Source organism: Bacillus sp. FJAT-45350 (assembly GCF_002335805.1).
In the GTDB taxonomy this organism is placed as follows: domain Bacteria; phylum Bacillota; class Bacilli; order Bacillales; family NISU01; genus FJAT-45350.
This window is the reverse complement of the sequence record NZ_NISU01000002.1, coordinates 476,208-520,843: the sequence shown is the minus strand read 5'-3', so window position 1 is coordinate 520,843 and position 44,636 is coordinate 476,208. Positions and strand designations below refer to the sequence as shown.

Below are 44,636 nucleotides of genomic sequence, written 5' to 3'. Positions count from 1 at the left end.
TTGCAAAATGCGCTCTTGTTAATTTCCCAGTCGCCCATGCTACTGTAAAAGGTGCTGCCTCACTGTGATTTCCTTTAATTGCTTCCTCTAACTGTCTTCTGAACTCTTCACGAGATAATAATTCTGTCATTTGTATTTCCCCCTTTAGATTAGTAACATTTTAGTTATTTGGTATTTGGTATACCAATTTAAGTTATCTTTATTTAACCAAATTCACTTCATCTTGTCAATGAATAATTTGATTTTTCTATTAAATCTTTTATTTTACTGCTTCTTCGTTTAGTAATGATTTTAACTCATTCCAGTTTTCTTCTGACCACTGACCAGCGCCAACAACAGCTTTTTCACCAATTTCAACTATTGGAGCTTTTCTCACGCCGTATTTTTCTTCGATAATGTCTCGCAATGAGTCATCTTTCTTCATATCTTTGTTCTCATACTGGATATTATTTTCTTCAAAGTAGTTTTTTAAATCTGTACATAGTTTACAAGTATACGAACTCCATAACACAACATTATTTGCCATGTAATCTATTCACTCCTCATTACTTGGTATACAATATACAATAAACTAAATCCTTATAATTTTCAATCTATTTTTGAAAGTTTTTTAGTTTTTTACTATGGAAAAAGTATAAAACTAAAATGTTGCCAATTATTAAAAGCCTGCTAGAAGTTACTCATAGCAGGCTTTTCAATGTAAGAAGCGACTACTGCTTCATAAATTTCTTTTCAGTTTTATGGCAATATTTCTTTAGTTTAATTTCTCAATTAACTGTTCGTATACTACCATTGCTTGTAATAATGATTGTTGAATTTTCCAAAGCTCAATTTCATCGCTTGCTTGTTGGTAGGCTGAGACATGGTTTACAGATTGTTGTAATGATTGAAAAAATTTAGTTGCTAGTTGCTTTTCATCTTCAGCTAAAACAGAAAAGCTTTCACCTTGGATTTCTTCCATTCCCAATAGGCTTGCAGTATAAGACTGTACAGTTTCTAGTGTTACTGTTGAATTACCATTTGCAAGTTCAACAACTGATAGCGCCATTAATTCTTGATAAAGACGAGCGCCTTCATGGAAGTAAGCAATTGTTTGTTGATTTTCTACATTAACCTTTGAACCTAAAATCGCGTATGGCTTTATATATGTTTCTTGTCCTTGTTGACTATAAAATTGGCTCAACCGATTCGCATGCTCGCGGTCTTGTCCAATTCCAATGAACAATAAATACGGCTCATTGTTCTCAAGTAACGTCGCTGCAAATCCAGCTTGTTGAATCCCATTTACAGTTTCGGTTCCCTTATCTATTGTAGAAAACGCTCCACCTTGGACGACTTCAAAGGTTAAATCAGGCATGGTACTAGAATCTTGTCCACTTAATAGCTCAATCGTTCCATTTGCTACAACTGATCCGCTAGTTGCAGTAGAATCACCTGTGAATACGGTCAACACCATAAAGCCAAAGCTTACTCCAACGATAATCGCGGATACAGCAGCTACGAGCAACCCAACAGGTAATGACTTTAATGAGAACTTGATACTCTTTGATTTTTTCTTTTTCCTTTTATATGGGAGTTTTGGACTTTTCTCGCGATTGCCATCGTCCCAAAAAGGAACCTTAGCTTTATTTCGCTCTGTTAATTTACGTCCAAAATCAACAATCTTGTTTGACTTTTTCTCTTCTGGTTCAAACGGCTTTATCCTCTCAACTGGTTCAAACACATCCTCAAAAGCCTCTGTATCCAAATGGGGTTCTCTAGTCTCTTCCATTTCTTCATATGGACGTTCCTTCCCATTTAATCGAACTGATATGCGATGCTTCTCCTGGTCCACTCTACCATCTCCCCTCGTTCACTCACTCTATACTATATTCTATTATATCGGTTCGAATGATAGAACTAGATTTTGGAGAAGATTAGAGATTTTTTATGTAGGCACTTTTATGGAATCTAGTAGTTTGATAAGCTCTAAAATAATCGTAGGTGCTGGACTAATTAGCCAGCACCTATTTTATAACTCAAGATTTATTCTCTTTTTCATCTCAATTAGTAGTTCATCAAAAAGCTGAATAAAATGTAATTTAATACTGTTATATATTTTATTTGCAGTCTCTTCATCATAAGTATGCGAAGTCTTATTCCGGTCTTCAAGCATTGCTAACCATGCATCCCCTTTTGTTATAAGACCTTCTTTAAAAGCTACCCGAATTGTCCTTCTTGGACTAGTTACTTCCAAATGTCCATTATATTCTAAAAAGGCTTTCATTAACTTCCATGATAATTCATATGTAAACTCAAACCGTTGTATTGTTGCATCAATGACAATATCATCTTGACTAGGATCTCTACTTAAACTTTCATGTAGTTTTCTTGTTGCTTTTTCTAAATCAGTTAACTTGTCCATTATTTTATTCATATTGTCGATAACCTCACCTTTAGAATTGGTTAAAAATATCACTTTTCCCTCAGTATTTATATAATTCTTTAACTTTTCATTACTTATTGTATCGACATCTATTAAATCAATCGTATAGATAATTTTTTCATTGGAAAGAGTATCTATTATTTTAGTTATCTGGTCATTTTTCTCTCTAAACTTTATTGCTAAATCAATGTCAGACGTTTCTTTATAATCTCCTCTTGCCCTTGAACCAAACAATATAACTTTCTCGATTATATCTGAATAGTCTTTAAAAATATTAATAAGAACGTAAAAAACTTCTTTGCTTAATCCATATTTTTCAACTTTACTCACTTTATCACCACTAACTTCAATAGACTTTTCCTACATAATTATTTCCAATATTATAACATAGCAAACATTTTCAGTCTTAATCAATATAAGAATACCTAATCAAAGTTTTTACCCCAGTAACCCTAACGTTTATATGCCATGTTGAAGGGTATTCAATAAATATATCAATGAAAGGAGAGGATTATTATGTTAGGCTGGGCACTCGCCTTCTTTATTATTGCGGTTATTGCTGCATTCTTTGGCTTTATTGGTATTGCAGGAGCAGCTATTGAAATTGCGAAAATCATCTTTTATATATTCCTTGTACTTTTTGTGATTTCATTACTATTTGGACTGTTTAGAGGATCTTAATGATAGTTAATATTACTTAATGGAATGCAAAAAAGGATACCTCAATATGTGATTACATATGAGGTATCCTTTTACTTCTAGTCCCAATTATCCTAACGGAGTATAAGATTGAACTTTATATCTACCATCATCTCTTTGGAAGGTGACTTTAAATGAATGCTGTCCTTTTAGAAGCCTATCATTACTAACTAAATTACCTTCGTACGTCCAAAGTAAGTGATATTCAAACGTGTTTTCGTCAACAACATGAATGTAGTTTCTTGCATTTGGATTTGGATTTACTTTCACTTGTAAATTTCTAAAAACACCATTCTCATCGCTATTTCTTAACTCTACCTTTTTTTCTTGGTCGTTTATAAAGAACGTGTTAAAATACTGTTCAAAGTTCCTAATCGCCAATCCGTCTACTTTTCCTCTTTCTAGTACAAGCTGTCTCCATACAGCATTTCCGACTCTTTCCAACTCTTTGTTTCTTAATTCAAATGTACTTCCTCTCAATTGCTCGATCGTAAGTAAATCATTATTTACATTATTATGATATTCATAACCACGGTCTAAAATAAAGATCGTTCTTGTTGTTCCATCCCATGTTACTTGCTTACCTACCGTTTCTCCAACAAATCGTAGAGGTACAAGCGTTCTTCCATTCATTATTCTTGAGGGTACGTCTAACCTCACTGGGTTAGAATTGACAAATGCATATTGACTACCAACTGTAAACCTTATTGTCGTGTTCCCACTTTTTCCAGTAACAGTTGAACTTTTTTTGTCCCAATTGACTGACATTCCAAGACTTTCAAATATCGTTCGAAACTCAACTAATGTTACACCATTTCTAACGATAGGGTCGTTATTGAAATTAAGCTTCTTATCACCTACATACACTGTTATCGGCATATAAGCTCCAACAGAATAAGACATAGGGAACATCATAAGTACTACGAGTAACCCGATAATGAGCTTTTTCATTAAATCTACTCCCTCCCTTATAAGAGTTTTTAAAAACAAGACAAACGATTAATTAGAATATAGCGGGTTATCTTTATTACTTGGTCGAGGGTAATCGACTTTCGGTCCTTCTTCCCCTAGTTCTAGTAATTCTGGATAAAAATAAGTAGAGACTGTCACATTAAACTCTAAGCTATCATGGACATCATCTACCATTATCTGTTCATCATGACCTATAAAAGAGACTGAATCAATACTAGAAATCCTCGGCAATCTATCAAGCTCTCGAAGAAACTGAGCTAAATCTTGATAACGATTTGCCCGTACAGATAGATTGAGGGTAATTTGTTTTAGGCCCTCTATATCTACATTTACCTGTTGTTCTTGAGTCGTTTCTTGACCTCCTTCACCCTCGCTCTGTTCTACAGGAGTTGAAGTTTCACCTTCAACACCATCCTCAGTAGCACGTAAAGATAACTCTCCGCCCTCACTTATATCTATATAAAGAATATAACTGTTTGACAGTCCTTCTGCTCGAGAAATATCTAATAAAAATTGATCGACTAATGGCTTTACAGGTAATTTACGTTGTAATTCAATACTAGTCTCAATGGCTTCTGTAGTCGTGTCTCTCTGTTGGTCCCGTAATATAGCAAGCTGGCTTTTCTCAAATTCTACTTCTGCTGCCAAAACTTCTTTCTCTTTCATCGCTGGCGATATATATTGAGAAAAAAAGAAAAATGCACTAGCAATCAGAAGGAATATCGCTACTCCGAGAATAATGATATGTTTTTTTGAAAATGATAGGTTCAATTTTCATCCCTCATTTCTCGTAGGCTAACTGGAACTATTTTAATAGAATAGCTAGCCACATAGCGTGGTAAATATTCATCACGGTTTAAGTCTTCATCATCAAGTATCTGGTTCGTGCTAATATCGGACAGAAGCACTTCTCCTATTGCATCAGACGAGTAGAGAGCATTACTAAATTGAGCAATTTCCTCTATCCTATCAAAACTAGCATCAAAATATACTTCATTTGGTAGAGAATAATTAAAATTAAGGAAAAATCCTCTTTCTGGTAAAAGACTAACTATATGGTCAAGTAACAAAGAAGCTGGAAACAACTGCTTATCTAACGCAGAGATAACCTCTTCTAACTGTCCAATGTTATTTGTCTGTTGCTCTGTTAGTTCTTGTCTAGTCGTCTCTGATAATATCATCAACTCTTGCACCTCATTTTCTAGCTCAGTAACCTCTGTAGATACTGAGCTATGTAGGGAGGATAGGACAATAGTAGCAGTTACCAATAAAATTCCAATAATAAGGATTATAATAACTGGTGTTAAATCACGTTTCTCTTTTTCTGGTAACAGGTTCACTTCTACTAACATTAGCGCACCTCTTTTTTCAGCATCAGTCCGACAGTATCATGAAATTGATAAGGGATAGCTCCTGTAGCTGAAATAATCTCTACATCTAATAATGTTTCTACTGGCAAATCAAAGCTTTCTTTGCAAATGTCTATCATTCGCTCTAAGTAAGGATGGTCACCTGTAATCGCAATCCGGTTGACTCCTTCTTTTCCTTTATGAACAGAGAAACGATAAAAATTCATCACTCGTTCCACCTCAGTAATTAACTCCTCTGCTTGTCCATCAATCTCCTCAATTTCACCTTCCCAAACTAAGCTTTCCATCTCCACATCACCTTTAATTGCCCATTTCTCATCATCACTATTTAAACGAAAATGACGTGTAAACATTGGCTTATGTGAATAGAAAACTGTTAGATTAATAGATGAACGGTCAAGCTGCACAAGAAGTAAATGCTCGTCCGAAAGTGCCTTATCGACTTTCGTAAATAAACGATACAACGAAAGTGACGAAACATCTGCTACATTCGGTTGAAGCTTTAATTCAGATAAAAATTCATACAACTCCATAACGACTTTTTCTGGAGAAGCAATTAATAATATCTCTTTCTGTCCATCTTTTTCACCTAACAGCTTAAAATCAAAAGATGGGTTTTCAAAAGGGAGGTGAATCGACTCTCCCATTTCCATATGAAGATGCATTCGAATATCATCTTCTGCCACTTCTTTTGGTATCAATATATTCCTTACGACTACAAAAGAATCTGGTACACAGAATTGAATGGCATGTCGTTTAATCTTCCAATGCTCAATACATTCCTCGAAAATAATCTCTAACGTTTCTCGGTCAATAATTTGACCCTCTCTAATGACCCCTTCAGGTAAGAAACGCTCCCCAAATGAACGAATCGAATCAAGGCTCGGTTTCTTTGCATGAACATAGCGAATAACATGGTCTTTAATAATGATACTTGTACGCATGTCTTTTTTTGACTGAAAAAGATTCATCTAAACACCACCGATCGATTGTCTACCATAACAAATCAAAATACCATTGTATAATGTCTTGACCAAAGAAGTAAGTTAGAATCGTCCCAAGAACGATATATGGTCCAAAAGGCATTGGTTTTCCTCGTTTGACTTTCCCAGTCAGTAACCCAGCGATTCCAAATATGGTACCAAACAATGTTGATAAGAAGAAAGCTAAAAGGACATCTTGTAGCCCTAACACAAGTCCAAGCACTGCAAACAATTTAATGTCGCCACCGCCCATACCACCACGGCTAACAACAGCAATTATAAACAAAAGTGTAAAACCGACAACAGCACCCAATAACATATCCCACCAAGGAGATAAAGGGGCTACGAATACCCGTAAAACTAGAAACATAGGTGCAAATACTAGTAATATTTTATCTGGAATTAACATATATCGAACATCACTAACGAAAATAATCACAAGCATAGAAATAAACAATAAAGCAACAAGAAGCTCCCACTGCAATCCAATAAAATAATAAGCTAGGACAAATAAAAGACCTGTCGATAACTCCATTAACGGATACAACGGAGATATTTTTAACCCACAACCACGACATTTCCCTCTAATTAATAAATAAGAAAAAACAGGTACTAAATCCAAAGCTGTTAATGTACGTTTGCAATTCGGACAATGAGACCGTGGCTTTACAATAGATTCTTCCACCGGTACTCGCAAACCAACAACATTATAAAATGAGCCTAAAACCAAACCAAATATAAACAGATAAATATAGATAAATACATCCATTCAAATTATCGTCCTTTACCATTAACTTATAAGACCATTATACTATGTACTTACAAAAATCTTTACCTAAATTAGAAAAAAAGCTATAAATTGACTACCTTTATAGTAAAAAAAAACCAACTTTGCTATCCTCAAGCAAAATTGGTCGGTTGCACTACTCGCTCCAAGCTATCCAAGTGCCCAATTAGAGATAGCCGTTCATAGCATCCTATTATATTAACTATTATTGTACATGACGTGCATAATTTATGAAACAGTTATTTACATATAGTAAATTAAAGTTTTATTCTTCTATCGTGTCGTACACTGCCTTTTCTGGTACACAATCCTCGATGGATGACATACATAACCGAACTTGCAGCTCCGGTTGATTATCAGCTCTCACTACTCGGACAAAGGACGCAGGAGAGTAAGATGATTTGATAGTAGAAAGCATAGGAATATCTGATACAAAGGCCTCATCATCCCCTAATAATCCTAACTCAATCAACTCAGAGAAATAAATAGTCCCATCCACTGGCTCCAATTCACCAGTTGCTAAATGTAACTTCACTATTTTACTAAATTGAGAAGCATTGTACTCATGAACCCTCTCCTGTATAGAAGAAGTCGCATGAGTCACTAAAAAATAACCACCAATATAAAAGAAAAGTAACAGGAAGAAATACACCAACGGCTCAACAAAAGAATAAAATTTCGAATCTTTGCTTATAAAAGGCATCCTACTCACTTCTCTCATGTGCTCGATAACTTGATTATATTACAGGATATGTAAGTTGTCGATGGGGGCTTATGAATGATATATCAAAATCTTAATATACATTTATTAATATGGAGTTGCCAATTTTATTGTACAATCTATAGTTCGTAGACAAATAATTAAAATATAAAATAGACAAAGAACTAGTAGATTCAAATCTGTCCAACTCATGTGGAAAATCTCAAGTTTTTTTCTTATCTTGGTACCTAGTACCTATTTTACTTCTAAACGAAAGACCAACTAGAATTCTAGTTGGTCTTTCGTTCACTCTATTTATAACTGTCCCTACTACATGGAAAAATCAGCTATTTTGTCTATATCTGGTGTCTGACACCATATATCTATTTCGTTCACTCTATTTATATAACTGTCCATACTACATGGAAAAAATCAGCCGTTTTGTCTATATTTAGTGTCTGACACCAGATAAAGACCTACTTACTACTAAGTCTTTATCTCAATCTATAATTTTTAGTACTTTGCTATGTCCACCTCATGTGGAATAACCATGACTTTTGTCTTTTTGAGGTAACTGGTACCTTTGTTTTATGGACCTATTCTTTTATTCTTTAATTTTTTACTGTGGCTCTTTTTGTTGAATTATCTCCTTTTAAAGTAGTTTCAGTGGCTGGAGTATTTTGTTCACCCAGATGTCTTGACTTAGCAGTGCCACTATTATCTCCAAGTAAATATACTTCATAATTAAAACCACCAGAAGTACTAGTTATACGTACATACGATTCAGCAGGTAGTGTAGCAGTAGCAACATTTTTAGCTGTAACATCAGTTTCTGTTGTAGCGTACTGTTTACTGTTATCAGGACTAGTGATAGATTCAATCAAGCCCTCTTTTAATAAATAACCTAATGGAATAATAGTAACATTCGTTCCTGTAGGTTGTAATGTAGACTCCGTAGCAATTGCTAACCTCGCAGAATTAATAGCCTGCAAACCATTAGCCACATGTGCATCCTTCTTACTATTATCAATAATACTTCCTACTGCCGGCACCGCTATCGCGGCAATAATCCCCAAAATAACAACTACTGCCAAAAGCTCAACAAGTGTCAAACCTCTCTCATTCTTTAAAACTTTCATTTTCTTTAACAAAACCCTTCCTCCTCATAATTCATTCATTTTTTATTTCTATATTTTTATAATAGTATGCTTGAATAGGACAAGCAATAACAAAAAATAACCAACTTCGTATCAGTATACAAAATTGGCCGGTTGCACTACTTGCTCTAGGTAATCCAAGTGCCCACATACAGATTCCCCTTCATCGCATCCTATTTATTTACAACCTAATAGTACCATACCTACATTACTCAAGCATGGGAAATTAGTCACAATTTTAACTGATTATCGCAATTAATTGTAATTAATCAACAAATAATCAACTATCCTTGAATCAATTTACCTATTTCATTTCCTTACCCAACACTATCAAAAATTTGGAACATCGGAATGGCAATGGAAGCAACGATCGTTCCAACAACTCCAGCCAGAACGACAATCATTAATGGCTCAATTAACGATTTGACTTGGTCTGTTGCTGCGTCAACCTCGTCTTCATAGAAATCAGCTACTTTCTCAAGCATCGTATCAAGTGCCCCCGTTTTTTCTCCGACTGATATCATCTGAGTGACTAGTGGTGGAAACGCCCAATGTTTTTGCATTGGTCCTGCAATCGATTCCCCTTTTTCTAATGAGACGCGTGATTGACGGATAACCTTAGCTAGTACTTCGTTCCCAACAATTTTTTCCACAATTGATACAGCTTGCAAGATTGGTACAGAACTAGAAAAGAGTGAACTTAATGTTCTAGTCATACGTGCAAGTGCTGCCTTTTGCAATAGCTTCCCAAATATAGGTATGCGTAATAATGCATAATCAAAATAATATTTAGTAGCTTTGTTATCTCGAATAAACTTAAGCAATAAGATCGAACCGATTACAGCTAATATAATGAGCCACCAAAATGATTTAAATATTTCTCCGGCATTCATGACAATTTGAGTAATCATCGGTAACTCAGAACCAAAGGAAGCAAACATATCAGCAAACGTCGGAACAACAAATGTAAGTAAGAAGAAAACAATCACCGCAGCAATCCCACCTACGACAAGTGGATAAGACATAGCTGACATGACCTTTTGCTTTGTTTTATGTTGCTTTTCAAAGTAAATAGCCATTCGGTCTAGAATTTCATCTAGATTACCACCTGCTTCCCCTGCCTTTACCATATTGATAAATAATGATGGAAACACTTTACGGTGTTTTTCTGCTGCTTCTGAAAATGGTCGGCCTGCTTGTAGCTCTCCTTCGATTTCTTTTAAAATCTTTTTTAACAACTTACTATTTGTTTGGTCTGCTAGTATATTCGTTGTATCGACAACAGATATACCTGCTTGTAGCAATGTGGCAAATTGCCTCAAATAAATTACAAAATCTTGAGATTTTACTCGTTCACCAATTGTAATTTCTTTATGAAGAAGGCTTTTTACTTCCTCAACTTCAGTGATTTTAATCCCTTTGCTAGCCAATGTTGTTTGGACATCTTTTTCCGAATCAGCTTTCATCTTACCTTTGACTGTTCGCCCTTGAAAATGTTTTCCTGTATATTGATAAAGTGCCATTAGCTTCCCTTCTCACTTAAAAATGGTGCAGCAACTTCATCAGTAATTACATTTTGTTCTAATAACTCTTTTATCGACATTTCAAGGGTGTGCATTCCTGCTGCTTTACTTGTTTGTAAGACACTATGAATCTGGTGAATCTTTTCATTTCTAATTAGATTTTTTACAGCTGAATTATTTACTAAGATTTCGGTTGCTGCTCTGCGACCTTTTCCGTCTGCTGTTTTAAATAGGCGCTGAGAAATCACAGCTCCTAAAACACTCGCAAGTTGTATTCTTACTTGTGGCTGTTGTTCTGGTGGGAAGACATCGATAATACGATCAATTGTTGCTGGTGCGTCTGTCGTATGAAGTGTACCGAATACTAGATGACCAGTTTCAGCTGCAGTTATCGCGATAGAGATTGTTTCTAAGTCTCTCATCTCACCAACTAGAATAATATCAGGGTCCTGACGTAAACATCCACGAAGACCATTTGCAAAGTTTTGTGTATCAAATCCGATTTCACGCTGGTCAATAATTGAGTTTTTGTGTTTGTGTAAATACTCAATTGGATCTTCTAATGTAATAATATGCTTCTTCATTGTCTCGTTAATATAGGCAATCATAGCTGCAAGAGTCGTTGATTTACCACTACCCGTTGGTCCTGTTACTAAAACTAGCCCTTGTGGTTTTTTAGCGATATTTTGCAGGACAGATGGCATCTTTAAATCTTCTAATGTCGGGATTGTCGTTGGTACGACCCTTATAGCCAAACTTACACATGAACGTTGAAAATAAGAGTTTACACGGAAACGAGATATGCCTGGGATTCCATGTGAGAAGTCTAGCTCGCCCTTTTTTTGAAAGGCTTTCCAAAGAACATCTGAGATAATTGCTTTTGCCATTGCTTCTGTGTCTTTAGGTTTTAAAATCTCTTTTCCATATTGCTTTAACTCTCCATTTATCCGAAGAACTGGAGGTACACCGACTGTTAAGTGAATATCTGATGCCCCTAACTTAAAAGCATCTGTTAATAGTTTGTCTAGACGCTCTTTCATCAACATTTCCCCCTCTTACTCATCTAAAGCAACACGCAATACCTCTTCAATAGTCGTAAACCCTTGTTTCGCCTTTAATAAGCCGTCATCGACTAAGAATATCATTCCGCTCCTAAGTGCGTAATCTCTAATTGAAGTGATTGATTTGTTATTCATCATCATTTGACGAATTTCATCATCAACGACTAATATTTCTTGAATCGCTAATCGTCCTTTATATCCAGTATCATTACATAAAGGGCAACCTTTCCCTTTATATACTTTACCAGGTTTCATACCACGCTTTTTAAACAAATTGACTTCCATTTCAGTCGGTTCATTCTCTTCTTTACAACTTGTACAAATTCTCCTTACAAGTCGTTGTGCTACAACTCCAGATAATGAAGACACAACAAGATATGGCTCAATATCCATGTCAATCAGACGTGGAATCGTTGCTATCGCACTATTTGTATGAAGTGTACTTAAAACAACATGTCCAGTTAATGATGCACGAATAGCGATTTCTGCTGTTTCTGAGTCACGAATCTCCCCGACCATGACGATATTCGGATCTTGTCGCAAGATAGATCGAAGTCCTGCAGCAAATGTTAACCCAATACTTGAATTTACTTGAACTTGATTAATACCTTCCACTTGATATTCAACCGGGTCTTCAACTGTAATAATATTAACGCTTTCTGTATTTAAATGATTAAGGGCAGCATACAAGGTAGATGATTTACCGGAACCTGTTGGACCTGTAATTAAAATTAACCCTGATGGCTGTTCAATCATTTTCATAAATTTTTCAAGATTTAATTTATTAAAGCCTAGCTGTGAGATTCTATTTAATGCCCCACCTAAGTCCAGAATACGAATAACAATCTTTTCACCATAAACTGTTGGCAAAGTGGATATACGTAAATCAACTGGTCGTAGGTCAATATTTACTTTAATACGTCCATCCTGGGGGAGGCGGTTTTCAGTAATATTTAGGTTTGCCATGATTTTCACACGAGCAATAAGTGAATTTTGAACACTCTTTGGAAGAGCACGTTCTGTTTTTAACACACCATCTACACGATAGCGAATTAATACTTTCTTTTCCTGCGGATCAATGTGAATATCACTGGATTTGTTTATTAAGCCTACTTTTAACACTTGATTCACAAGCTTGATCACTGGGGCGTCGTCCATATCCCCTTCAGCAACAGCCGTTACCTCTTGCTCATCCATCTCAAATTCACTTAATGACTCATCCAAATTATAATGTTTTTCTATAGCCGTTATGATTTCTTCCTTTGCTGCAATCGCAGTTTCCACATGAAACCCAGTAGCCATTCGCAAATCATCAATTGAAAAATAATCCATCGGATCAGCCATCGCAACAAATAATTGATTCCCCTCTTTCTTTAGAGGCATCAATAAATTACGACGGGCAAAGTCTTTTGAGACGATTTTTAAGACATCTGAATCAATAGGGTATCGATGTAAGCTAATGTGAGGAATACCCAATTGAAATTCTAATACTTCAATTAACTGCTGCTCCGTGATATAGTCACGTTCTAATAGGGCATCCCCTAGCTTTTGACCATCTTTTTTCGTACTAAGTGCTTCTTGTAATTGTTTATCAGTAATAAGCCCTGCATCAACTAATAAGTCACCTAAACGCTTCCTTTTTTGCGCCATCGTAACCCCTCCTAATTGGAGTAATACTTTCTAATGTATTCATAGATATCGTTATATGGTGTTGGTATTCCTTGAATTTTATCTTTCTCATCAAGCTCCCACCACTTAACATTTCTTTCTTGGTTTTCATTATCTTCTACTGACGGTTGACCGTTATTTTCATTAGTTGCGTTATTTCCGTTATTTCCTTCATTACCCCAAAAGGAGCCACTATTATTCTGTGAACTACCATTACTCTGTGAACCTTCATTACTCTGTGAGTTCTCATTGTTTTGTTGATTTTGACCATTACCATCCTCACGCTCATCAAAATCATTGTATTCATCGTATTCTTCAAACTCATCTAGTTCTTCGAGTTCTTCATCATCAAATTCTTCAGGTCTTTCGTATAAACTCCATTCCTCAACGTGGTGTACTGGGGGATAATAATCTTCAGCTACCCTAGTTTCAGAAACAATATTGTCATTTCTTTTACTAACTCTATACACTTCTACAAAATGACCCTCTTGACCATTACGTATTTTCTGACGGTCTCCAATCCTTCTATCCTTTGAAAACTGAACAATAGTTCTTGGCTCAATTGTTCGTCGATCCTCAGTTATTATTTCATATTCATATAAAAATGAAAAACCGACAACACTTATAGCAACCTGACCATTTTCATACGATAGATTTAATTCATAAGGATAGTAATTCGAGTTAAAAAACTTTAAATCCATTGAACCTGGTACGGCAATTGCATCAAAGCCTACCTCTACATAGCTCGGTAGAGTTCTTCCAATATGACGTTCAAGCAATGTGAAGTTCGTTTGCATTAAGGTTTGATAAACTCCAGCCGCAAGGACATTTAACGCTTCACTTTTCATAGGACCTTGTCCTTTTTCCTCTAGAGTTTTTAATAATGAAAACTGTTCTCTCGGTTCAATAATTGCTCCATCAAGTGCATTTATCCAATTTAATAGAAATAGAGGAGCTTCAGTTGAAATAGTAGTTTCGGCAACTACTTCTTCTTTTAATTGATACCCATCTTTTAAGAAGTCATTTAGGTTAATATAAACTTCGCTATTAGCTAAAGATTGTAATTGATTTTCTAACTCTTCTCTTAAGTTGTCATAATTAACTGCGTTTTTAATTTCATCATATTTGATTTCTTCAATAACCTGTTCTAAGGTTGCTCTGTTTATTATAGGGATTATTTCTGCTTTTCCAGTGTTTTTGGCTATTTGTACACTTTCAGACGTTAGGAATTCGATTAAGCTCGGTGATAGTGATACTTGCTCATCTAAGAAATAAAATCGAATATCAGCTTCTCTTTCCCATTCTATAATGGCTTCTGTTACTATTGCTTCTGCTTCTGAGATTCGTATATCCCCTACTTGTATCCCTCCAACCATCGCACTTCTAGGCAGAAATTCTTCAGGCTTAAAAAACCTCTCATAAGCCCACGTACCGCCTAATGAGAAGGAGAAAATAGCAAAACTGCTTATAAATAATAGCAGAAACACTTTAACAAATGAGCTTGACTGCCCCACAGCTTCACACCCTTACCTACGTTTTTTCTCATCTTCATCTTCTTCTAATTGTGCAAATAACTCACTACGTTTCAACATAATACTGTTCCCTAAATCATCTATTTCCTCTTTTTTTGGATGAGTATTATTCTTTTCAGGCTCTACCTCTTTTTCACCCGATTCAAGATCTTCTAACATTTTTTCTATATTCCGCTCACTTGCAGGTATTTCATCAAGTTCATCTAATTCAGAGCTTATTCTTGGCGGAAGTGATTCGCCTTCATCAGCAAACTGCCTTCCTAATAAAGTAGTTTCATCATCGTCCTCTTCTTCTAATGAACGAGGCATGAGTGAATCCTCATCACCTTCATCATTTTCATCACTAATAAACATTTCTCTAGAACGTGAATGATAAATATCTTCAATTTCCTGTTCACCACTATCAAACTCTCCACTTTCCTCTAGGAACTCTTCTGAAGGAACTCGAAGGAACCCGTCATTAAGCTTCTCTTCTTCTACGCTATCATGTTCATTCAAATCTTTTTCGCTAACGTTATAGTCATTATCGTCCTGCTCTATCTTGTTGAATTGATTTTCGTTAAGGTCCCCTGATGGCTCTTCTTGTATAGAATCCATTCCCTGTTGATCATCAATGTCTAATTTATACTCATCTAATTTATCGTCTGTATCACTATCAATTTTATCATAACCTAGGCTACCCAATTCTACTGGTTCTTTATGGATATCTTCTTCTGCTAACGAATCCACATCAGAACTATCTTCATGAGTATTATGCTCTTCATCATGTTCTGTTTTATCAGTAGTGACTTTATCCTCACCTGGAGCCTCACTAAACATCAAATCAATCTTCTTTTGATCCAATTTTCCACTTGATACGTTTTCTTCTTTCGATTCAGAAGTCTGTATTGTTAATTTTTCTGTTTTCTGAAAAAACTCAGACTCATCTGCTTCAATAAAATTCTTCGCATAATCTAACTGCTTGCCTATGATATAAGAAAACAAGAGTAATAGGATAAGGAATCCTCCAAAAGCAAACGCAAAAGAATATAGCACATATAATAGATAGGAAAGCACGATCATTAAAAACGAAATAAAGACGATCTGTACTAACATTTTTGTACTAATTTTTAAAGGTATGAAAACAAGTAGTAAGAAAACAAGTAGTGCGGAAATTACTGGTATGATAAATTCAAACAAAGACGCACCTCTTCTCTAACTAAAGTCATATTTATATAAATACATTTATATGAAATTAGTAACATACAATATAGTCATTGTATAATAAAGTAAGATATATTAAAAGCTGAGAAACCACAATTACACCTACATAATAAATTATTAAAATAAAAAACTTACACTTAAGGTGAAACTATGAAAATTATACAAGAAAAACAAGATGGCCTAACATTGCTTGAAGTCATTTTGGCAATGTCTATACTTGGAATATTCGCCATTTCTTTTAGTACAATGCTCGGAAACGGTTTAACTGCAAATCAGATTAACCAGGAAAGGTTAGATGGATTATTGGTTGCTCAAAATTGTATGGAGCTTGTAAAAAGTGAAACTGACATTGAAGGTTTTACTGTTACTAATTGTAGTAATACAATGAATAATAAACTTTTCAATCTATCTATAGATGTATCAAGTTCTTCAAATCTAATTGACCCTAATAGTCTAAATAAGTTGTACGAAGTTACCATAACTGTTGATATGGACACAGGCTCTCCAATTGAAATTACAACACAACTCTTTAGACCCTGATAATAAAGAAATTGAGAGGTTCTCAGTATGAAAAAGTTGTTCAACCAAAAAGGGATAGCACTTTTAACTGTAATGATTGCCATTGTTATCATTTCAATGCTTGCAGCCATGATAATGTCTATGTTAGTTAATGAGTTAAAAGGAAATAACAAAATTGAAAAACTAGCAGTAGCGAGATATACGGTTGAAGGAATGATTGAGGTTGAAAGAGCAAGGATTTATGAAGACGTTTTATCAATTATAAAAGAAGAGCATGAACCTACAACAACATATTATGATGGAAGGCAGCTTCCCAATCCTATGGAAAGTTGTACATATGTAAATCAAAGTCATTATACACTCCATTACGACGGAGAAAGCGGTGATCTTAAAGACATCTTTTTTAGAGACCCTAGCCAGTACCAGTTAGAGGTTACCTGTCAAACACCCACTCCTGTTCCTTTCAAAATGAAAGCAACTCTCCAGCTAGTAGCTGGTGTCGAAAACGAAAATCCTTCATTAAATTATATAGAGATAAGTCGAGAATAAAATAACAGGCAAAGCTAGATATTGTAGTGTTCAAGCATTCTAGTTGACTTAGAAAGGTATGAGTATCATGAAACGTAAAGGTACATTCTTTCCTTATTTTAACTCGAAAGGGATAACCATCATAGAACTCCTTGCCGCTCTTACTATCATTGGTTTTGTTATTGCAGGAAGCTATGCTTTAATAGTTCAAAGTTTTACCTTTAATAACATCCTTTCTACAAATTCACAGGAACGATTAGATACAAGGATATTGAAAAATCAACTAGTAGATAACTTATTTTATAAAAGTAACAAGCTAATAGAAACAGAAAACATCAATGGGAATTGTGGTTTTGTTCTTTCTACAAACCAAGGAGAATATTATTTACCTGAAGCTGGAACTGATGGAATTTTAGTCAAAGAAATAGAACGAGAAGGTCAAGAGCAAATATTAAGCCCTTATGTTGTAGCAGAAGACATTAGAATTTTTTCTTGGAGTTCGCCTTCCCTTATCAACAATGAACAACTTTGTCATAGTGGAAATTTGTCAACATTTCATCAGGTTAGTCTTGAATTAACTTTCCAAAATAATATTAAAGAAATTATATCCTTTTCTTTACTTCAAAAAGAAGATGCTTTATTAGATCAGACTAAAACACCTACATTGGAACATGAACCTTCTATTGGTGATGCTACTCTTACCATTCATAATAATGATAGCCATGATGTGCAGTTTATAATTACTATAAATGGAATAAATGTTGATACCCAAGAAAATTATTATAGTAGTGGTAGCCACAATATTCCTGTACCTTTGTTAAAAGATAATGATGAAATCGTTATATGGGCTAAAGCTGATAATAAGCGACTAAGTATTCCAGTAACTTTTATTATTAGTAACTCCTGTGGTTCTATAACTGAAATTACAAAACCACCTGGGTTAAAAAATATTCCAAAGGCAGGAGACAATAGTGTAACCATTATCAATCATGATTCTGCTCCTGCAAAAATCACCATTGAGAGAGTGAACAATAACACATTTACAATTGAAACCAATTTTATTTCCCCTGGAGAGCATCAAATCCAGCTTACACATTCAATTGCTAGCGGGGACGAAATTTTAATTACGGCAAAAGTTGAGTGTAAAATAACTAGTAAACAAAGAAGATTTAATGTAACAGATGCAAACTCTAATTTTAAACCAGGCTATGTAATTGAAGAAGATTCTGAAGGAAATCAGACTATTGTACCTTTACAACCTAAAATTATATTAACTGCAGAAAATACTAATCAGAAGTTGATTATAACAAGTAGCGTTGGGACAGTTAAATTTGAAGAAAGTGTAATAGAATATTCAGCTCCCTTAGGTGTAGTCGTCGAAGAAGGAGTTCAAATCACTGGGACCGTCAATGGAAACCAATCAATTACACTTACATCCACTAATGGTGACATAATAATTAATGGAGCTGACTTTACTAGTGATGGTAATAGTCAACACAGTTATATATCTCTAAATGGCAATAATATAGAAATGGAAGGTTCCAAGTTAACGGCAGTAAAAAGAATTGATATATTCAGTAGAGGCTATATAAAAGCGAATAGAGCAGTATTAAATTCTACTGGGTCTGGAAATTCAGGAAACGCAGAAAGTGTTGACTTTAGAATGACTAGCTCCAACTCTTCAGATAAGTTATATGTCCAAGATATGGAGTTTTTAGGAGAAGGAGGTGTACTAACAAAAGACGGTTCATCCACTATTGAAAATAATGAAAATAACCAGAGAATTTGTGGTAACCTAAAACAAAATGACTTCGGGTTAAAAATTAATACTACTATTTATAAATCGTTTAACCAATGTCCTTAAAAGGAAATAGGTTCCATATCATTCAACAAACATACCAGTATAACTACAATGAAACGTAACTCTTTAACCAACCCCTTCCTTTGGATGGGGTTGGTTAAATTATACATATGGTCTACTCATTAAAATCACATAAAATAAATTACTCCTCAACAAACTACCAAACTGTTTAAATATTATTAAGGTCCCCCTAAATATACATTAAAAATCCCTTTGACTTTTCATATAAAACACATTAACATGGTGATTAATTTAACTAAAATACTATTCTTTCATAGTGATAGTCAAAGGGGATATCAACGTGTATTTGCGAAAGCTATTCACACAAAAAGGCTTCACATTACTTGAAGTTTTGGCATCTGTTGTCATTTTAACCATTGTTTTAACAACGTTTTTTAGTTTTTTTAGTCAGTCGTTAGTTTTCTCTAATAAAAATGGTGATAGAATTGTTGCATATAACCTAGCACAAAAAACACTTCGAATTGTCGAGATGGAATATAATAGAAATATAGTAAATGACCATGTTATTACCTGTTCGGACTACCCCACAGTATATCCCAATTTGTTAATAAATGAACTTGAGGGTCTATCTTGTTTTTATGAAGAAAACGATAAGTATTACTACCCGGAAGTTACCATAACCAAACAAACATCAATTGATTTTACTAAACCTGAGTTTCCAGTCATGTACCTCGTTCACATCAAAATTTTCGATTCAGATAGTACCTCTACCAACATTAAGCTCGCTGAAACATTTGGATATATTAGGGGGAAAGAGTGATGTTTAATAAAAGAGGTATTACGTTAATAGAATTATTGGCTACGCTCACTCTTACATTTATTGTGATGGGACTAGTATCAAGTGTTTTAATACAAAGTTATAACCAGAAATCGATAAGTGAAAAGCATAGTAATTTACGACAAGAAGCTAATTTAATTATTTCAACTATAAGAGAAGTTCATGTGAATTCGTATAGTGACTACAAAATTGAATATACAATTGTTGATGGTGTATGGAAAATTGTTTTGGATACACAGGTAATTACAAGTCAATACTATGATATTTTTTTAGAGTTTCAGCCTGAGAATGATGTATCTTCAACAATAGACACCAACAGTCTAGAAAATAACTCATATTCAATAAACCCTAGAACTGCCCTTCACATTAAACAACTTGTATTAACGGATAAATCAAATCCAAATAACACTTTTGAAATAAGTACAATTATTAGTAGAATGCGGTTGTAGGAGGCGTGTAACTAATGAAATCTATCATGAATGAACGTGGTTATACGTTACTCCTCGTTCTATTAACAATCGTCTTAATTATGATCTTTGCACCTCTTCTCTTTTCAAAAACGTTAAATACTGCTTTACAAATAGGAAAAACAGAATCCATGACTCAAGCAAAAGACATAGCAGAGATGGGAATTCAATATTCGGTTGCCTTAATAGAAAGCGAAATTGCAATGGCCATAAAAGAGGCAAAAGCAGACCCAAATATTAAGACCGTTAACAACGATCGGATCTTTTGTGAAAAAATTAGAAACAGGTTACAGTCAACTTCTTTACCTAAACAATTCTCATTTGAATCAAATTCAAGCTATACCTATGACATTGATTACAATGCACCTATTATCATCAATTCTAAAACTACAACTAATACTAATAATTGTACTGATTTTAAAAATATGTTGATTGAAATTAGAAGTACAGGAATTACTGAAAATATTTCAAAGTCTGTAAAAGATGTTGTGGTCACTTTTAACATTGAAAATAAAGGGTCCTACCAAACAGGTAATGAACCTGTAGAAAATGGCGGCATACCTGTCGATCCAAATGATTTACCTTTACAAAAATATACAACTAACGTGAGCTTATCCGGTAATAGTCGGTCACAGTTATTTTCTTCCGTTCATTTCACTAGACCTGTTGTTATTGGAGGTAATGGAGTACTCATGATTGGTGGTAATGCATTTTTTGAAAGTGACCTAACCTTTAATGGGAGTAATGGACTTCTTACCGTATCTGGTGATGCATACTTTAAATCACCAATTAACTTTAACGGTAGTGGGACAAATGTTTGTGTCAGAGGAACTCCTTATCTCAATGTAAACGGCTCCTGGAAACCATATTCCTATCTTATTGAAAACAACAACCTGCTTTGTCCTCCTGCACTTCAATATGAATACCACTACGATATAAATGAGTGGGGCATACTAGATGGATCGATTAACGTAATATATTAATAGAACACCCCGTCACTCACCGAGAGAGCGCTGAAAAAGTCCAAACTAGACGATTCGAGAAGCGGTAATGACTCCGCACGTTGCGCGCTTGATATGAGAAAACCACTCATAGTAAGCTTTTGAATGGAGCAACGGCTTCGCGCATTACTTCAAGGCCACAAAAAAAGTGAAAATTACACTTTTTTTCAGCAGCCTTACTCACCGACGGGGTGTATTTGATCATTAGTAATCACATACTCCCTCCACTCATAACCAACCTCATCCCCATCCAACACAAGCGTCAACAGTCCCGTCTCCGCTGTTGGTCCACTAACATAGTCAGGAAATAAAAAATTTCCTAATGAATATGCAATTGGCTTGCCTTTATACTCTTCAATTGGTTGTAGTACATGTGGGTGAGCTCCAATAATAGCATCAGCACCAGCGTCTATCATTGCTTTTCCTTTATTCACTTGGTATTGTTCAGGAGTTTGCTGTCGTTCAATTCCCCAGTGGATATAGACGAGTACGTAGTCTGCTTTTTTCTTTGTCTTCTTAATTATACGTTCCATTCTATCAAGCTGATAGCCACTTGCTATTCCTGGCTTATTCTCTTGCGCATACCATGTACCAGTAGGGAGTACTCGTGAAAATCCTAAGAACGCAACCTTTTTGCCTTTAATGTCAACAAAGTGAGCTTTATAAGCTTCCGTTTTATTTTCGCCTGCTCCAATGTAATCAATCTCGTATTCCTTCAAATAATTTATCGTATCTATAAGTCCCTCTTCTCGGTAATCCATTGTATGATTGTTAGCTAACGAAACCATATCAAAGCCAGCATTTTTTATTCCTTCTAGGTAATGTGGAGGCATTTTGAAGGTAAACTGTTTGTCATATGCAAATGACTCCCCTCTTGTCGTAACTGCTGTCTCAAGGTTAACGACTGCATAATCCGCCTCTTTAATCTCATCTCGTACATAGTGAAAAGGATAATCAACTCCATGTGTTTCAACGGTATGTACAATCGAGCCACTCATCATCAAATCACCAGCAAAAACAATACGAATTGGTTCCCGAATAATAGCAGCTCTCCTTTGTTCACCTACATCTTCCGTTTGAACATTATCCGCTATGTGCTTAAATGTGTGATTTGTAGATACACGTTGACCCTTTTCTTTAGAGAACATCGTTTGTTCCATTGAACCAAATACGAACACAATAAACAAAACAGAAAAAATAAAAGCGAATGTAATACTTTGATAGAATAAAAGTTTTTTCATGTCGACTGTCCTCTTATCGATGTAATCATACTATTAGATTATTAATTATAACCTTTATAAATGCTGACTTTTTTTAATATGACCTAGTTTACTTTTTTCCACTAGAAAGATATAAAATGAAAAAAGACTGACCAAAAGGTGAATTGTCAACCTTAAAGTCAGCCTTAACAAATTAGGTTATCTCTGCCCTAACTGGTGCATAAGCAGCCACCTTATTCCGTCCCTTCTGCTTCGCCCCTGTATACATCGCTCTATCAGCATTCCGCAATAGGGCCATTGGACTTGATTCATCTGCAATACTTGTCGCTACACCGATACTGGCAGTGATTTGAATCGTTACTGACTCCCCGTTTTCTAAGTCATTTTTCACTACAAAAGGATGTTCTTCTATTGTCTGTCTTATCGATTCAGCCTTTAGGTTTGCTTCAATTTCTGCTGTATTAGGAAGAAGTACTACAAATTCTTCCCCACCGTACCTAGCTACAATACCCTTGTCATCTGTGGCTTGAATTAAGATGTTTGCTAGATTACATAGAACATCGTTTCCTGCTTGATGGCCATATGTGTCATTTACTTTTTTAAAATGGTCGAGGTCTAGTAAAATGACAGACGATTTCTCGTTCTTGCTAATACTAGCCACAACTTCCTTCTCAAGTGCTCTTTCGAAATAACGAATGTTGTACAGTCCTGTTAAATGACAGCGCTCACTCTCATCTTTTTTCTTTTCATAATAAGTAGCGTTATCCATTGCAACAGCTAAATAGTTTGTCATTATTTCTAAGATCATCTGATGCCATTTTTGAAAAGCTCGTTCTTCATTTAACGCGATTGTAACAATCGCTGTAAAATCATTTTTCTGATACACCGGTACTGAAAGAATTGATTTTTTATTCTTTCGAATTTGCGCTTTTTTCTCTTCAAAAGTAGCAAGACTAACTTGCTTAATAAGTTCTTCATTTAGAGTTGTTCCTTCTTGGTTATATACTTCAACTAGCTTCATTTCTCCGTTAGTAATACGATATATATGGATTGCGTCAAGAGTAAATATTTGTTTTAGTTTTTGTAGAAAAAGTCCCACTAGTTCTTTTCGATTTAAGCAAGCCCCTAACTCATAACCGAATAAACTAACTTCTTTTAATTTTTTGTTTAAGCGTCGGCTCTCATGATATAACTTAAAGATTAACGACATACCGATAAAAGAAAACCCCATGTAGACAGCAGCTATCCTTCCAATTTCACTATATAGCATCACGACTATTACCCCAATCGGCAACACTAGCGATCCGAGAGTAAGCTCTGTATTAAACCCTTTCGTAAAGAACTTTGAAGGAATTTTTCTAAGTACGTTCCTTATAAAGAAAATCCCAAGATGATTTACGATAATAAATGTAATACCGTATGCAAAAGCCCCAATTATCGTCAACATCGTTTCAGGTAACACTGAGAAAAGAGTAAGGATGCTATAATAGACCGCTGCTGATGCAATAGAAGATAAGAGAAACATAATAGAATTCATTGGTATCCGATATAAGCTATGGCGATTAATCCCTGTAATGATAACTGTTGTTAATACAGCAATTTGGGTAATAATAATCTCTACGAATATACCAAATAGCAAAAAGCTTGCTAATGATACCCATTGAAATATGACAATAGAATACTCCCGGTAAAAAATAGGAAAAAAGGAAACTAATATTGCTAATAATCCAAATATTATATAGTCAAAAAGGCCGTAAGGGTCGGCGTGTGAGAACGGAAAAGAGACGAATAAGTACACATACGCTGCTAATGCAGCTGTCCACATAATCCACATGACAGCTTGAATTGAACCCTTCATCTCTCTCACCATCCTCTTTCCAATAATAGTTAATAGCTTGTTATACTATTTTACTATAAAGAGGATTTTATTTACACTATTTTTATAGTGCTAATTTACAATTTTTTCACTAAAGAATCTTCTTACTTCTGATATAAAGTATAGTGACCCTGTAATGACAAGCATTTCACTATCTTGCATTGTCGCTAATTTCCATTTCACCGCCGCTTTCCAGTTATCTTCATCTATTTTATTTTCGAAGCTAGACTGATTAAACATTTCACTTGATTTAGCTGCTCGTGGAAACTGAAACGAGGTAAAACAAACTTGCTCTACAAGTGGGTAAATCGGCTTAAGGAGACTCTCAACATCTTTTTCCTTTGTCGCTGCAAAAATAACATGAATTTTTTTATCGGGGTAATGCTTTTCTAATGCTTGTGCAAGTGCATGAGTCCCGCCCTCATTATGTGCACCATCTAGAATTACGAGTGGCTCAGTATTAACCGTTTCCATTCTACCTCGCCATTGTGCTTTCTTTAGACCTTCTTTTAATTTAGCTTCATCAACATTGATTAGTTGTTTTTCTTTTAGATAGGAAACCGCCATAATCGCAAGGGACGCATTCTTTATTTGATGTACACCTTTCATCGTTAGCTCAATTTCCTTCGTCTCAAAATATGGACCGAGAAAAGAAAACGTTTGGACATCATTTGCTACTAGCACATTTTTAATTTGAAAATTTTCTCCTAGTGAATAAAATCCGCTACCTTTTTCATTTGCTTCATTTTCAAAAATAGCTAAGGCTTCCTTTGTTTCTTCCGTTGTGATAATAGGAATTCCTTGTTTAATAATCCCCGCTTTAGCAATAGCAATCTCTTCAATCGTCCTACCAAGTATTTGCATGTGGTCGAAAGAAACATTTGTAATCAAGGAAAGAATTGGTGTACAAAGATTAGTTGCATCCTCCCTTCCTCCAAGTCCTGTTTCTAATAGAAGAAAGTCAACAGGGTTAACCTCAGCAAAATAATAAAAAGCAAAGGCAGTCATAAATTCAAACTCCGTAACGAGCTCATTTCCTTTTTCCTCAAACTCTTCTACCTTAGGTGCGAACTGATTCATTGCTTCAACAAATCCATCATCACTAATTGCCTCATCATTAACCCATATTTGGTCAGTTATCCCTAGAATCGGTGGTGATGTGAAAGCTCCGACAGATACATCACATTTCAATAATATTTCTCTAAGAAAATTTATTGTTGAGCCTTTTCCATTCGTACCTGCTAGGTGAATAGCCCTTACTTCTTTTTGCGGATGGCCAAGAAACTCAAGTAAATTCTTCATTCTATCTAACCCTAACTGAATCCCAGCCTCCTTTCTTTTTTCAATATATGAATGTACTTCGTTTATATCCTGAAACATCTGTTTCCTCCTCATTGTCTTGGTGACAAACTAATTATTTACATATTGCTTGAAATGACTAGCTCTTGATAAGATATAGTTAGTTTATCCTATAGATTATAAGGCTTCAATAAAGTTCTAAAATATTCCATTAAATAATCAATTAGATAGTTAAAGGGTGTCTATTATGATAGAAAAAAAGAATGTTCATATTGATAATCAAACATTACAATCAGCAGTTAATTTCCACCAGGTAAAACCTCCAGTACTTCAGCTATCTCCTTTTAAAACAATAAAAGGTACAAGCTCTGTTCTTATCGCTTTTCCCTATGCAAATACAATCGATTACTTTTTGGCCACAACACTCAACCGCATCACTTCCTGTCATGCCGTTTATCATTGTAAACATAGTGAAGGTCTCTTTTCAGACAAGGCTCATAAAAAGTTAGTAAATTTGATAAAAAAGGAGAAAATAGAAACAGTTATTTTAGTAGATCTGGTGAAAAATTTAAATAATACAGTTACTATTGAAAGTAACCAAAATTCCCCACTTACACAAGGGCTAAGCTTGATTATGAGAGACCATGGATTGTCTACAGACGTTGTTGAGAATAACTCCTTAACTAACTTTGACAAAACAAATACAATTCAAGTAAAAATCCCTGAAAAATTTATTACTGAAGAGACTGAGCACAAGGTACACGCTCTACTACCATGTCTATCAGCCATCGCCATCTTTCTTGAGAATATAGATACGAAAAATAATAATCAAATTCACCCCTTTTTACTATCAACAAAAAGAGGATCTATCTTCCCACACCACCGTGTAGACCTATCACAAGAAATGCTAGAAGCATTAGACTTACTAGAAAATGATTATGTAACAGTGATAAATCCAGTAAATGGTCTATCAAGAAGATGCTTAGTTCAGCTCAATAATACATTATCTGAGGAAGAAATTCGACTGACACTGTCAACAAAGAAAAAGCTTTTACTACAAGATACTCACCCCTCTTTCCTTCTTATACAGAAGTATCAAAAGTATTCTTTTTTAGAAGTAAAGGCTATGAATGTAACATCTATTAAAGATGGGAAAGTAATGGTCTCAAAATCAATCTATGATTCTCTTGACCAAGAACAAGGTTGTGAGTTTTTTGAGGTAATGAATGGTAGTACAGGTGCTTCATTCGATATTCATAAGTCGAAAATAGATTGGGACTCTACATTAAAAGATAATGAAATTAAGCTTAGCTTCATACAACGACAATTTCTAGACTATGAATTACCTCCAGATACACTTAGTTCTTTTTATTTTCAACGATTTTGTTCAAATGCAAAAGATGATGCAAAAATTATTGAAGGTTACTATGCAAATGAAAAAGCATTACCTAAAATAGATTATTTAGAACGAGAGAAGATAAAGAAGATTTTGAAAAAAACAGGCTATATAAATGCCCATTTAATTCCCTTACGTGAATACAAAGTGTCAAAGCGTGAGCCTTTAAAAAAATTTGTGACAAGAAAAATTAGTGAATTTATCATTAGACAGGAACGGATACAGCTAAAAGTCATACGTCCATATTCTACAGATGAGCCAAGTAATATTGTTCGTGTTTCCGAAAACTCTCTAAAATTACTTGGGCTAGAAGAAACGGACAATATTACAATTAGTAACCGTTCAAACAAAGTTACTGCTAGAGTATTAGTAATGAACTCATTAGATTTAGCTCGAGAAACCAATATTGTTCCTTCAGAAAGTAATTTGAACGTTTCAATAGGGATTCCAGCACATATCAGATCCGATCTTGGATTAAAACATATAGGAAAAGTAATAGAAATTGAAAGGGATCTTGGGTATCTGTTCAGAAAAAACTTAAATATGCAATTTTTTTCAATGATGGCAGCCATCCTTACTACTTTTACAATTCCCATTCCATTTTCATATAAGATTATGCTAATATGTGTCCTACTCCCTTTGTCAATTTATATCTCGTTTTCAAAGCTTAGAGAAAGCATATCAAATGATTAAAGGACGAAAGGAAAAGATATGAAAAAGGTATTACAAAGAGAACAAATTGAATTAATGATTGAAAGCTTTATTCAAGAGAACTTGACTGAAACTACTGACTTTCTATTTCATCCAGGTACAATTCCTGTTCTAGTTTCCGCTCCTCATAGCGTACCTCAACTACGTCAAGGAAAAGTCAAACAAGGGGAATATACAACAGGAGTATTGGCTCAATTGCTTCATGAAGAAACTAACTGCTTTAGTTTATATAAAACAAAAATGAACAATGATGATCCGAACTTTGATGAGAAAAACGCCTATAAAGACATGCTCATCACGATTGTAAAAGAAAGCAATATCGAGTTCCTATTAGATCTTCATATCATGTCCAGTAAACGAGACTACAATATTGACATAGGAACCGCTCGTGGAAAAAATATATTTGGAAATTTTTCTTTAATTGATGATATCATTGAGGTTTTCACAACATTTTCTATTTCAAACGTAGAAGTGGATAAAATATTTACTGCAGGAAATCCAAATACTGTTTCATCAACAATTGCTCGGGAATGCGGAATTACTACAATACAACTTGAAATAAATTGGCGTCTACTGACTATTGAAAATGGACTAGCACAATTTACAAACATCTATAACTGCTTACTAGAAATCATTTTGATGTTACACAAGAAAGGACTAACAAATGACTAAATTAAAAGGTTGGATTGTCTATAATGGCAACCTGAGAGAAGGAAAGTTTTTGGACTTTGCCAATTGGGTTAAAGAGGCAGCTAGTAGGAAAGGAATAGAAGCTATTATCATCAAAAATAATGAGCTCCTTGTTACAGTGGAAAATGGTAAATCAACAATAAAAGGCCCATTTGAACATAAAAAACCAGACTTTGTTATTTTTGGTGACAAAGATATCCTCCTTGCTAGGCAGTTAGAAGCCCTAGGAGTACCCGTGTTCAATTCAGCTGATTCAATTGAAAAATGTGACCATAAAGGAAGAATGTATCAAGTATTGGCTGACCACCAATTACCTGTCCCGAAAACTATTATTGCGCCGATGATATTCTCAGGTATGGATGTGATTGATGACACCCCTTATAGACAAATAGGAGAAGAACTAGGTTATCCGCTTGTTATCAAAGAGGCATATGGGTCATTCGGGCAACAAGTCTATCTTATTGAGGATGCAGAAGCGCTACTTGTAAAGATCAAACAACTCGGTGGAACTCCCTATGTATTGCAAGAATATATTCAAACGAGTCACGGGAAGGATATTCGTCTAAACGTAGTTGGTGAGAAAATAGTCGCTTCAATGATACGTAAATCTTCTAGTGATTTTCGAGCAAATGTTAGTGCTGGTGGAAAAATGGAGACTTATTTTCCTTCTGAAGAAGAAAAAGAGTTAGCCATTGCTTGTTCTCGTACATTAGGAACTAATTTTGCCGGTGTAGATTTATTGTTTGGGGAAAATGACAAGCGTTACATTTGTGAAGTTAATTCCAATGCTCATATTCGAAGCATTTTTGACTGTACAGGGATTAACGTGGCTGATACAATGATTGATTTTATTATTGAGAAGTTAAAGGAGTCAAAATGAACGGTTGGTTAATTTACGCTAAGGAAGATGCTATCCGAAACAAACACTATATTGATTGGGTAATAGCGGAAGGGAAAAAGCTAAATCTCACTATTCACCTCCGATATAGAGAACAATTTTTGTTAAAGATAGAAACTCATCGTCTATCAGTTTCTTATGAAGGACAAACTGTTTCTTTACCGGATTTTGCAATCGTACGTACACTCGACCCTTTCTTCAGTAAACAGCTCGAGTTTCTTGGGATTCCTATTTTTAATTCTTCTTTTGTTTCAGAAATTTGTAATGACAAAGGAAGAACACATCAATATTTGGCACAAGCGAACATCCCAATGGTTGATACACTTTTCTTCCCTTTAGAAATTCCAGAACCACACTCCATCACCTTTGATTATCCGTTTATCGTTAAAGGAGCAAAAGGAAGAGGTGGGAAGGAAGTATATCTCGTTACCTCAGAACATGAATTTGAAAACTGTGTGCAGAAGCTTGAAAATCAAGAGGTCATTGTTCAAAAACTCGCAGGAACTATTGGGAAAGATATCAGAGTATTTGTTATCGGAAAAGAAATCATTGCTGCTGTATTACGAAGTTCTAATTCTGATTTTAAAGCAAATTTCACTCTTGGAGGAGAGGCAACTTTATATGAACTTTCGGATAAAGAAAAATCGCTAATTGATAGGATTATCAATATGTTTGATTTTGGACTAGTAGGAATTGATTTTTTACTAGATGAACATGGGGATTTATTATTTAATGAAATTGAAGATGTAGTAGGAAGTAGAACACTTAGTGCGACTTCTTCGATTAATATTGTTGAGCTATATTTGAAATTTATTATGAGAAGATTGAATGAGATCGGGTAAAATTATTTTTCCAAGGTCACTGAAGTGTTCAGTGGCCTTGTTCCCCTTTTTGTTTAACTAAACAGCTTTTCTATATCCACCGCAAACCCTTCTAAAACTGCCGACTGTATCGTTCCTTTATCTTTTGCTATGTCCATTTGTCGATATTGCTTATTTTCTTCTAGTACATATACGTAATGGATTAACTATCCAGTATTCTTTTACTCCGTACTCCATATAAAGGTTTAGCTTGAAAACAAGGTCATGCGATTGATTTGAAGGGCTAATAATTTCAAAAATGACAGTTGGGACTCCAACATATCTATTTTCATTTAAACCACTTTTATCGCAAATACCGGATAGATCAGGAATGACAATCTTTGTTCCATCCATACCTTTATTATTTAATTCTATATCGAAAGGGGCATGAAAAACTCACAATTCTTCCCGTCTAGTAAAGTAAATAATTGTGCATGCAATCTACCAGAAACTCGTTGATGCATTGTTGAAGGTGAAGGAGTCATATAAACGACACCATCCACGAATTCTAACCTACTTTCTGAACCTTCTCTTAGTTTGTAGAATTCTTTAAGAGTAATGTGATTTTTTATAGGTAAGTTCATTACTATATAACCCTCCTTCATTTTAAATCAACTATATCCCCCTTTATTATATACCAATATATCTCAGCAAAAAAAGAGGTGCCCATAATAATGAGCCACCCCTTCCTACTTAGTTTTTCAATTCTTCAATACGCGCTTGTACTGCAGCACGTTTTTCTACGTAGTCTTTCTCTTTTGCTTTTTCTTCTGCAATAACATTCTCAGGTGCTTTTGCAATAAAGCCTTGATTGCTTAGTTTCTTTTGAACTCGTTCTACTTCTTTGTCTAGCTTGTCTACTTCCTTTTGAAGTCGAGCAATTTCTGCGTCTAAATCTAGTAGACCAGCTAGTGGTAGGAATAGTTCAATTCCTGTTAATACTTGTGACATTGATTTTTCTGGAGTTGGTATATCTACTCCTAGCTTTAATTGTTCTGGATTACAGAACTTCTCAATGTACCCTTTTCCTTTTTCAAGCTGAGCTAACACTTGTTTATCCTTCGCTTTTACATGTAGCTCGATTTTTTTACTCATTGGAACATTTAATTCAGCACGTGTGTTACGAACAGAGCGAATAATTTCTTTTAACAACGCCATATCCTTTACTGTTTCTTCGTCCACAAGACTTTCAGTGTACTGCGGCCAAGCAGCAACTGTAATTGATTCGCCATCGTGCGGCAAATGCTGCCATATTTCCTCGGTAATAAACGGCATAATTGGATGTAATAAGCGCATTGTTTGATCAAGCACGTAAGCAAGAATTGAGCGAGTAGTTTTCTTCGCTTGCTCATCCTCTCCGTTTAACGGAAGCTTCGCCATCTCAATGTACCAGTCACAGAAATCATCCCAAATGAAGTTGTAAAGAATACGTCCTACCTCACCGAACTCATAGGCATCAGTCAAGCGAGTAACATCTTTAATCGTTTCTTGTAAACGAGTTAAAATCCATTTGTCAGCAATAGATTTTTCGCCACTGAAGTCGATTTCCTCATATTTTAATCCGTCCATATTCATTAGTGCAAACCGTGACGCGTTCCAAATTTTATTGGCAAAATTCCAAGTAGATTCGACCTTTTCCCAATAGAATCGTAAGTCATTTCCTGGGGAACTTCCTGTTGCTAGGAAGAAACGAAGGGCATCAGCACCGTACTTGTCGATAACATCCATCGGATCGACACCGTTTCCTAATGATTTACTCATTTTTCTACCTTCTGAGTCACGTACAAGTCCATGAATTAATACGTCTTTAAACGGACGCTCTTCTGTAAACTCTAACCCTTGGAAAATCATACGAGCTACCCAGAAATAGATAATATCGTAGCCTGTTACAAGAACATCTGTTGAATAATGACGTTTGAAATCTACAGCTTCTTTATCAGGCCAGCCCATTGTAGAGAACGGCCATAACGCAGAACTGAACCACGTATCTAGTACATCCGTATCTTGTTCCCAGTTTTCAATATCAGCTGGTTCTTCATGTCCAACAAAAATTTCACCTGTTTGCTTATGATACCAAGCTGGAATTCTATGTCCCCACCATAATTGACGAGAGATACACCAGTCACGAATATTTTCAATCCAGTGTAAATATGTTTTCTCAAAACGATCTGGGACAAAGTTTACCTTATTCTCTGACTTTTGAAGCTCAATGGCTTGCTTAGCTAGTGGCTCCATTTTTACAAACCACTGTGTTGATAAGTAAGGCTCAACAACTGCACCGCTACGTTCAGAATGTCCTACTGAATGCATATGCTCTTCAATTTTGAAAAGTACCCCGTCTTCTTGTAAATCTTTTACGATTTGTTTACGACATTCAAAACGATCCATACCTTGATACTTTGCAGCATTTTCATTCATTTTTCCTTCTTCTGTCATAACAAGAATACGCTCAAGGTTGTGACGGTTTCCGATTTCAAAGTCATTCGGGTCATGTGCAGGTGTAATTTTTACAGCCCCTGAACCAAATTCCATATCTACATAGTCGTCACCAACAATTTCGATTTCACGACCAACGATTGGTAGAGTTACTTTTTTACCGATTAAATGCTTGTAACGCTCATCCTCAGGGTGAACAGCAACTGCCGTATCTCCAAGCATTGTCTCTGGACGTGTTGTAGCTACTTCAATATAACCAGAACCATCAGTTAGAGGATATTTCATATGATAGAATGCACCTTGTACATCTTTGTAGATTACTTCGATATCAGATAATGCTGTTTTCGTTTGCGGGTCCCAGTTAATAATATACTCCCCACGGTAGATAAGGCCTTTTTCATAAAGGCGTACAAATACCTCACGAACTGCCTTTGAAAGTCCTTCATCTAATGTAAAGCGTTCACGAGAGTAATCTAAAGAAAGACCTAGCTTTGACCATTGCTGACGAATAAAATCAGCATACTCTTCTTTCCATTCCCAAGATTTTTCTAAGAATTTCTCTCTACCTAAATCATAGCGACTAATACCTTGCTCACGAAGTTTTCCTTCTACTTTCGCTTGCGTCGCAATCCCTGCATGGTCCATACCTGGTAACCAAAGAGTGTCATACCCTTGCATACGTTTCACACGAGATAAAATATCTTGTAATGTCGTATCCCAAGCATGTCCTAAATGTAATTTACCTGTTACGTTTGGTGGCGGAATGACGATTGTATACGGTTCCTTTGATTCATCACCTGTTGCTTCAAAAAACTTTCCATTCACCCAATACGGGTACCATTTTGCCTCTGTGTCCTGTGGACTATATTTTGTCGGCATTGAAATATCTTGATTAGCCATCTTTATAAAGACCTCCTTTTTTAACTACCTTAAAAACATAAAAAAACCCCCTCCATCTCAAAGGACGAAGAGAGTAACTCGCGGTACCACCTTTGTTTGCAACACAAAATAACGTGTTACACACTTAATTCTGATAACGGACATGGCCGTCTTTGCCTAATAAACCACAAAGTGATTGTTCAACAAAGATGCTCAAGGGCTACCTTCAATCCATACTTCCTAGAAAACCTCTCAGCAACTGATTTTCCTCTCTTAAGGGGGTTGGACCTACTCTTCCCTATCAAAGCATTTAATTATGTAATACTAACAAAACCCCTGAACATCTAGTCAGGATAAGTTGATTTTACTTTTTTTTATTTCAAACGTCAATAAAAGTTTCGACAGATTCTGGAGGAATTATACAAGATGTACAAACAAAAGGGTGCTCTTCCCTTTTGTTTGTACATCTAAGCAATGTGTGGAGTCACTGCATCTTTTAAGCTTTTTATGAGCGGGTTTCTCATAAAATCGCGCAGTGTACGGAACCATTGCCCTTCTTCGTATATGCTACCTGGTGTTTTCCCCTTTTGTTTGTACCTCTAAGCAATGAGCGAAACTGCTGCCATCTTTTAAGCCTTTTATGAGCGGGTTTCTCATAAAAGGCGCGCAGCATGTGTAGCCATTGCTCTTCCTTGATTTTGCTGCAAAGATTTTTTTCTGTTTTCCTAGTTGCTCTAAGCAATGTGTGAAGTCACTGCATCTTTTAAGATTTTATGAGTGGGTTTCTCATAAAATCGTGCAGTGTACGGAACCATTGCTCTTCTTCGTACATGCTACCAGGTGAACTTCCCTTTTTGTATACCTCTACAATACTCAAAAGGTTATAACCACCCCCACCAAACACACACAATCCTCCCTTCCTGCATATCATAACCGTAGCAAGTATGCGGAAAGGAGTAAGGTACGATGCCACGGCGATTTCGACAACCACTTTGGATACGACGTATACGTGACATCATGTTTCAGTTTATTTTCCCACTGATCTGCTTTCAATTTATACGTACTTTATTATTTCCTACCACTCTTGATGTCATATTACTAGCAGTCTTTATTATTCTATACATTTGTTTCATTTTTGGTATTCTCTAAAAACGAAACACTACAAAAAATTCAACAAAAACATCCGCTACTACTTATAGCGGATGTTTATTGCCCATCATTTTTCGCAACAATTGCATTCGTCATACGGTGAATTCGTCTTTGCATTAGTAGTCTCTTTTCTAAACGTTGGACATGAGCTAGCTCAGTCATATTTAGAGGTTGTTGTCGATAGCTATCAATTGCATAGAGAATAGGCTCTGGAAAGCTTAAATAACTAGCTAGTAAGTGTCTTTCTTCTTCAAGCAATGGTAATTGCTGATTATATATTCCGTACCAGTTCAATATCTCTTCCTCATCCCATTTCGCATAAGGTAGTGAATACCGATAAAATAATGCTAAATCTCGTGCAGGAGTGTCTAAAGTTGCTCGTTCAAAGTTAAAAAGTAAAGGCTGATTATTTTGATAGAGTAACAGATGCTGTCTAGATAATTTTCCATGACACAAAACACTTCGGTACTTTTCTTTTTCAATACATTGGTCATACCATGTTTTTAAATGAGTTTTGGCAGTCTCTATCATTGCATTTAAAAAATGATGGTGTGTCAGCAACGTAAGTTCAAAGGGAGAAATATAAACTTTTCCTTCTGCTTGTTCAGCAAATTGTTCTAAATCTCTTTTCCTTCTTTCCCATCTAGTTAATAAGGATTGATAAGACTGATCAATATCTTCTCTCTCATATGCTTGAGACTTCACTGTTAAACGATGGATTTCTCCCATCTGTTCAACTATTACTCGCTCCATTGGCATATCGCCTCTATTTTCATCTTGATGAATCCAAGGCATTAAATAATAAGTGTGTGTATCAGTAGATAAAGTGTACTCACCATACTTTGTAGGAATGATTGGTACCAAATTACGATAACCTAAACGGTTTAATCTTCTCACGACATGAATAAGCCAATCGGCTTCCTCTTGTTGTAAGCTAGACTCTTTTAAAGCAAACTCACCTTGTCTCGTATAAATTCGTTTTACATTGCCATACTCTTTTATTTTCTCTGGGTAAAGCTCATAGTGGTAGAATATCGAACCATCTCCAGAATCATTTGCTGTCATTTCCATTTATGTATCACCTTCTTTTCCTTGAAGTTATTACAATACTTTGTCCACTTTAATAGATTACTGATTTTATAAAAGGACGTAGGGTGGTCACTTCTTATTGAAATGTATACCACCCTTCCTTCTATTCTCCTATAAACTATTCAGTTGTTTTATACTTTATGGGTTACAGGAATATATAAGATTTGTCCTTCAGCAACTTTTTCATCATCTAATCGATTCACACGTACTAATTGGCTTGTTGAAACCTCATAACGCTCAGCGATCATATCTAACGATTCATTCTCTTGGATGATACACATCTTTAGCTTAGAAAACTGTTCTTCACCATTAGTCAACATCTTTGTAAGATACAGTGCATTGCCTTCTTTTTGTCCTTTAGATTGTGGTTGTGCATCATCCTCAGGATCTCTTCCTGGCTCTGTATCTTCGCTCACATCTTTTGGTTCTTCAGTGGTCTTTAACGGTGCTATATTAATCTTTGTTTCTTCTGGTCGATTAACCGTTTCAGGCTCAGCCTGAGCTGCTACTGGTTCAAGAACCTCTTCCTCTTCACGAGGTGGCTCTTCTGCTACTGGTTCTTCAACTTCTACTTCCTCTTTTGATTCGCTTCTATTCATCTCAGCTTCTTGTTTTTCTTCCCCATTCCAAGGTGTAAAATCTGCAAACACTGGTGCTGGTTCTTCTGCTCTTGGTGGCTCTGCTTCCTGTACAGGTTCTTCATATGCAGGGGTTTCTTCCACTTCTTCTGCAACAGGTGTAGGCTCTGGTCGATCTAATGCAGGCTCAACTTCTTCTTTTGGTTCTTCTACTATTTCTTCCTTACTAGAGTCTGGAATCATAGAAGACCATGATGCTCCATTAGACGGTCCTTCCTTTTTATCTGGACGAGAATTAATTGCGACCTTTGTTACTAATTCTTCCTCTTTTACTGGCTCTACTTCCTTCTGTTCTGCTGCTTCTTGTCTCTCAGTAATTGGAGGTGCAGATTCTTCCATTTCGTTTTGAGGAGATGGTTCTTCTACCTCCATTTTAGGTGGTTCAGGTGGTGCAGCAATGTCTAGTTCTGGCTCTCTTCTTGCTTCAAATTGGAATTTTTGCGAGATATCCGCGTCTTCTCCACCAATAATTTCTGGTACCTCCACTGGTTCAAAGGCTTCACTCTGTTCTATCGGCTGTAGCTCAGGAACTTCTTGTGGTTGAGGCTCCTCCACTGGTGTCGTTCTTTCCTGTGTTGTACTCATCCCGCTGATCGATACATCGGCAGTTAATTGAATGCAACTTCTTTCAGGAAGATCATAATCAAACGTTTCTACTTGAACATAAATATCTTCTAAGTTTTTAATACGGTTAATTGGTATTGTTACATCGATTGGGAAATAATGCTTTATCTCACCAATGCCATCCTCTGATACCGAAACCTCTTCTATCGAACGGAATGCCCGTTGGTCTCTTACTGAATCTTCCTCAACGTTATATCCCTCTTCTGATTGAGATGGGCGATATTCCCCTATTAATTGTAGTCCTCCACGAATGTATACATGCTCATCCTTTTCTTCAATACTAATATTCGGGTCAAGAGACATTGACATAATTTCTTGGATTTCCTGTCCTTTATTCAACCAAACAGATTCCTCAATGGAAAATGATAATTTTGATGGGTGATCTTGCGTCACAGTGCATTCCTCCTTCAACTAGTTATCTCATCTTGTTACGGTCATGGTCAGTACAATAAAGTCTATGACAAGACCTAGAGTGATATGAATAAAATTTAACAAAAGATATAATCTTATGTTCTATATTTCCGTTTCAGTGAGATTTATAGTTTTAAAAGGAGTTCCTCATATCAAAAAGGAGTTACAGCACTATACCTGTAACTCCTTTTTATTATGAAACTAACAAGTAAATGCAGTAAATGTCTATCGTAAATAAAATCGGGGGATTAGAAGAGGGTTTAACTTAGTTGACGTTTAATATTCCCAAGTTCTCTTTCATTTCGAACGGCTTTCTCCCAGATAAAGTCCTGGTCATATTCTAGTTCTTTTAATTTGTTCATGACCTCAATGTGTCGCTGTTCGCTTTTATTATTTAAACTCTGAATATCACTTTGCATTATTCCCATGTCCTGCTTATGGTCTTTTGTGTCCTTTTTAAGATCTTTTATATCCATCTTAAGATTTCTTATATCACTCTCCATCGGTCCAACTATCTTCAATAACTGAGTTAACATTTGTTCCACTTTATCATTGCTCATATTAATCACCTCCTGTATTTCCTTTCATTATACATCAGTACATTTTAATTTGTAAGAGCCTATTACATTCAGTAAGCCAATCATGAAAAGAGGTTGTGCCACAAGATAATTGATCTTTTGACACAACCCCCTAATTTCTATTTATTTCAGTTTTGAAAATGCAATTTCTGCTGCCGTAATTGTTTTTTCGATATCTTCCATTGTGTGCTTCGTTGAGAGGAACATCCCTTCAAATTGCGAAGGTGGTAATGATACTCCCTGATTTAACATTTCTTTAAAGTATGCTTTGAAATAGTCTAAATTTGAAGTTGATGCTTTTTCAAAGTTTGTCACTTTTTCATTTGTAAAGAAGAAGCCAACCATTGAACCAGCTCTGTTAGATGTATGTGGGATATCATACTTTTTCGCAGCTGCCCCTAATCCCTCTACTAAACGATCTGCTAACTTATTAAAATGCTCATAATCCTCTGGCTTTAGCTGTGATAAAGTTTCATAACCAGCTGTCATCGCAAGTGGATTTCCTGATAAAGTACCAGCTTGATAAATTGGTCCAGCCGGTGCAATTTGTTCCATAATTTCACGCTTACCACCATACGCTCCTACTGGTAAACCACCGCCGATTACTTTACCTAGACATGTTAAGTCTGGAGTTACATCTAGTTCTCCTTGTGCACAATTGTATCCAACACGGAAACCAGTCATAACTTCATCAAAAATTAATAGTGTACCGTTTTCTTCTGTAATACGTCGAATCTCCTCTAGGAAGCCTGGCACTGGAGGAACAACTCCCATGTTTCCTGCTACAGGTTCAACAATAACCCCAGCAATATCGTCTCCAAATGTATCAAAAGCATATTGGAAACTTTCTAAATCATTATAAGGAACTGTCAATGTGTTTTGCGCTACGCTTTCCGGTACACCAGGGCTATCCGGTAATCCAAGTGTCGCTACACCCGATCCAGCCTTGATTAAAAGTGAGTCACCATGTCCATGGTAGCACCCTTCGAATTTAAGGATTTTGTTGCGACTAGTAAACCCACGAGCTAGGCGTAATGCACTCATCGTTGCTTCTGTCCCTGAATTAACCATACGAACAACTTCAATTGAAGGAACACGGTCAATTACAAGTTCTGCAAGTTTCGTTTCTAATTCACTGGGTGCACCAAAGCTAGTTCCTTTTTCAGTTACTTTCTTTAACGATTCAACGACTTGGTCATCTGCATGTCCTAGAATTAATGGTCCCCACGATAGAACATAGTCAATATACTCGTTTCCATCTATATCATAAATTCGTGAGCCTTTTCCACTTTCCATGTAAACCGGGTCCATATCAACTGATTTAAAAGCTCGTACTGGGCTATTTACTCCACCTGGCATAAGTGGTTTTGCCTTTGAAAATGCTTCCTTTGATTTATCAAAGCTTCTCATCTATTTGTCACCTCGTTGGTTTAATTATGAATTATGTGTTATGAATTGGTTAACCTTTATAACTTAATATTAACCAACTTACCCATGTACTCCTACTTCTTTAGCCATCTTGCTACATCTTTTGCAAAGTAAGTCAGAATTAGGTCTGCACCTGCACGCTTCATGCTAAGTAGTTTTTCCAATACTACGCTTTTCTCATCGATCCATCCATTAATACTAGCTGCTTTAATCATCGAGTATTCGCCACTTACGTTGTAAGCAACAATTGGGTAGCCTGAAAAGTCCTTTACTTCTCGAATGACATCTAAGTATGATAGGGCTGGCTTTACGATTAAGAAGTCTGCTCCTTCTTCCATATCTGACTCTGCTTCACGTAACGCTTCTAAACGGTTCGCAGGATCCATTTGATATGTCTTACGATCACCGAATTTAGGCGAGCTATGAGCCGCATCACGGAATGGTCCGTAGAAAGCCGAAGAATATTTTACCGCGTATGACATGATTGGCACATCAACAAAGCCTGCTTCGTCTAACCCATGACGTATCGCTGCAACAAATCCATCCATCATATTTGAAGGAGCAATAATGTCAGCTCCTGCCTTCGCTTGAGACACTGCTGTTTTAGCTAAAAGGTCCAACGTTGGGTCATTTAATATTTTTCCTTCTTCAATGACACCACAATGTCCGTGGTCAGTAAATTGACATAAACACGTGTCAGCAATCACTGTTAAATCAGGATGGGCTTCTTTAATTTGACGAATCCCTTGCTGAACAATACCATGGTCGTGATATGCTGAGGTACCAACATCATCCTTATCATGAGGGACACCGAAAACGATAACTGCTGGAATCCCTAAATGAACTACCTCGCTCACTTCTGCATCTAAAAGGTCTAAAGAAAACTGGAACACACCTGGCATAGATGCTACTTCATTTTTTACATTTTCACCTTCGGTTACAAAAATAGGATATATTAAATCTTCAGTATGTAGGGAAGTTTCTCTTACCATCGAACGAATCGATGAACTTTGTCTTAAACGACGATGTCTACGAAAGTTTACGTCAGTCATTGCTCTTCCTCCTCTAAATAATCAATAATCGCTTGAATTAAACCATCGATAGTATATGTACTTGCCACAATATGAGGTGTAAGCCCATATTGTTCTGCTGTTTTTGCAGCGATTGGACCAATGCATGCAAATGTTAGCTGATTTATGTAGTTTTCCCAACTTTCATCACGAAGTAGCATGACAAAATTTTTTACTGTAGATGAGCTTGTAAACGTAATAATGTCTACGTCTTTATTCATGAGTAATTCTTGCAACTTTTCCTTTGAACGAGTTTCAATCACATTTTCATAAATCACTAGCTCAGTTAGTTCTAAATCCATTTTGGAAAGCTTTCTAGGTATCAAATCTCTTGCAAGATTACCTTTTGGAAACAAGACCTTCTCTCCAGCTTGCAACGTCTTCACTAATTCTTCTGACAAGCTTTCAGCAACAAATTCATCAGGTATTAGAGAAGGAAAAACACCATACTGCGCTAAGGCTTCTTTTGTTTTAGTACCCACAACAGCTATCTTGATATCATTAAGATATTCGAACGCAACGTTAAACTCTTCAAGAAAATCAAAAAAGAAGTGAACCCCATTAATACTCGTAAAAATAAGCCAATCATATGTATGTAAGCTTGATAATGCTTGTTCAATCTCTTCTTGTTTCACTGGCTTTTGAAATGTAATGAGCGGAACTTCTATAGCCGTCCCGCCATTACTTTCGATTTTTTCTGTAAAACTTTTAGCTTGGTCCTTTGCCCTAGTAACTAAAATTCTACGAGATTGAAGAGGTGATTCTTTCATTATTGGTTAAGCTCTTTCTTTACTTTATCGAGAATCTCTTTTGCACCCTTCTCAAGTAACTGACCAGCAACTGCTTGTCCTAACTCAACTGGGTCCTTCCCTGTCATTGTTTCATGAAGGATTGTCTTTCCATCTGGACTACCGACTAATGCTGTAATCTTGATGTCTTCTCCGTCAAGCGTACTATACGCTGCAATCGGAACCTGACAGCCTCCTTCAATTTTATAAAGAAATGCACGCTCAGCTGCCACTGTACGAGCAGTCACGTCGTCATTAATATGCTGTAATAAATCAATTACTTCTTGATCATCAGAGCGACATTCAATACCTAATGCCCCTTGTCCAACTGCTGGAATACAAACGTCTGGCTCTAAAAATTCAGTTACAATATCCTTCGACCACCCCATGCGCTCAAGCCCTGCAGCAGCTAAAATAATTGCATCAAAGTTCTCTTCTTTTAATTTACGTAAACGAGTTTCAATGTTTCCACGAATCCACTGTATTTCAAGGTCAGGACGCTGTGCTAAAATTTGTGCAGAGCGACGTAAACTACTTGTTCCTACAATTGAACCCGCAGGTAAATCAGCTAGCTTTACATGATCGTTCGAAATAAAAGCATCACGTGGATCAACACGCTTTGTAGTCGCAGCAAGTGTAAATCCTTCATGAAGCTCAGAAGGAACATCCTTCATACTATGAACTGCTATATCAATCTCTTTATCCATCATCGCTTGCTCGATTTCTTTAACAAACAAGCCTTTTCCACCAACTTTTGAAAGGGTAACATCAAGAATTTGATCTCCCTTTGTCACGATTTTCTTAATTTCAAACTCAAAAGGCGCGCCAGCTTGTTTTAATTGGTCAATTACCCATTCCGTTTGAGTAAGAGCAAGATTACTTTTTCTTGAACCGATCACTATTTTTCTCATAACATCCTCCAATATTATAAATCTACATCTATTATAAACAAGGTCAAAGAGCAATTGCGAATTTAGAATTGCAAATTGCCATAGATTTAATTTGAAATTTGAAATTTGCAATTTGCAATTCCAACTTATAACTCATAACTAATCACTCATAATTCATAATTAAATTTAGTACCAAAGATGAAACTTTGAGAAACTGCTTGATAGAAAGTAGTTAATTAACACAAGTAAAAAGCCTACGATATTCAACATTGCCATTGAATAACCCCTTGCTTCTTTGACTACTCGTTGATACAAATAAGCCCCATAAACAGCTAATACCGTTAATGAGCTAATGACTTTCGCATCCAACCATGGTAATTCACCAAGTTTAATTGATGCCCATATTAATCCTAATATAATTCCTAACAGAAACACTGGGAATGAAATCAACGTTGTCCAGAATGCCATTTTATCTAGCTTAGAAAGGCTTCCATATCGAAGCAAACGCTTCCCCCAATTTTTTCGCTTTAGCATATTATGCTGCAAGCTGTACATAACCGAAAAAACAAATGCCAAAGTAAAGGCGGCATATCCGAATATCACCATAAAGACATGTATGATAAGTAATTCTGAAATGAGTAGTTGTGAAAGCTCTGGAGGTACGTCTCCTGTTGGTGTGAACACACTTAATGCCATAAGGACAAAACCAACAACATTTGTAAAAAAGACTAGAAAATCCACTGGGAAAAACCAGTTAATAAACAAAGATAAGCTCACTAGTACCCACGCATAAAAGAACATACCTTCAAAGGAGGTTAGTACGGGTAATCGGTTAAATTCTAGCATTCGTAAAACAAAAAAACACGTTTGAAAAATCCAGACAATCGAAAGCAACCAGAAGGCAATCCGATTGACCTTCCGGTTGTGTTGAATAAAATCAATAAAATATCCTAATACACTCAAACAATAGAGAATAATAATGACGAGGTAAAACCAATTTAAACTAACCACTGAAATAACTCTCCTCTAGGAGCGAACAACGACACTTTCAGTCTGTCTAGCAGGAACAAACTCTTTCTTCTTTAATTCCCAGTCGCCTTCAACTTGGTTGATTCTTTCTTTTTCCCTCTCTCTAACTAGTTGAGCTGTTAATTCTTCCTCAAGTGCAAATATCTTTGTGAATAATGCCAATGATTCATTTGCATTTTCATCTGCCGAAAGCTCTTTTACTCTTGTAATTGGATCACGTAATAACTGGTTTACGATACTCTTTGTATGTTTACGAAGTACTTTTTTGTCCCGGTCTGAAAGATGTGGAAGCTTTCTTTCAATGCTTTCCATCGTTTCAGCTTGTACAGTTAATGCTTTTGTGCGTAATGCAGAAATAAGAGGCACAACACCTAATGTATTTAACCAGCTCTTAAACTCATCAATTTCTGCTTCTATCATTAATTCAATCTTTTCTGCTTCTACTTTGCGCTCTTCTAAGTTAGCTTGAACAATACCTTCTAAGTCATCAATATCATATAAATAGATATCATCGTAATCAGCAAGAGCAGGGTCAAGATCACGCGGTACCGCAATATCAACCATAAATAATGGACGACCACGGCGTTTCTTCACTGAACCTCGAACAGAGTCAGCTGTAATAACGTAATCTCTAGCACCAGTTGAACTAATTAAAATATCTGCTTCAGCAATCGCCTCTTGAAGCTGTTCCAACGGCTTCGCCTGTCCTAAAAAGCGCTCTGCTAACTCAGCAGCTTTTGCTTGCGTACGGTTGATAACAGTAATTTTCGATGCACCATTAGCATGTAAATGCTTCGCAGTTAATTCACTCATCTTACCTGCTCCTAAAATAAGAACATGTTTGTCAGCAAAATCACCGAAAATTTTCTTTCCTAACTCAACTGCAGCATAACTAACAGAAACTGCATTCGCACCGATTTCCGTTTCGGAATGTGAACGCTTTGCTAGAGTTACTGCTTGCTTAAATAGTTGATTAAAAATTGTCCCTGTTGCATTTTCCTTTTGAGCAAATAAGAATCCATCACGAATTTGACCTAGAATTTGAGTTTCACCAAGCACCATCGAATCTAAACCACATGTTACTCTAAACAAGTGCTCAATTGCGTGATGATCTTCACGTATATTTAAATACTGACTAAACTCTTCTCTTGGCATGTTGAACCATTCAGATAAGAACACCTTCGTGAAGTGACGTCCAGTGTGTAATTGGTCCGCAACAACATATATTTCAGTACGATTACATGTAGAAATAATCGTGCATTCTAGTATACTTTTTGTGCTGCGTAACTGTTGAAGTGCCTCCGATAGCTCAGACTCCTGAAATGAAAACTTTTCACGGATTTCAACAGGGGCAGTTTTATAGTTTAATCCAACAACTAGGATATGCATTTGTTTACTTCACCCCCACAATAATTTAAATCC

Annotated in this window: 42 protein-coding genes, 2 riboswitches and 1 other annotated feature; of the genes, 11 read left to right on the top strand and 31 right to left on the bottom strand. The window is 35.9% G+C overall.

The annotated features are described in order from the left end of the window. Positions 1-259: 259 nt before the first annotated feature. From CD003_RS19055 to CD003_RS19045, 3 genes are all read right to left on the bottom strand, one after another. Positions 260-526 carry a glutaredoxin family protein gene (locus tag CD003_RS19055; protein WP_096202825.1) on the bottom strand — a complete coding sequence of 89 codons (267 nt, stop codon included), beginning with the start codon at positions 524-526 and terminating at the stop codon, positions 260-262. A gap of 228 nt (positions 527-754) precedes the next feature. After that, positions 755-1,834 carry a hypothetical protein gene (locus tag CD003_RS19050; protein ID WP_096202824.1) on the bottom strand — a complete coding sequence of 360 codons (1,080 nt, stop codon included), beginning with the start codon at positions 1,832-1,834 and terminating at the stop codon, positions 755-757. 177 nt (positions 1,835-2,011) lie between these two features. Further along, entirely contained in the window at positions 2,012-2,755 is a 744-nt protein-coding gene (locus tag CD003_RS19045; protein WP_096202823.1) for an HI0074 family nucleotidyltransferase substrate-binding subunit, read from the bottom strand. Between the two features lie 186 nt (positions 2,756-2,941). Between CD003_RS19045 and CD003_RS19040 the strand changes: the two genes are divergently transcribed. Beyond that, on the top strand, positions 2,942-3,106 hold the full coding sequence (locus CD003_RS19040; RefSeq protein WP_096202822.1) for a DUF1328 domain-containing protein: 165 nt from the start codon (positions 2,942-2,944) through the stop codon (positions 3,104-3,106). Between the two features lie 87 nt (positions 3,107-3,193). Here CD003_RS19040 and CD003_RS19035 read toward each other — a convergent pair whose 3' ends face one another. The 12 genes from CD003_RS19035 to CD003_RS18980 all read right to left on the bottom strand — a co-directional run bounded on the left by CD003_RS19035 (position 3,194) and on the right by CD003_RS18980 (position 16,056). Continuing rightward, positions 3,194-4,075 (bottom strand): copper amine oxidase N-terminal domain-containing protein, encoded by an 882-nt coding sequence (locus CD003_RS19035; protein WP_096202821.1) that lies wholly within the window; start codon positions 4,073-4,075, stop codon positions 3,194-3,196. 48 nt (positions 4,076-4,123) lie between these two features. Beyond that, positions 4,124-4,867, bottom strand: a complete 744-nt coding sequence (gene pilO / locus CD003_RS19030; protein ID WP_096202820.1) for a type 4a pilus biogenesis protein PilO — start codon at positions 4,865-4,867, stop codon at positions 4,124-4,126. Further along, positions 4,864-5,448 (bottom strand): hypothetical protein, encoded by a 585-nt coding sequence (locus tag CD003_RS19025; protein WP_096202819.1) that lies wholly within the window; start codon positions 5,446-5,448, stop codon positions 4,864-4,866. Before CD003_RS19025 ends, pilO begins: the two co-directional genes overlap by 4 nt. Further along, positions 5,448-6,437, bottom strand: a complete 990-nt coding sequence (pilM, locus tag CD003_RS19020; protein WP_096202818.1) for a type IV pilus biogenesis protein PilM — start codon at positions 6,435-6,437, stop codon at positions 5,448-5,450. Before pilM ends, CD003_RS19025 begins: the two co-directional genes overlap by 1 nt. Before the next feature lie 22 nt (positions 6,438-6,459). After that, positions 6,460-7,218: a prepilin peptidase gene (locus CD003_RS19015; protein WP_096202817.1), complete on the bottom strand. Its 759-nt coding sequence runs from the start codon at positions 7,216-7,218 to the stop codon at positions 6,460-6,462. 134 nt (positions 7,219-7,352) lie between these two features. Then, positions 7,353-7,436, bottom strand: a riboswitch (cyclic di-GMP riboswitch). 65 nt (positions 7,437-7,501) lie between these two features. Next, entirely contained in the window at positions 7,502-7,939 is a 438-nt protein-coding gene (locus CD003_RS19010) for a hypothetical protein (RefSeq protein ID WP_096202816.1), read from the bottom strand. Positions 7,940-8,547: 608 nt separating this feature from the next. Next, positions 8,548-9,087, bottom strand: a complete 540-nt coding sequence (locus CD003_RS19005) for a type II secretion system protein (protein ID WP_096202815.1) — start codon at positions 9,085-9,087, stop codon at positions 8,548-8,550. A 105-nt stretch (positions 9,088-9,192) separates the two neighbouring features. Next, a riboswitch (cyclic di-GMP riboswitch) is annotated at positions 9,193-9,276 on the bottom strand. 134 nt (positions 9,277-9,410) lie between these two features. Next, positions 9,411-10,616, bottom strand: coding sequence for a type II secretion system F family protein (locus CD003_RS19000; RefSeq protein ID WP_096202814.1), 1,206 nt, complete (start codon positions 10,614-10,616; stop codon positions 9,411-9,413). After that, positions 10,616-11,656 carry a type IV pilus twitching motility protein PilT gene (locus CD003_RS18995; RefSeq protein WP_096202813.1) on the bottom strand — a complete coding sequence of 347 codons (1,041 nt, stop codon included), beginning with the start codon at positions 11,654-11,656 and terminating at the stop codon, positions 10,616-10,618. The genes CD003_RS19000 and CD003_RS18995 overlap by 1 nt, the downstream gene beginning before the upstream one ends. 15 nt (positions 11,657-11,671) lie before the next feature. Continuing rightward, positions 11,672-13,327 (bottom strand): GspE/PulE family protein, encoded by a 1,656-nt coding sequence (locus tag CD003_RS18990; RefSeq protein WP_096202812.1) that lies wholly within the window; start codon positions 13,325-13,327, stop codon positions 11,672-11,674. A gap of 11 nt (positions 13,328-13,338) precedes the next feature. After that, positions 13,339-14,859 (bottom strand): VanW family protein, encoded by a 1,521-nt coding sequence (locus CD003_RS18985; protein WP_096202811.1) that lies wholly within the window; start codon positions 14,857-14,859, stop codon positions 13,339-13,341. Positions 14,860-14,871: 12 nt separating this feature from the next. Then, the gene (locus CD003_RS18980) at positions 14,872-16,056 is read right to left on the bottom strand and encodes a hypothetical protein (RefSeq protein WP_096202810.1); all 1,185 of its coding nucleotides are present in this window, start codon (positions 16,054-16,056) and stop codon (positions 14,872-14,874) included. A 174-nt stretch (positions 16,057-16,230) separates the two neighbouring features. Here CD003_RS18980 and CD003_RS18975 point away from each other — a divergent pair, with 174 nt between their 5' ends. From CD003_RS18975 to CD003_RS18950, 6 genes are all read left to right on the top strand, one after another. Next, positions 16,231-16,620: a type IV pilus modification PilV family protein gene (locus CD003_RS18975; RefSeq protein ID WP_096202809.1), complete on the top strand. Its 390-nt coding sequence runs from the start codon at positions 16,231-16,233 to the stop codon at positions 16,618-16,620. 27 nt (positions 16,621-16,647) lie between these two features. Continuing rightward, positions 16,648-17,148: a type IV pilus modification PilV family protein gene (locus tag CD003_RS18970; RefSeq protein ID WP_096202808.1), complete on the top strand. Its 501-nt coding sequence runs from the start codon at positions 16,648-16,650 to the stop codon at positions 17,146-17,148. 67 nt (positions 17,149-17,215) lie between these two features. Next, complete coding sequence (locus tag CD003_RS18965) at positions 17,216-18,991, top strand: type IV pilus modification PilV family protein (RefSeq protein ID WP_096202807.1); 1,776 nt, start codon at positions 17,216-17,218, stop codon at positions 18,989-18,991. Positions 18,992-19,289: 298 nt separating this feature from the next. Next, positions 19,290-19,769, top strand: a complete 480-nt coding sequence (locus tag CD003_RS18960) for a type IV pilus modification PilV family protein (protein ID WP_179295622.1) — start codon at positions 19,290-19,292, stop codon at positions 19,767-19,769. Further along, positions 19,769-20,236 carry a PilW family protein gene (locus CD003_RS18955; protein WP_096202805.1) on the top strand — a complete coding sequence of 156 codons (468 nt, stop codon included), beginning with the start codon at positions 19,769-19,771 and terminating at the stop codon, positions 20,234-20,236. The genes CD003_RS18960 and CD003_RS18955 overlap by 1 nt, the downstream gene beginning before the upstream one ends. Before the next feature lie 14 nt (positions 20,237-20,250). Beyond that, positions 20,251-21,237: a hypothetical protein gene (locus CD003_RS18950; protein WP_096202804.1), complete on the top strand. Its 987-nt coding sequence runs from the start codon at positions 20,251-20,253 to the stop codon at positions 21,235-21,237. A 194-nt stretch (positions 21,238-21,431) separates the two neighbouring features. Here the strand turns inward: CD003_RS18950 and CD003_RS18945 are convergent, their stop codons facing one another. The 3 genes from CD003_RS18945 to CD003_RS18935 form a co-directional block, all read right to left on the bottom strand. Then, positions 21,432-22,496, bottom strand: coding sequence for a CapA family protein (locus CD003_RS18945; RefSeq protein WP_096202803.1), 1,065 nt, complete (start codon positions 22,494-22,496; stop codon positions 21,432-21,434). A gap of 172 nt (positions 22,497-22,668) precedes the next feature. Then, complete coding sequence (locus CD003_RS18940; RefSeq protein ID WP_179295621.1) at positions 22,669-24,333, bottom strand: GGDEF domain-containing protein; 1,665 nt, start codon at positions 24,331-24,333, stop codon at positions 22,669-22,671. A gap of 90 nt (positions 24,334-24,423) precedes the next feature. Further along, entirely contained in the window at positions 24,424-25,731 is a 1,308-nt protein-coding gene (locus CD003_RS18935) for a bifunctional folylpolyglutamate synthase/dihydrofolate synthase (RefSeq protein ID WP_179295620.1), read from the bottom strand. Positions 25,732-25,897: 166 nt separating this feature from the next. On the opposite strand from CD003_RS18935, the gene CD003_RS18930 reads away from it, so the two are divergent. From CD003_RS18930 to CD003_RS18915, 4 genes are read left to right on the top strand one after another with little or no spacing between them, the layout of a single operon-like run. After that, complete coding sequence (locus tag CD003_RS18930; protein WP_096202800.1) at positions 25,898-27,739, top strand: hypothetical protein; 1,842 nt, start codon at positions 25,898-25,900, stop codon at positions 27,737-27,739. 18 nt (positions 27,740-27,757) lie between these two features. Next, a complete protein-coding gene (locus tag CD003_RS18925; protein ID WP_096202799.1) occupies positions 27,758-28,429 on the top strand; it encodes a hypothetical protein in 672 nt (223 codons plus the stop codon). Then, positions 28,422-29,327: an ATP-grasp domain-containing protein gene (locus CD003_RS18920; protein WP_096202798.1), complete on the top strand. Its 906-nt coding sequence runs from the start codon at positions 28,422-28,424 to the stop codon at positions 29,325-29,327. Before CD003_RS18925 ends, CD003_RS18920 begins: the two co-directional genes overlap by 8 nt. Continuing rightward, positions 29,324-30,187, top strand: a complete 864-nt coding sequence (locus tag CD003_RS18915; RefSeq protein ID WP_096202797.1) for an ATP-grasp domain-containing protein — start codon at positions 29,324-29,326, stop codon at positions 30,185-30,187. Before CD003_RS18920 ends, CD003_RS18915 begins: the two co-directional genes overlap by 4 nt. 150 nt (positions 30,188-30,337) lie before the next feature. Here the strand turns inward: CD003_RS18915 and CD003_RS22760 are convergent, their stop codons facing one another. The 13 genes from CD003_RS22760 to hemA all read right to left on the bottom strand — a co-directional run bounded on the left by CD003_RS22760 (position 30,338) and on the right by hemA (position 44,603). After that, positions 30,338-30,559 carry a Uma2 family endonuclease gene (locus tag CD003_RS22760; protein ID WP_373558584.1) on the bottom strand — a complete coding sequence of 74 codons (222 nt, stop codon included), beginning with the start codon at positions 30,557-30,559 and terminating at the stop codon, positions 30,338-30,340. Positions 30,560-30,576: 17 nt separating this feature from the next. Then, entirely contained in the window at positions 30,577-30,789 is a 213-nt protein-coding gene (locus CD003_RS22755) for a Uma2 family endonuclease (RefSeq protein WP_373558583.1), read from the bottom strand. Positions 30,790-30,898: 109 nt separating this feature from the next. After that, positions 30,899-33,541, bottom strand: a complete 2,643-nt coding sequence (locus CD003_RS18905; protein ID WP_096202796.1) for a valine--tRNA ligase — start codon at positions 33,539-33,541, stop codon at positions 30,899-30,901. Positions 33,542-33,598: 57 nt separating this feature from the next. Beyond that, positions 33,599-33,834 (bottom strand) — a binding site (T-box leader). A gap of 449 nt (positions 33,835-34,283) precedes the next feature. Then, positions 34,284-34,424: a hypothetical protein gene (locus CD003_RS22025; protein ID WP_179295619.1), complete on the bottom strand. Its 141-nt coding sequence runs from the start codon at positions 34,422-34,424 to the stop codon at positions 34,284-34,286. A 302-nt stretch (positions 34,425-34,726) separates the two neighbouring features. Beyond that, entirely contained in the window at positions 34,727-35,740 is a 1,014-nt protein-coding gene (gene ysxE / locus CD003_RS18895) for a spore coat protein YsxE (RefSeq protein ID WP_257008388.1), read from the bottom strand. 149 nt (positions 35,741-35,889) lie between these two features. Further along, the gene (spoVID, locus tag CD003_RS18890; RefSeq protein ID WP_179295618.1) at positions 35,890-37,413 is read right to left on the bottom strand and encodes a stage VI sporulation protein D; all 1,524 of its coding nucleotides are present in this window, start codon (positions 37,411-37,413) and stop codon (positions 35,890-35,892) included. 278 nt (positions 37,414-37,691) lie between these two features. Next, positions 37,692-37,991: a hypothetical protein gene (locus CD003_RS18885; RefSeq protein ID WP_096202793.1), complete on the bottom strand. Its 300-nt coding sequence runs from the start codon at positions 37,989-37,991 to the stop codon at positions 37,692-37,694. A gap of 141 nt (positions 37,992-38,132) precedes the next feature. Continuing rightward, complete coding sequence (hemL, locus tag CD003_RS18880) at positions 38,133-39,419, bottom strand: glutamate-1-semialdehyde 2,1-aminomutase (protein ID WP_096202792.1); 1,287 nt, start codon at positions 39,417-39,419, stop codon at positions 38,133-38,135. Positions 39,420-39,511: 92 nt separating this feature from the next. Then, complete coding sequence (gene hemB, locus CD003_RS18875; RefSeq protein ID WP_096202791.1) at positions 39,512-40,489, bottom strand: porphobilinogen synthase; 978 nt, start codon at positions 40,487-40,489, stop codon at positions 39,512-39,514. Beyond that, the gene (locus CD003_RS18870) at positions 40,486-41,277 is read right to left on the bottom strand and encodes a uroporphyrinogen-III synthase (protein WP_096202790.1); all 792 of its coding nucleotides are present in this window, start codon (positions 41,275-41,277) and stop codon (positions 40,486-40,488) included. Before CD003_RS18870 ends, hemB begins: the two co-directional genes overlap by 4 nt. Continuing rightward, the gene (gene hemC / locus CD003_RS18865; RefSeq protein WP_096202789.1) at positions 41,277-42,206 is read right to left on the bottom strand and encodes a hydroxymethylbilane synthase; all 930 of its coding nucleotides are present in this window, start codon (positions 42,204-42,206) and stop codon (positions 41,277-41,279) included. The genes CD003_RS18870 and hemC overlap by 1 nt, the downstream gene beginning before the upstream one ends. A 165-nt stretch (positions 42,207-42,371) precedes the next feature. Continuing rightward, entirely contained in the window at positions 42,372-43,202 is an 831-nt protein-coding gene (locus tag CD003_RS18860; protein ID WP_096202788.1) for a cytochrome C assembly family protein, read from the bottom strand. A 9-nt stretch (positions 43,203-43,211) separates the two neighbouring features. Beyond that, entirely contained in the window at positions 43,212-44,603 is a 1,392-nt protein-coding gene (gene hemA, locus CD003_RS18855; protein ID WP_096202787.1) for a glutamyl-tRNA reductase, read from the bottom strand. Between the last annotated feature and the right edge of the window lie 33 nt (positions 44,604-44,636).

Bases quoted from the DNA above. Each gene is read 5' to 3' on its own strand.
- CD003_RS19055 (WP_096202825.1), bottom strand. From the start codon at position 526: ATGGCAAATAATGTTGTGTTATGGAGTTCGTATACTTGTAAACTATGT.
- CD003_RS19040 (WP_096202822.1), top strand. From the start codon at position 2,942: ATGTTAGGCTGGGCACTCGCCTTCTTTATTATTGCGGTTATTGCTGCA.
- CD003_RS19035 (WP_096202821.1), bottom strand. From the start codon at position 4,075: ATGAAAAAGCTCATTATCGGGTTACTCGTAGTACTTATGATGTTCCCT.
- CD003_RS19025 (WP_096202819.1), bottom strand. From the start codon at position 5,448: ATGTTAGTAGAAGTGAACCTGTTACCAGAAAAAGAGAAACGTGATTTA.
- pilM (WP_096202818.1), bottom strand. From the start codon at position 6,437: ATGAATCTTTTTCAGTCAAAAAAAGACATGCGTACAAGTATCATTATT.
- CD003_RS19015 (WP_096202817.1), bottom strand. From the start codon at position 7,218: ATGGATGTATTTATCTATATTTATCTGTTTATATTTGGTTTGGTTTTA.
- CD003_RS19010 (WP_096202816.1), bottom strand. From the start codon at position 7,939: ATGCCTTTTATAAGCAAAGATTCGAAATTTTATTCTTTTGTTGAGCCG.
- CD003_RS19000 (WP_096202814.1), bottom strand. From the start codon at position 10,616: ATGGCACTTTATCAATATACAGGAAAACATTTTCAAGGGCGAACAGTC.
- CD003_RS18995 (WP_096202813.1), bottom strand. From the start codon at position 11,656: ATGAAAGAGCGTCTAGACAAACTATTAACAGATGCTTTTAAGTTAGGG.
- CD003_RS18990 (WP_096202812.1), bottom strand. From the start codon at position 13,327: ATGGCGCAAAAAAGGAAGCGTTTAGGTGACTTATTAGTTGATGCAGGG.
- CD003_RS18975 (WP_096202809.1), top strand. From the start codon at position 16,231: ATGAAAATTATACAAGAAAAACAAGATGGCCTAACATTGCTTGAAGTC.
- CD003_RS18970 (WP_096202808.1), top strand. From the start codon at position 16,648: ATGAAAAAGTTGTTCAACCAAAAAGGGATAGCACTTTTAACTGTAATG.
- CD003_RS18965 (WP_096202807.1), top strand. From the start codon at position 17,216: ATGAAACGTAAAGGTACATTCTTTCCTTATTTTAACTCGAAAGGGATA.
- CD003_RS18955 (WP_096202805.1), top strand. From the start codon at position 19,769: ATGTTTAATAAAAGAGGTATTACGTTAATAGAATTATTGGCTACGCTC.
- CD003_RS18950 (WP_096202804.1), top strand. From the start codon at position 20,251: ATGAAATCTATCATGAATGAACGTGGTTATACGTTACTCCTCGTTCTA.
- CD003_RS18945 (WP_096202803.1), bottom strand. From the start codon at position 22,496: ATGAAAAAACTTTTATTCTATCAAAGTATTACATTCGCTTTTATTTTT.
- CD003_RS18940 (WP_179295621.1), bottom strand. From the start codon at position 24,333: ATGAAGGGTTCAATTCAAGCTGTCATGTGGATTATGTGGACAGCTGCA.
- CD003_RS18935 (WP_179295620.1), bottom strand. From the start codon at position 25,731: ATGTTTCAGGATATAAACGAAGTACATTCATATATTGAAAAAAGAAAG.
- CD003_RS18930 (WP_096202800.1), top strand. From the start codon at position 25,898: ATGATAGAAAAAAAGAATGTTCATATTGATAATCAAACATTACAATCA.
- CD003_RS18925 (WP_096202799.1), top strand. From the start codon at position 27,758: ATGAAAAAGGTATTACAAAGAGAACAAATTGAATTAATGATTGAAAGC.
- CD003_RS18920 (WP_096202798.1), top strand. From the start codon at position 28,422: ATGACTAAATTAAAAGGTTGGATTGTCTATAATGGCAACCTGAGAGAA.
- CD003_RS18915 (WP_096202797.1), top strand. From the start codon at position 29,324: ATGAACGGTTGGTTAATTTACGCTAAGGAAGATGCTATCCGAAACAAA.
- CD003_RS22760 (WP_373558584.1), bottom strand. From the start codon at position 30,559: ATGGATGGAACAAAGATTGTCATTCCTGATCTATCCGGTATTTGCGAT.
- CD003_RS22755 (WP_373558583.1), bottom strand. From the start codon at position 30,789: ATGAACTTACCTATAAAAAATCACATTACTCTTAAAGAATTCTACAAA.
- CD003_RS18905 (WP_096202796.1), bottom strand. From the start codon at position 33,541: ATGGCTAATCAAGATATTTCAATGCCGACAAAATATAGTCCACAGGAC.
- ysxE (WP_257008388.1), bottom strand. From the start codon at position 35,740: ATGGAAATGACAGCAAATGATTCTGGAGATGGTTCGATATTCTACCAC.
- CD003_RS18885 (WP_096202793.1), bottom strand. From the start codon at position 37,991: ATGAGCAATGATAAAGTGGAACAAATGTTAACTCAGTTATTGAAGATA.
- hemL (WP_096202792.1), bottom strand. From the start codon at position 39,419: ATGAGAAGCTTTGATAAATCAAAGGAAGCATTTTCAAAGGCAAAACCA.
- hemB (WP_096202791.1), bottom strand. From the start codon at position 40,489: ATGACTGACGTAAACTTTCGTAGACATCGTCGTTTAAGACAAAGTTCA.
- CD003_RS18870 (WP_096202790.1), bottom strand. From the start codon at position 41,277: ATGAAAGAATCACCTCTTCAATCTCGTAGAATTTTAGTTACTAGGGCA.
- hemC (WP_096202789.1), bottom strand. From the start codon at position 42,206: ATGAGAAAAATAGTGATCGGTTCAAGAAAAAGTAATCTTGCTCTTACT.
- hemA (WP_096202787.1), bottom strand. From the start codon at position 44,603: ATGCATATCCTAGTTGTTGGATTAAACTATAAAACTGCCCCTGTTGAA.